A 44,329-nucleotide genomic window follows, 5' to 3' on the forward strand; every position below is an offset into this window, starting at 1 on the left:
GTTCTGGCCGCCAACGCGGTGGAGAACCCCCGGCTGATGCTGGCCTCGGGCCTGCGCGGCTCGAGCGGCCTGATGGGGCGGAACTTCATGGACCACGCCTACCTGCTGGCCTGGGGCCTGCTGCCGGAGGTGGCCGGCACCTTCCGGGGCACGAACTGCACGGGCGGTATCACCGACCTGCGCGGGGGCCGCTTCCGCAGCCACCAGGCGGCGTTCAGTGTCGACATCCACAACGACGGCTGGGGCTGGGCGCGGGGGGCGCCGATGACGGACCTGATCGACCTGGTGGACGCCGGTGGCCGCTACGGCGAGTCGCTGCGCCAGGGCGTGGTGGACCGGGTGTCCCGCCAGTTGCAGCTGGCGTTCATGGTCGAGGTGCCCGCCAACCCGAGCAACCGGATCACGGTCAGCCCGGACTTCACCGACGCGCTGGGGAACATGCGGCCCGTCCTCGCCTACGACATCCCCGACTACACGATGCGGGGGGTGGCCTACGCCCGCCAGCTGTCGAGGCGGATCTTCGCCCGGCTGGGCGCCGAGGACCATACCGTGTACGACCCGAACTTCTGGGGCTACACCGTCCACGCCGGCGAGGGGTACGAGATCCGCGGGGGCAACCATCTCGCCGGCACCCACACGATGGGCGCCGACCCGTCGACCTCGGTGGTCAACCCGGATCAGCGCTGCTGGGACTACGAGAACCTGTACCTGGTCGGAGGGGGAAGCATGCCCACCGTGGGCACGTCGAACGTGACCCTCACCATCGCCGCCCTGTGCCTGCGCAGCGCCCGGGCCATGCTGGCCCAGCTCGACTCCGACACCGCACCGATCAGCGTCACCTCGAACGCCGCCGCCCGGCGCTGGCCTCAGGAGGTGACCCAGTGACCGCGTCGACCATCGAAAAGCGTGACGACCTGATCAGCTATCTGAACGCGGCGCTGGCGCTCGAGCACGCGACCATCCCCCCGTACCTGACCGCGTACTACTCCATACGCTCCACCACGAACTCCGACGCCGCCCACATCATCCGGGTGGCCGCGGTGGAGGAGATGCTGCATCTGACCCTCGTCGCCAACGTCCTGAACGCCATCGGCGGGAAGCCCGACCTGACCCACCCCGGCTTCGTGCCGTCCTACCCCGCCTACCTGCCCGACGGGGAAAACGACTTCACCGTCGACCTGCGACCCTTCTCCCCCGAGGCGGTGGAGACGTTCTGCAAGATCGAACGGCCGGGCAAGGCCCCCAGCGCCGACGCACGGCTGGTGCGCACGACGGACAGCGGGAGGCCACTCCTGGCCTCCAGCCCGACGATCGAGGGGATGCACTTCTACAGCATCGGCGAGTTCTACGAGGAGATCATCGAAGGACTCGAGAAGGTGGCGGCCGACGACCCCGGGCTCTTCTGCGGGAGTCCGGCCCTGCAGGTGGGGCCCGAGTACTACTACTCCGGCGGCGGGGCGGTGATCGTCGTCTCCGATCTGGACTCGGCCCGCCAGGCGCTCCGATTCATCGCCGCTCAGGGCGAAGGCCTCGACTCAGGCATCTACGACGCGGACGGGGAGCTGGCCCACTACTACCGGTTCCGGCAACTGCACCTCGGCCGCTACTACCAGCTGGGCGACGAACCCGACGCACCATCGGGGCCGCCGCTGAGCATCTCCTGGGACGATGTGTACAAGGTGAAGGTCAGCGCCCGGCTGGCCGACTTCCCGCCCGGATCGGAACTCGCCCGTACCGCCCGGGACTTCAACGCCGACTACGGGGCCTTCCTCGCCCTGCTCACCAAGGCGTTCAACGGGCAGCCAGGCCTCTTGCAGGACGCCGTCTGCGCGATGTTCCGCCTGCGCGACGGGTTCAACCGGCTGGTCTGCAACCCCCTGCCGGGCAGCGACGGCCTGCACGCCGCACCCACCTTCGAGATCCCGACCACGGTCGGATCCGATCCCGAAGCCTCTCGGTCCGCCGGTGAGACAGCGCAGGAGGTGACACGGTGACCGCCCCGTCGTTGGAGCAGTTCGAGGAGTTCGGCGAGTTCCTCCGCCTGTCGGTCGACCTCACCGCCTTCGAGGAAACCGAACTGCTCGGCACCGGTCTGGCCCACCGGTACCTGGCCAAAGTGCGGGCCGCCTGCGGCGACGAGATCGTCACCGCCCTCCTGGACGCCCACCGGGCCGCCCGGGCCGACGCAGCCGGCGACGCCGGAAGCCACGACCGGTTCGTGCTCGACCGGGCCCTGCTCGACCGGGCCCTGCGCCACCGGATCTTCAGTGATGACCGCCTCGGCCCGGTGGCCCGCAATGTGATCAAACTCTGGTACGCCGGGATGTGGTACGCGCTGCCGCCCGAGTGGACCGACTGCTACGGGGCCCGTACCGCGGGCGAAACATCCACGGTCACCGCCGCCTCCTACCAGGAGGGGCTGCTGTGGCAGGCCATCGGGGCCAATCCTCCAGGTGCCAAGGGGCCCGGTTACGGCTCCTGGGCTCAGCCACCCCGCATCGCGGACCGCTACCTGAAAGAGGCGACGAAATGACAGGACTGGCTGACCGCCTCGGCCCGGACAAGGTGAAGCTCGGCGTCTGCTGCACCCTGTGGTGGAACGACGACTTCCCCACCATCGACGCCGACATCTCCTTCGGCCAGGCCGTGAGCGAGATGGCGCTCGCCGGCTTCCAGGGCTGCAGCATCGGACACAAGTACCCCTCGGACGCCGCCGCGCTCAAGGCCGCCCTCGATCTCCGCGGCCTGAGTGTGTCCGAGCCCTGGACGAGCACGTACTTCACGATCGACAAGATGCGGCAGAAGACGATCGCCGCCTTCGAGGAGACCCTGGCCCATATCAAGGCGCTGGGCGGGACCGAGCTGGTCGTGGCCGAGTTCGGAGCTTCCTCACACCTGCTCCCGGTCGATGTGTTCGCCAACCGCCCGGTCTTCACCGACGCCCAGTGGGACGCCCTCACGTCGGGCCTGCACGAGCTCGGCAAGATAGCCAACTCGGCCGGGATGAAGCTCAGTTACCACCACCACATGGGTACCGGTGTCATGACCCGGGCCGACGTCGACCGGCTGATGGCCTCGACCGATCCGGCCCTGGTCCACCTGCTGCTCGACACGGCCCACATCGCCTTCGCCGGCGACGATCCGCTGGACATGGCCCGGACCTACGCCGACCGCATCGGCCACGTCCATCTGAAGAGCATCCGGCCCGAGGTCGTGAGCAGGGTACGGGAAGAGGGCCTGTCGTTCCAGGAGGGCGTCGAGCTCGGCGTCTTCACCGTGCCCGGAGACGGCGCGATCGACTTCCGGCCCATCCTCGAAGTGCTGGCCGACGCCGATTACCGGGGATGGCTGGTCGTGGAAGCCGAGCAGGACCCGAACAAGGCCGTCCCGCTCGAGTACGCCAAAAAGGCCCGCGCCTATCTCGCCGACATCTTGGGCTGGTAGCGAAAGGAGGACACCGGGAATGAACGCGACGTTCAAACGGGACGTGTTCTTCAGCTTCTTCATGTTCACGGCCGACTTGAGGCCGCAGGACTCACGTTACACGCAGGTCCTGATCAATCACCTGAAGACCCTCACGGACATGGGCTACGACGGCTTCGACCTGCATATCGCCGCCCAGCCCGCGACCGTCGATCACAAGCTCGAGACCGACAGCTATGTCGCCCTCAAGAAGGCATTCGACCAGGCCGGGCTGAAGGACGTGAAGTTCACGACCAATGTCGGGACCACGCGGACCTTCGACCCGACATCACCTTACGAGGAGCAGCGCAGGCAGGCCCTGTCCTACCTCAAGTCACGCGTCGACATCACGCGGGTCCTGGGCGGCGACTCGATCATGTCAGGCCCGTTCCTCTACCCTTACGGCGTCTTTCCGTTCACCGAAGCCGATGAGCCGATATGGAGCGACGCCCTCCAGGACTGGATGGAGTCGCGCTATCACGCGGCACGTTCCGTCTTCGAGGATCTGGCGGAGTACGCCACCGCGCGAGAAGTAAAGCTCGCCATCGAGCCCGTCAAGAGCTGGGAGACGCCTCCACCCAACATGGTGTCGGAGGCACTGGACTTCCTCGTTGGCCTCGAGCACGCGCAGGCCGGCGTGACGATCGACACCGCGCAAGTCGTGATGGAAAGCCAGGGCCCGTCGATCTTCAAGGACAATGTCGCGAAAGCCGCGCGGCAGGGTCGGCTCCACTACGTCCACATATCTGCACCCGACCGAGGTGCGGTAAAAGACAGCTGGATCCCCTGGGACATCATCCGGACCGAGATCGAGCCGGTGTATCGCGGGCCGTACCTGATCGAGGTGTTCAACGCGATCCCACCGTTCGTCAACTCCATGCGCATGGCACGCCGGCGCTTCTGGCGGCCCGGCGAGGACGACCCGGTGCCCGACGTCGACAGCGCCTACGACGTCGCCAGGGCCGCATTGGAGGAACTGCGAGAGCAGATCATCACTCCTTCCGCCCGCGTACCTCGGAAAGGTCCCGAATGCTAGCCCAGGTGTCAGATCCCATCATCATGGTCGTGAAGCAGACAGGCGATGTCCGTATTCACACCCTCGTCTCATCCTTCGCGTACAGCAACATCGCGAACGCCACGCACATCATCGAGACCAGGAACCAGCTGGTTCTCGTCGACGCGCAGTTTCTCGTGCCTTATGCAAGGGCGTTCAGGGACTACGCGGACAGCCTGGGCAAGCCGATCGAGCGGCTGTACCTTTCCCACCGGCACCCCGACCACTGGTTCGGTTCGGGGACAGCGTTCAGCGACATCGCGATCCACTCGCTGCCTGAGACCATGAGCTTCATCCAGGAGCACGGAGAAGCCTCGAGAAGTGACCACTGGAAACTCGGCGACCTCGCTCCGGACCAGATCGTCGTGCCCAAGCAAGCCGTCAGCCCCGGCACCGAGACGATCGACGGGGTCAGGTACGTCTTCGACCGGGTGACAGACACCGAAATCGACTACCACCTGACCATCAGGCTTCCTGAGCTCGGAGTGTATTTCGCTCAGGACTTGATCTACAGCGGCACCCATCTGTACCTGACGAAGCATATGGACCACTGGATGCGAGTGCTCCAGGAAATGCTGCTGTCGGACTACGCGCTGTTCATGCCGGGCCACGGCCTGCCGGCCGACAAGAACGAAGTCGCGCGCAACATCGAGTACCTCGCTGCCGCCCGGCAGGCAATCGGCAATGGGCTGACGGACGACGCCTTCAAGGATTTCATGCTCCAGCGGTATCCCGAACGGAAGTGCCCGGGCATATTCGACATCTACATGCCCCGGCTGTTCGGCGGCGCGAGCGACTACTGACCACGGAGGCAATCAGACCATGAACGAGACCTGCACCGTAGGACAGTATCTGGTAGACCGGCTCCGCCAACTGGGCCTGGAGCATCTGTTCTCCATCGCGGGCGACTACTCGATAGACTGGCTGAACCGCTACGTCACGCCGAGCAGCATTGAGATCATCGAAGAAGTCAACGAGGTGAATGCCGGTTACGCGGCGGACGGATACGCGAGGCTGAAGGGTATCGGAGCGCTCTGTGTCACCTACTCCGCAGGTGCATTGTGCGCCGTGAACGCGGTCGCCGGTGCCTACGTCGAGAAGGTGCCGCTGGTGTTGATCAACGGCACGCCGAGCATCAAGAAGACCCTCACCTTCGAGCAGACCGGCTTCAGCGCACATCACTTCATCAGTGGACGCGAAACGGACCTTCAGTCGTTCGAGCACCTGACGGTCGCAGCCGTGCGACTCGACAATCCGGACCTCGCGCCGATGCTGATAGATTATGCACTGACCCAGTGCATAAGCGAACGACGCCCGATCTATATCGAACTGCTCCAGGACATGGTCGACTTGGAGTGCGAGCCGCCGCGCGGTGTGCTGAAGCCGGCCAGGATACTCTCGGACGAGACCAGCCTGGAACAGTCGGTCGCACAGATCTGCGCGAAGCTCGAGAGCGCTGAGAACCCTCTGATCTGGGTCGGTGTGGAGATCGACCGGCTCGGCCTTCAACAGAAGGCCATGAGGCTGATCCAGCAACTGAACGTCCCGTTCGTCACGGAGCTCCTCAGCAAGTCCGTCCTCTCCGAGGATGACGCGCTGTTCGTCGGCGTACTCGACGGCCAGGCATCATCGACGGCCGTCACAGATCTGGCCAGGACGTCTGACTTCATACTGGCCCTCGGCGTGTGGCTGACGGACATCAACTCGCTGGGCTGGAGCCCGGACTTCGACAAGACCGCGTTCGCGTCGATGGACGCAGTCAAGTTCGGAACCTATTTCGGCGGACAGGTCGCGCTGGAGCACCTGATAGACGGCATACTGGCAGAAAAAGTCGAGTCCAAGACGCGGAAGCTGCCGGAAAAGCCGGCTCGTAGCGCCCCGACCGTGGGCTCGTCCGACGTGATCACGTATCAGGGGTTCTACAACTTCATACAGCAGTACATCGACAGGAAAACCATCGTCAGCAGCGATGCCAGCATGAACTACTTCGGGAGCCTGCTGCTCGATGTGCCAAGGCCCGGTGGGTTCATTGTTCAGTCGTCCTATTCGTCGATCGGTTACAGCGCGCCGGCTGCGACGGGTATCTGCCTGGCGAAGGGGCCCGACCAAAGGGTCATGGTCTTCTCGGGCGACGGCGGCTTCCAAATGACCGCCCAATGCCTCTCGACGCAGACCCGCTTCAAGCTCAACCCGATCATCTTCGTCATCGACAATGGCGTCTACGCTGTGGAACAGTGGCTAGCCGATGCATCGGTTTTCCATGCCGACAAGCCGTTCTACAAGCCGTGTGTCCTGCACCGGTGGAACTACAGCATGCTGTCAGAGGTATTCGGTTGTCAGGGGTGGGAAGTCGGCACCTATGGAGAGCTGACGGATGCCGTGATGGGTGCTCTGAAGAACTCGAACAGCCCATCCATCATCCAGGTCCGGGTGCCTGACAAATCGATTCCCGAAAATGCGAAATGGAAGACCCAGTAGCGGACAAGGAGCGAGAGTAATGCCGACGAAGATCACTGCAATCTACGAGAACCCCAAATCCCCCGAGGAGTTCGAGGCCGGTCACCACGAGCAGATCGCGCTGGCGAAGAAGATCCCCGGAGTCAACAGGATCGAGAGCGCGAAGGTCTGGCCGAAGGAGGACGGCAGCGCGACGCCGGCTTATCGCGTACTCGACATGTACTTCACCGACTACGACGCGGCCAGCAGGGCCGTGACGACCGAAGAGGCATCGGCCTTTGTCGCCAAGGTTTTCGAGCTGGCGACTGGCGGTGTGCGGCTCCTCTTCACAGATGTCGAGGAGGTTTGATCTCGATTCCTCCGAGGCGTGGTGTCCTCGCAGCGAGCCGCTGACTACCCGATATGTCCCGCGCCGTGCCGTGGCGGGGCGGGTCGTCGCATGCCGCTGCGGGGGCATTGCGCTTTACGGGCCCGAGTTCGTCACCCGCTGCACCCGCGTCCTGCACACCCTCACGGGCCCGGGCCGAGGCGGGGGCCGACGGGAACCCGCCCTCGGACAACCACAGCATCGCCGGCTCCAAGCCGTCCTCGCCATCGACGAACCCCCTCATCCGCTCGGCAGCCGTCAGCGTCCCACTGACGTAGAAGGCGTGGTCGGGCGCGCTTGGCGACGGCGGCGCCATCCGCTGCACGTCCGAGGTCTTCACGTCCGACGGAGTCGGCAGCGTCACCGGGCCGACCCGCACCGAGCCCGGCGTCGACCCGGAGTGACCGCTTCTGCCCCCATCCGACGCGCTGCAGGAGCCTCCTAGCTTCCACGGCTCCCCGCAGGCGAGAGGAGCGGGCGGGAGACGACGACTTCCAGGACCGCGACCCCTGACGCGGCGGATCGGCTGCCGCGCACCACGTCCTGGAGGGCATCGCGCGCCTGCACGGGGTTGCGGAGCACGTCCGCGGTTCCGCTGTCGCCGTGGGCCTGCTGCCAGGGCGTGGCCGCTTCCGGATCCGCCAACTGGTCCTGGACCAGGCCCGCGCCATCCGGACGGTCAGCAGCCCGGCAGAACGGACAGGGCCCTGATCGCGCGCCAAGGCATTGCCGTTGCCCCGAGATGCAGCAGCACGAAGAGCTGCGCCTGGTACCGGCCGCGGTGCGCCGCAGCAGCGGCTCCAGCAGGGTGATGTTCAGGTCGTCCCGGACCGGGGCGTGGACGAGTACGCGACCATGAGTGCCGTACGGCAGTGATGCCGACCCCGCCACCGCGACCTGCTGCCCCCACGGCCTGACGTGCGCTGCGTCTGGCGCCATCTGCCGCTGGGCGACATTCACGCGCACGCACGTCTGGCGGCGAAAGCCGCGGAACCCGTGGAAGCCGCGGCGGCCAACCTCCTCCGACCGCATCAGGGTCTCAGGGACACCCACCTCCTTCTTCAACAGACAGCGCCACCGCGGCGCCCACGGCCTCGCCGCGCTCGCCCATGGAGGCGCAGTTCTGTGTCCTGCGCCTGGCTGTGCGGCGCTACCGGCCTGGGCTGGCTGTGCACTGGCTGATGACCATTCGCGGACGGAGGCTTGAAAGGGAGGCCGACGTTCCGTCGCCTGGGCGCGGTGGCACCCTGATCGCAATCTAACCACCAAATGCGTCTTGACGAGTTAGTTCGAGTGTGCTCGACTAGGGATCTAACCGGTGAACCTTGATTGAGAGGTTAGTAGCATGTCTTCCGCAGTCCACCACCGCACCGCCACCGTCAACGGCCTCGAGGTCTTCTACCGGGAGGCCGGCACCCCTCAGGCACCCGTAGTCGTGCTCCTGCACGGCTTCCCGACCAGCTCGCACATGTTCCGCCACCTGATCCCGGCGCTCGCCGACCGCTACCACGTGATCGCCCCCGACCACATCGGGTTCGGCCAGTCCGCGATGCCCGCCCTGCAGGACTTCCCGTACACCTTCGACGCCCTCACGGAGGTCACCTCCGGCCTGCTCCAGAAGTTGGGCATCGACCGGTTCGCGATGTACGTGCAGGACTACGGCGCCCCCATCGGCTGGCGACTCGCCCTCCAGGCACCCGACCGCATCACCGCGATCATCACCCAGAACGGCAACGCCTACGAAGAGGGCTTCGTCAAGCCCTTCTGGGACGGCGTATTCGCCTACGCCAAGGCCCCGGGACCGGACACCGAAGCCCCCATGCGGGGTTCCCTGACCCCCGAGATCACACGCTGGCAGTACGTGAACGGTGTCGCCGACCCCAGCCTGGTCAGCCCCGACAACTGGGTCCACGACCAGGCGCTGCTGGACCGCCCCGGCAACGACGAGATCCAGCTCAAGCTCTTCCGCGACTACCCCACCAACGTGGACCTCTACCCGCGCGTTCATCAGTACTTCCGCGACTCCCAGGTCCCGCTGCTGGCGGTATGGGGAGCAGGCGACGAGATCTTCGGCCCCGCGGGCGCGGAGGCGTTCCGCCAGGACCTGCCCGATGCCGAGATCCACCTTCTCGAGTCCGGGCACTTCGCCCTGGAGAGCCACCTCGAGACCATCACCGAGCACATTCGCGGCTTCCTCGCCCGCGTCCTCTCCTGACGCGCAGGGCGTACGGGCGGCTGCGGCGGCCGTGGACCCCGTACCCCCTCCCTGGCACGCTGACAGTGAGAACGTGATCCTGCCTCACGAACCGGGCCGCTGCCCGGTCGCCTACTCCCCCGCGAAGACGTCGACGAGCAGGCTCTGGTACCGAGTGGCAAAGTCGGCACGCCGGCGACCACAACACCGTACGCGCCGCCTGGGAATTCACCGCACTGCCCAGGCACGCCACCGAGCTCCAGGGCCGTATCGCCTTCAAACGGCGCGCGTTGGACGCCGGCCGACTGATCGACCACCCTGCGGACGTCGGCCGAGCGCGGTTCGCCGTGATCATTCTTCGTGTCCATGATCGAGGTTCAGGCAGAGCGCCCAGACGTCGGAGTATGTGTTCGGTGAGGGTGACCCTCCGACGTGGATGTCGGCTGTCCAGTATGCGGCCGTGCTGTTCCCGTCGCTGACCGGGCTGCCATCGGAGTCACTGGGGAAGCTTCCGATGAGGTGGGTTCCGCCCGACCCTGCCTTGGTGAAGTCGGTCGTCGTCACGTTGCCTCCGCTGGCGGCTGCGCCGCCACTGACCAGCACGTGATGCTCCCTTCCGTTGTCGCGTTCTCCGGCCCCGTCGGCGCAGCCGACTGTTGCCGTCTGACTCGTGCCTGCCGTGGTCGGGCCGCTCAGCTCACGGAAGTGGACTGTCGTCGTGATACCTCGGACGTTGACGTCGTCTCCACTGCAGATCGCGTAGGCGTATGTCGTGTTGTCGCTGTCGCGTCCGCCGCCGATTCCCCCGACGGCGGTCCAGGAGTCGGGGTTGGTCTCCCCGTCCGCAGCGGCTTCCTGGCCGAAGTCGTGTGCGGCGTCGCTGAAGGTGGGGAAGCTGGCGATCGGCTTGAGGCTGCCGACGCCGGCGGGGGTGGTTCGGGCGCCCCCACCGAGCAGGACCGTGCCCGTCGGGCAGGTTGCCACGACGGTTTTCGCCGTCTGCCCGACCGAGGGTCCGGCGATCTTGTTCATGACCACCTGGGTGTGCTTGATCCGGTTGCTGGAAAGGCACACCGCGTAGGGAGTGGTGGAGAAGTCGGGGCTGGAGTTGCTCCCGCTTCCGCCGAACGCGAGCCAGTGCTTGACGTCGCTGCCGACGACGCCGGTTGAGCCGGTGTATTCGGTGACACCGTCGGGACTGGGCGCGATGCCCATCACGTGGTTGCCGTTCCCTGCCCTGTCGCTGCCGGTGGTCTGGTCGATCCCGCCGCCGGAAATGAGACCTTGGCCGCAGTCCGCGTGGGACGAGACACCGGTGAAGGGAGTTGCCGGGCCCATGGTGGGTCCGGGGCTCATCACCGTGACGCTCGCGGTGTCGGCGTACGCGAACTCTGGAACCGCTACGGCGAGAACGGCGCCCGGGATGAGTATCTTCGCCAGGGCGGACTTCCGGGAAAGCCTCTTCTTCATCGAATTCTGCCTTTCTGGTGTCAACGCGGTGAACGTGGCGGGACAGCGTTCTGTGGGTGACCTCGGCGGGCCGGGTGCTCTGCGGGCGGGCTGCCGGGGTTGCGTGCCCGCCCGCAGGTCAGTGGTGTGCCGCTGACTCAGACGCCGTCGTTGGCGCACAGTGCCCAGACGTCGGAGTGGTTGGCCGTCGACGTCATCCCGCCGGTGTGAGTGAACGCCGTCCAGGACGCCGTCGTCGTGGTCCCGTCACTCACGGGGTTGCCGCTGGAGTCGCTGGGGAAGCTTCCGTTGAGGTGGTCGCCGGCCGAGCCCGGTCCGGTGAAGTCGGTGGTGGTCACGTTGCCCCCGCTGATGGCCGCGCCCCCGCTGACCAGGTTCCCGTCGCCAACTCCGCAGCTGACGGTTGTGTTCTGGCCTGTGCTCCCGGTGTTCGGGCCGTTCGCCTCGCTGTAGCGGACCTTCACGGTGACGCCGCTGATGTTGATACCGCTGCCACTGCAGATCGCGTAGGCGTACGTCTCGTTGCCGGCGTTGGTGCTGTTGTCCCACCCGACGGCGCTCCAGGAGTCGGGGTTGGTCTCTCCGTCCGCAGCGGCCTTCTTTCCGAAGTCGTGTGCGGAGTTGTTGAAGGTGGGGAAGCTGGCGATCGCCTTGAAGTTGCCGGTATTGCCCGGTGTGACCAGAGCACCGCCACCGAGCAGGACCGTGTTGGCCGGGCAGGTCGCCGTCACGAGACCCGTTGTCCCCGCGGTGGTGGGTGCGTTCACCTTGTTCATGACCACCTGGGTGTGGTTGACCCGGTTGCTGGTGAAGCAGACCGCGTAAGGGGTGGTGGAGAAGGAGGAGTTGACCTGCCCTCCGCTTCCGCCCTTCGCGATCCAGTACGCCGTGTCGGTGCCGACGACCCCGGTTGAGCCGGTGTATTCAGTGCCACCGTCCGAGCTGGGCTCGGTGCCCAGCACGTGGTTGCCGTTCACCCCCGCCCCGGTGCCGGTGGCCTGGTCGATCCCGCCGCCGGAGAGGAGACCGCTGGCGCAGTGGGCGCTGGTGGAGATCGAAGAGTCGATGGTTGCGGGTCCGGGAGTGGCGCCGGGCGTTCGCACCGTGACGCTCACAGTGTTGGCGTACGCGGCCCCTGGCGCCGCCAGGACCAGCAAGACCCCCACGACCAGCGTTTTTCCTGCAGCAAAGCGCCGCAGGGACATGTCTGTCATCGAGTTCTCCCTTTCGAGGTGTCCATGTGGTGCACACGAGTACGGCGGCGTGGTTCGATGCGCAGTCCTCGGCCCGTGGTGCCGTCGTGTCCGTCGACTGGAAGGCCGACTGGTGGAAAGCCGAACGGTGGTCGGCTGGGGGTGCCGGGAGTGGAAGGGGTGCACACGCCGACCGCCCCATTGCGCGGGCCCCATTGCGCGGAGAGCCTTACGCTCCGCAGCCCGGTGCCCACGACGTCGGCTCAGCCGGCTGGGCACACCAGCGCGGTCGCCGGTCACGTTCCGGCGATCCAGGGAGCCGGAAACGCGTGAGTGCCGCGACACGGGCTGCCACCGCCCGGGCGCCGCCGGTCCGTCGGGGGATCACCACGACGGCCGCCGCTGCCGGATGCGGCCATGTGCGCAGTTCCATGCCACATCCTCTGTGTTCGGGGCTTGAGGGCGGAGCCGATTGAAGCAGCGCCCCGAGGGCACGCACTACTGGTGCCGAACACGAAAAGACGACAGCCCTTGGCTGGGTAATTGGATGAGAGCACAGGGGATCGTGGGGGGTGCCTATCGAGTGCGGGAGTCCAGTCGCTACTCCCAGGACGGACAGCCGAGCTGGGTGTCGTCCGTCGACGGCTCGCGGGTGCGGGTGCTCACCACGCTGATGGACCGGGTCAACGCGGAGGAGGATGTGAAGTGGGGCTGTCTCGGTGGACTCCGCCATCGTGCGGACCCACCAAGACCCGACCATGCCCGCAAAGGAATGCCCGAGCCCGGCAGATGAGCCCGACCATCACGCCATCGGCCGGTCACCCCGTGAATCGACCACGAAGATCCACTTCGCTGCCACGGCCGCTGCAGGCCACTCGACTTCGTCCCCACGTGACTGGCGCCCCAGCCCAACAGTGCTCGCGGGCGTCAAGGCAGCAATGGCTACATGAGCGAGAACCGACACCACCGGACAACCCCTCCAGATCCAGGTCGCCGGGTGGTGGCCCGAACGTCCGTACCCCGCACGGCACTGCGCGTGGCATCGCCGGGGTGGTGGCAAGCGCGGTCACGGACAAACCCCGAAAACTCGCGGCTGGTCAAGGGGTCCTTTCCCGAGGGCGGGAGGGCGCGTGCGGGGTGGCGCTGCACCTGGACACGGGATGCGCACCGCCCGGAGGCGGGAAGTGCACGACATCGGCCGAGAGAGGTCATGTCCCCTGCGGTGGTGGACCGCAGGGAGCTCGCCGGCGTCGTGGTCGGCGCGGACGCAGTCCAGACGGACGCCGTCCTCGTCTGACGGGCTGTGCCCGTGTAGATGGCCCTCAGGTCTGCAGGGGGTAGAGCCACGCATTGCCGTTGGCGGGATCGGACAGGATCTCGGAGAGGGGGCGGTCGGCGTAGTCGTCGGTGTGCTGGGTCATCAGTGGTGATTCGTTCCAGCCGGTGCAGATCTGGGTGTGCTGGATGTCGTTGGGAGCGTGGGAGAAGTTGTACTGCAGGATGTCCGACGGAGCCAGCTCATAGGCGTTGTCGAGCACGGTGGTGCGCTTGGAGTTCTGGGTGGCGTAGATGAAGAAGTTCTCGGCGCCGGCCCAGGTGTATGAGGTGTTGTAGAAGAACCCGTAGCAGTACCAGCAGGAGTTGTCGTCGCGGGAATTGTCCGGCCAGGAGCCTTCGGTCAGCCAGCCGCCGTTGACGAGGCACTGCGATATCAAGTTGGTGCAGTCGTCGTCGTAGACCGGGTACGAGAGGAAGTTGCGGTCGTTCCACCACTGCTCGGCGTAGGAGATCATGGCGCCGTAGTCGTAGCCGCCGTCCGCAGGCTTGGCAGCGGGCTGTCGGCCGGATGGATCGGCCTTGGCCGGGCGCCGACCGGCCCGCGGAACCGCGTTCGGTACCACCCGGGGGCGCATCGGCTCCGGTATAGACTCGGGGAACTGAGTCAGCGGGCGCGAGTACGCATTGGTCGGCAGATAGCGACAACCCGCCAGCGCCCAGGCACCGTTGAGCTGGTGGAAGACCACCTGGTGCGCGCTGCGGTAGCGGGTGCTTGCCGGGGTGCCGGGCGCGATGCGGGCGAAGTACAGCGTGGTGTGTTCCACCGCTCGGGCAGTGACGGTGCCGCCGTGCACGGTGACATCGGTGAGCTCGGCGGTGGTGCGGGCGCGGGTGTACCCGCTGTGCAACGCGGCGGTCTGTTCGCGGACGCCGTCGAGGCGGTCGGCGTCACTGCGGTAGTCGCGGAGCAGATCAGAGGTGAGGGAGAGGGCTGCGGCCTGGCGCGGCGCCGGCCGGGCGGCGGTCACCCGGGCCGCCCGGTCAGCGAGGTACTGCTGTACCAGCAGGGTCAGTTGGCGGTGTTGCGCGGCGGGAAGGCCGCCGCTGCGGTCTCGGCTCTGCTCTGTCCGGTCGGTGGTCGGCGCGGGCGCGGCCCCGGTGAGGGCAGTGGCAGCGGCCGTGGTGGCGCCCAGTCCCGAGAGAAGCAGGGAGCGGCGGTGCATGACAAATCACTCCTCACTGATGGCGCATCAACTCGCCCACCAGGCTAGGGGCACACCACCCCGGAACTGCGGGATGGGCTTGCCAGGATCCTGCAACCCATGTGACGGCTCCGTGCCCGCTCGACGCCGCGGTCAGATCACACAGGGGCGTGGCGCACACCGGGCCGTGAGGATGCGTGCGGCTTCAAGTTCAGGTGGCGGTTGCCTTTCTGCCGCCGAGGTCGGGGGGCCGGTGCCCTGCGGGGTGTACGGGCTGGGCGCGTACCTCGCCGACCGGGTGGCGCCCAGCAGTGATCTTGGGGGGCTTGGGGGCTTGGGGCGCTCGGCGATCGGGATGCGCAAAGTGGGCACCCCGGGGTCGTGGTCAGCCTTGATGTGGTCGGTGTCCGGCGTGTCGGCCGGCGCGATCTGGCGGGAGAAGACGCCCAGCGGCCGCTCGGACAGTTCCATCTGCACGTCGTCGGACTTCGCCACGCGACGACGCTCGGCCTTGACGGTCAGCGTGTTCGCTCGACGTCGATGTCGATCGTCTCCGGCCCGACGCCCGGCAGGTCGAAGGCCACCACGTGCTCCTCGCCCCCGCAGCCGGCGTCCGTCGCCACCGCGGAGGGCCGCGACCAGGTGCCCGGGCCCATCAGCTGCCGAGCCGGCCGGTCGAGGCCACGGAAGGAATCGTCGGTGCGCATCAACATCGTGAGACGCCTCCAGCCCGACATATCGGTCGCCATGGATTGCGGCGACATGCCGTCAGGCACCGAGATACGCCTCCGCGATCGCCAGGGCCGCTGCCATGATGCTCAGCTGCGGATTCACCTGGGGGCAGCTGGGGAGTACCGAGGCATCCGTGATCAGTACACCGTGGACGCCGCGGAGCCGGCCCATCGGGTCGGCGGGAAAGCGCTGCGCACTGCCGCCGGCAGCCACCGTGCCCGTGGGATGGTAGGCGGAGAGATGGAGGTGCCGGGCCTGTGCGCCCGCGAGGACGGCGTCCAGTTCCGCGAGGTTGCGGACGCGGGGAGCGGCGGGGATGCCCGTGAGTACTTCCTCGGCGCCCGCGGCGAACAGCAGTTGGCCCATGGCGCCGACTGCCCGCAGCAGGCGACCGGCGTCGCGGCGGTCCAGGTCGTAGCGGATCAGCGTTCGGTCACGGCCGAGGACACGGCCGGAGGGGCGGTCGGCGATCATCGCGCCGAGAGTGGCGAGCCGGTCGGCGCGCTCCAGTTCGCAGCGCAGCTCTTCCCCCAGTCCGGGGAGGACGAAGGAGCCCATGCCGGGCGGGGTGGCGGTGGCCTCGACGAGGATGCCCGCGTCGTGGTGCTCCTCCACGCCGACGCTCTGCAGCACACCCTCCCAGGCGGTAACCGGTTCGGCGAAGCGTCCGGCGACGCTCGTGGCCGGGTGGACGCTGAGGTTGCGGCCGAGCCGTGGATGTCGGCCAAGGCCGGAGCGGCGCAGCAGCGGCGGGGACTGCAGCGCACCCGCCGCGACGACGACCAGGGGCGCGAGGATTTCGAGCCCGCCGTCGTCCCGGTGGACGCGCACCCCGGCCACGCGCGGGCCTCCGGGCCGGTCCGCGTCGACGAGGATGCGCTCCACCCGTGCTCCGGTGACGATGCGGGCCCCGGCGGCGCAGGCGTCGGGCAGCACGGAGAGCTGGACGCTCTGTTTGGCCCCGGTGGGGCAGCCCACCACGCACTGGCAGGAGCCTTGGCAGCCGGGTGCGTTGCGGCGCAGCGGCGTGGCCTGCCAGCGGAGCTGACGGGCGCCGGCGAGCGCGATGCGACCGTTGTTCCCAAGGACGTCGAGGGGCTGGGTGGCCACCCGCAGGGTGCGCTCGGCCTCGTCCAGGTGGCGGTCGAAGCCGTCGGCGAGCGTGAAACCGGTTCCCTGCCAGCCGGCGATGACGTGTCCTGGAGTGCGGTAGCAGGTACCGGAGTTGACGACCGTGGTGCCGCCGACGGCGCGGCCCACCGGAAGCAGCAGCGGGGGGTTGCCGACGGCGACGGTCGCCCCGCCGTCCCGGTACAGCTCGGTGAACCGGTCGAGGGGCGTGCGCCGGCCGAAGGAGGCGGTGGAGTGGTGTTCTCCCTCTTCGAGGACGACGACGTCGAGTCCCGCCCGGGCCAGGGTCCGCGCGGCCATCGCCCCGCCGGCGCCCGAGCCGACGACCACGGCGTCGGCGGTGGAGCGAGCGGGCCACGCGGACGCGGGTGTCAGATCCAGCGGCGGGTCCTGGCGTATGAGGCCGACTGGTGCGAGCCCGTGCTGCAGCATCCGCTCCGTTCCGGCGGCCAGGAGGACGGGCACCTTGAGCACGTCCAGCAGCGGGAGGAGGGCGGGATGTGCGGCGAGTGCGCTCAGTACGGACTCCCTTTCGGGCGTGGTCAGGGCGCCCAGGGTGCGTCCGGTGCGCACCACCGCATAGGCGTCGATGCCGCGCGCGGCTGTCCGTAGGCCGGCCCGGGCGGCGAGCGGCATGGTGGTGAGGACGCTCTGCAGCCGGGCGGGGACGCGCCGGGGCCAGTCATCGGTGCCGTCGTCGGCGATGAGGGCGGAGACCAGGCCGGTGAGACTCATCGGGTGCCGACCTCCGCGTGGGCCGTGCCGTCGAGCGTCCACTCGGCCTCCGTGCGCCAGCCGCCGAACCACCACCGTTCCAGCAGGACGTGGGCGTCGGCGCGTTCGCTGTTGCGGCAGGTAGCGTGCCGGCCGTCTGGGTCGGTGTAGTCCAGGGTGAGTGTGTGGTCCGCCGGCTGGGTGATCTCGACCCGAATCCGGCGCAGGCCGCTGCGTCCGGTGACCGTCCACGTGGGCAGGCCGATGTCGGCGCGGAAACGCCCTGCTCCGGCCCAGCCGACGGCCGGCCGCTCGGGGCGGCGGGGCCAGTCGCGGCCGTCCCGGCGGAGCCGGAGGAAGACCAGGGGTGGAAGTCGGCGCAGGCCCGGGCGCATCGACACGGCCGCGACGATCTCCAGGACGTCTCCGCCGCTGAGGTCGGCGTGCAGCCAGGCCCAGCGGCGGGCGTTGCCGTGACCGTGGATCCGAGCCGATGCGCCCGGGGCTGCGGTGAGCGTCAGCGTCGTACCGTCATGGGTGAAGGTGCCGTCGTAGAAGGCACGTGCGGCGGGGAGCATCTGCGCGGCCGGCAGCAGGGGCCGGCGCCAGGACCAGCGGGGGAAGGTGAACAGCGGCTCGTCCGCAGGCCGTTCGGCGAGCTCCCAGCGCAGGGCGCCGTCCTCGGCCGACCCGGTCAGGCGCCCGGGCCGGACCGCGACCCCGCCGGCGTCGAAGCCGGACTGCCCGGGAGTCCAGGGGGCGGGGCCGAACCGGGCGTGCCGCACGGGTTGGTCCTTGGGGAACACCGCGGCCCAGCCGTGTGCGTACGGCTCGGATCCGTCGGCCGGTGCGGTCAGTTCGTGGTGCAGCCACAGCCCGCTGCCGGTGTCCGGGTCGGTGACGGTGGTGTACCAGACCTCGGTACGGCCCGGCTCGCCGCGCCACCGGGGTGCGAGGAACAGGCCCGGATCCTCCCGTCGAGGGAAGCGGAAACCGGCGAGGAAGGGGAGGAGTTGCGTACCGAGGGGGAAGCGCAGGGTGCCGGTGCCGATCCGCGCGCCGTCGTCGTAGAGGGTGTACGGCAGGACAGTCATCGAGGCGACGGGCCTGCGCGGGGTGACGGACTTCCAGCCGTCGAGGGTGAGCGGGCGACCACCTGCGGTGAAGGTGATGCGGTAGCGGATACGGCGGCGCGCGAGCGGCGAGATCTCCAACTCGCCCTGGGCGTACGGGTCGTCGGCCCAGCCGGTGACGCGGATCCGGCCGGTGGCCCGGGCCGGGGTGGTACCGAGGAGCCGCAGGACACAGTCCGCTGAGACGCTCAGATCGAGCCGGACCCGGCGGGTGCGGCCCTCGTCGTCGAGCATCAGGGTGCCGAGCATCGTCTCGCTGAAGCGGGTGCCACGAGTGGACGAGCCGCCCGAGCCCGTGGCCATGTGTGCGGTCGTGTCCGCGCTCATGCGAGACCCTCCAGCATGATCCGCTCGGTCGCGGTCAGATACTGCTCGGCCGCCCGCCTGGCGCCCGCCCCGTCACCGGCCGCGACCGCGTCGACCAACGGCTCCAGGCGCCCGTGTGCCAGTCCGGGATCCTCGAAGGGTCGCCTGAGCGCGGCGCGCACCGGCAGGTAGGCGTTGAAGAGGGTATTGGTCAGCAGGACGTAGACGCGGTTGCCGGTGGCGCGGGCCAGGGCCCGGTGGACCTCGATGTCCGCGAGCTGTACGGCGTCGGCGTCCGCCGCCTCCTCCACAGCCGTCAGCAGCGTGCGCAGCTCGGCTCGCTGCCGGTCGGTCGCCCGGACCGCGGCGCGTTCGGCGATCAACGCTCCGATGTGACGCCGCACTTCGAAAACCTCTCCGATCCAGTCAGGGCTGTGCCGCACCAGCATGGGCAGCAAGTCGGCACCACCCAGGCGCAGATAGTCCCGCACGCGGGTGCCGACACCGTGCCGCGTCTCCAGCAGTCCGGCCTGCATCAGACGCCCGAACGCGTGCTTGAGGGTGGTGCGGGTGACGCCGTAGCCGTCGGCGAGTGTGCGCTCCGGCGGCAAGTAACTGCCGGCCGGATGGCGTCCCGTGAAAATGTCCTCGCGCAGCCGGCTTTCCAGGACATCGACGATGGTTTCGCGGGGCAGTGCCTCCACGCCGTCCTCCCAGTGACTCAGTGGATGAGCCACTCAACCAATACGTTGCCCCTGAGGTCAATGGACATGACATGATCCATCGCTGTTTCCGACACCTGACAGCCGTCGGGCAACGTCATCCGCGCGTCGGTAGGCCATGCGCAGTCGGCCAAAGACGAGTGACGTTCCCTGGCTTGGGCTCCTCAAGGTTGCCCATCACTCTGCGGGAGGCGGAGCGCGCGGTTGCCGGTACTGAGCCGGATCACCCTGGTGGACGTCCACGGACGCCGGGGCGACCTGGACGCCGCCGTGCACATCGGCCGCGACCCGCCCGGCGCAATGGACGATGCACGCCGCGCACGAATCCTCGGCGGAAGGAAATGCCAGGCGGGCCCGCAAGCGCGCGGCGGCCGACGTCCTCCTGCGGGACGCGGCCGGGCGCGTGCTCCTGGTGAACCCCGCCTCCACACCCGGATGGGACCCGCCCGGCCGCATGGCGGAGTCCAACGACCCACCGAAGGGCTCCGTCCGGCGGGAACTGGTCGAGCAACTCGGCCTTCACCACACCCTGCGTCGGCTGCTGGTTGTCGACCGGGGGCCCCGCACGGACCCTGGGACGACCAGCTCGGGGGCCGCTCACCGGGCGGTTCTCGTATCGGTCCGGTCCACCGGCGCGTTGGCTCCTTCGACGTCCGTACCCCGTGACGGACCCGGCGCTCAGGTCGCGGGCCGGGCTTCGGCGCGAGAGCCACATGGTCGACGGCTCACGGCGAGGACCCTCCGCCGTGCTCCGTCACGTGGTGACGGCGGAGCGTTCGCGGGCTGCGCGGACGGCGTTGGTGAGGCTGGTGAGGTCGTAGGCGCCCGTGGTGTCTGCGGCCGTTGATGAAGAAGGTGGGGGTGCCGGCCACGCTGCCGAGGTCGGCTGAGTCGACGTTCTCGGCGATGCGGGCTGCGCCGACGTCCGCGCACATGTCTCGTTCGAAGCGCTCCGCGTCCAGGCCGACGGCAGCCGCATGGGCGTGCAGGTCCTCGGTGCGGAGAGCCTCCTGATGGCTGAGCAGCAGGTCGTGCATGTCCCAGAAGCGGCCCTGGCGTGCCGCTGCCTCGGCGGCTTCGGCGGCGAGTTGGGCGTGGATGTGCACGTCGGTGAGGGGGAGGTGGCGCCACACGTACCGCAGGTCTCCGAAGCCGGCGAGGAGTTCGCGGCCGACCGGGTCGGCCTGCCCGCAGTAGGGGCATTCGTAGTCGCCGTACTCCACGATGGTCACAGGAGCGCGGTACGGCCCTCGGATGTGATCGCGGTGAAATGGACTGTTAGTCCCACTCCCATGTGATGCCGAGGACGCCCGGCCGTATCTGCTGCTCCACGAGGTGGACCGAGCCATAGGCGTTCACTGTCAGATCGGCGACCGCCTCGCGAAGGGCGGTCGCCGAGCGGCGGAAGAAGCGGCGGCAGTGGACGGGCAGTGCGGCGCGGTCGAAGCCGACCTGGAGAACGTACTGGCCGCCGCCATAGGTGAAGCCGCGAACGTACTCATGGCTGGACACGCCGGTTCCGTCCTCGAAGCGGTACCCGAGGACAGCGGTCTCCCCGGCTCTCAACCGCCCGTCGAAGAGCAACTCGACAACGACCACCCCCGAAGCGCCGTGCCGCCGGATCCGCCCGACCCGGCAATTGCCGAGGCCGCGCACCCGGACCTGTTCCGTGTCGCAGCCCGGGTCGCCGTGATGGATGGCGAGGTAGCGGTCGACGCCATCGCGGTGGGCCTGTACGACGTGTTGTGAGTCGCGGGCGGCGAGCTCTCGATGGGCACCGATGTGCACGTGCTCGTAGTGGATCACGGTGTGCAGCCCGCCGTCCGCCGGTGCCGCCAGGCTCCTCAGCAGCGATTCGAGCGCGGCGGCGGGCTCGAGGAGGGTGCGATATGGACGGGCTGGGGGATGGTCGCCGGTGGCACGTGGGCCGATCAGGCGGGTGAGGGCGTGCGGGGGAAGCTCCAGGACCTCCTCGAGCGCGGTGACGGCACGAAGCGACTCGGGCCGCTCGGGCCGCCGCACACCGCGCTGCCAGTAGCTGAGGCTGGTCACACCGACACGGATGCCGCGCTGGGCGAGCCGGTGCTGCACGCGATGCAGAGCCAGCCCCCGTGCGGCAAGCGCGGCCCGGAGCGCGGCGGAGAACGGGCCGGTGCGCAGGGCTTCGGCCAGTGCGGCCTCGGGGGTGGGGCGGCGGGACGAGCCGAGGGCTGGATCGCCGCGGCTCGGGGTAGCACGGCGGTCGGTACTGTGTGCTGCCATTGGGCCCCTCCTCCATCCGCTCTGATCGTTCAAGCGTGAACGTTCACTTCCCTGTCCTGGAACGGGCGTTGCTTGCGCTGCCACCTGCTGGTACCTGCTGTGGCGTTCACAACCGTACGGGTGCAGTTCACTGTGCCGCCAGCCCTGTGGATAACTTCATTGACCTGCACCCGACAAGAGATCGATGCTGCTGTCGCAGCGTCCGGACGCGCTCCTCCACCCCCACCCCCGACTGGGAGGAACGCCATGTCCCATACCACCCGGGGCCGCAGACGGCTGGCGCCAGCGGTCCTCGCCGCCATCGCCGTCATGACACCCGCCCTGGTGCCAACGGCCACCGCTCACGCCGCTCCGGTCTCCGCTGCGCCCACGGCTGCTCGGGTCGCCGCTCACCCGGCCGTTGCCGTCGCCAAACGCCTCAACATCACCATGCAGGCGCAGCAGAACAGCAACTGGTGCTGGGCGGCGAGCGGCAACACCATCGCGTCATGGTTCGGACGCGACTACACCCAGAACCAGTTCTGCGACGCGGCTTTCAACCGGCCCCAGGGCAGCACCTGCGGCAACTGGCAGGCGGCCTTGGACGACGTGCAGAGCGCCCTTGACTGGATGGGCATCAACCCCGGTACGTACGTGAGCGGTTACCTGCACTACGACACCGTGCAGAAGGAGATCAACGCCGACCGTCCCGTCGAGACGCGCATCGAGTGGAGCTCCGGAGGCGGGCACATGCATGTGCTGTACGGCTACGACACCTCCGGCAACCAGGTCTACTGGGGCGACCCGTGGCCCTCCAACTACCGCTACAACTGGGGGGATTACAACTACTACGTCAACAACAACGCGTTCATGTGGACCCACTCGCTCTACCGGATCGGAGCGTGACCCCATGACCGCGATCCGCACGTCACCGATCCAGGCCACACCGGCCCAGGCCTCATCCAGCGGCCCGTCACCAACCCCGTGGTCACCGAGGCGCCGCACACCGAACCGGCACGTGTCCGCCGGCCGCACCCCCATCCGCAAGGGCGCGGCAGTCGTGGTGCTCGCCGCCGCCGCGGCCCTCGGCGCACTCTCCCCCGCCACCGCCCACGCGGCGGCGGTCGGCAACTTCCCCACACCCTTCACCGCCGCCGACACCGCTCAGGCGCGCAAGGCGGCGTCAACCCCAGCCTCCCTCCTCACCCTCTCGCGCTTCTTCGCCCGCGATGGCGCGATCGCGCAGAGCGCGGCCCGGCCACATCTGGTCGGTCCCTCGGTAACCGTCTACTTCCTGGACCCGGGGTTCGTCGCCGGACGCCCGGGCGCCCCTGTCGCCGATCCGCAGTTCATCGCGAGCAAAGCGGTCTCCGCGGACGGCCAGGTCGCCTCGGTGTGGACGGTACGGACGGAGAAGGGGTGGAAAGTCGTCAACATCGCGACGGGCGGTGACGAGACCCACTACGTCGGCGAGGCGCACGGCCTCGGACCCGTCTTCCGGGAACCGCAGATCGACGCCTGGTACGTGGTGCGCGACGGCCGCGTGCTGCCGCTCGACCCCGACGCGCGGCGCGCCGTGGGGAGGGGCGGCGTGACCCTGGGCGCCTACCAACGCCTGGTGCACGCGAGGTACGGCGACAAGCTCCCGGGGTCCGCCTACGACCGGGCCGGCGAAGGCGGCGGTTACGGCGGTACAACCGCGCCCCCGCGCGCGTCCACCGCACCCGCGGCGACCGCCGGGGGAGCCATCATGGCGGGCACCACCGCCGTGTCCGTCGCCGCCTTGCTCGGAGCCTGTTTCGGTGTCCGCCGCATACGACAGACGCGCCGCGTCAGCTGAGCCGCCTGCCCAGCCCCGCGCCCCCCGTGCCCCAGACCCACCCGGCCTGGTGCACGGGGGTTGTCCGCCGGGCCCACGCGGCGGATTTCCGTCCTGACCAGCAGCGTGAACCAATGGCTGCCCCCTCCAGCCGCCACCCGAAGCCGCCCCCGATCCCCGATGCGCCGGGGGCCAGGAGTTTCGCGACCAGTACGGCCGCGTCATCTGCGCGGGCAAGGCCGATAGCCCGCGTCAGCGGCTGTCGTCGTACTTCCAGGACCTGGCCACTCCCCCGGCACCCGCAGCTTGGTCACCACCGCCGCCCCGGTGGAGCGGACCGAGGTCACCACCGAGGACGCTGGCCGCCGCGGGGCGCCCGAGCGGTCATTGAGGGCTTGGGCCGCCTGGACATCCTGGTCGGCAACGCCGGTCTCATGCTGCTCGGGCCGCTCCTGGCGCGGACCTGAGCGGCCGGCGGCGCATGGTCGACATCAACGTCATGAGCTTGACGCACACCGCCCGTGCGGTCGTTTCCCACCTGCTCAAGGCAGCCGCCGAGGAAGGGCCGGGCCGCCGACACCGTCAAGAACGACTTGCTCGCCGGCCACGCTTGCGCCATGCACGAGCACGGTCGCTGACAAAGGCCATTTCCGCAGGTGGGGAGGATTCACACACGTGTACCACCCACGGGACGTGTCCGCACCGGAGGACGTCTGGCTCTCGGTGCGCGACCTCTCGTGCATCGCCGTGCCGATCTTCTGCGCCGCCTCGGCCGTACCTTCCATGGCCTGACGGATCGCGGCTGTGTCGTCGCCTCCGGCGGCCCCTGTCCCTGACGAGCCTCTCGGTCGAGCGGAGGAGCTGTTCGGCCTGGTTCCGGGTCTCCGCGGCCTCCCGGCGGCCGCGGCGCTCCTCGGCGTGCTGCTCCGCCTCGCGGACCATGCCGGGTCTCGTCCGCTACGTCTATGAGCCCGACCGAGTGAGCGATCGCCCGCCGACTCCAGCAGCGGCAGCTCATCCCGCCGCTCAGCCATCGGCTCACCGGTCACCGGTCACCGGTCCGATCGGGATGCTCCCCAGGTGCCGCTCGTCCGATTGCGATCGCGACCTCATCAACTTAGCTTCAAGACGTCGGTTTTATTCCGATAAGGCCAACATCATTCCTTATGTTGACCTTTCCCCGCGGCATCGAACGGAGCATTCATGTCGGTGATGACCGGTACCCAGCCCCAGCAGCAGTTCGGCCAGCAGATCGGCGCCCCGCAGGGCCAGCTCGCACAGGTGGTCCAGCAGGCAATCCAGCAGGCCTGTCAGCAGGCGAGCCAGCAGATCGCGCAGCGCATGCAGCAGACGCTGCAGCAGATCCAGCAGGTCCAGCAGCAGCTGCAGCAGCAGGGCATGGCCCACCAGGCGCACCCCTACCTCGCGCTCGCGCTGCACCACACGCTGCAGCAGGGCGTCCGCAGCGCGGTGGAGCAGTCCGTGCAGCAGGCACTGCCGACGGCGATCGTGACGCTGCTCCAGCAGAGTCAGCAGGGCGTCCAGGGCATGCCGGGCCAGCAGCAGTGGGGCGGCGGGTACGGCCCGCAGTCGTTCGGCCAGCAGTTCCCGCAGTACCAGCAGCCCGGCTTCGGCCCGATGGGTCAGCCCTTCGGCATCGGCTGACGTACGGCGGCGCGTGATGCGGTGTGCTCAGGGTTGCTTCTTGGGCACACCGCATCACCGTGGAAGCGCGAGCTGCCCGGCACCGGATCAGGAACCAAGGACGACAGAGGCGTGGTGAAGGTGGACGTAATGGTCAAGGAAAGGCCCGGGAGCAAACCCCGAAACAACCGCGAGAGCAGATCAGAAGGCTCGGGGGCCGGTGGGCCGGGACCCGAAGGCATGGAAGCGCAACCACGCCGGACGGGCGCGCCGTCACCGATCACGGTGCAGCCGCGCCGGGTGCGGTACATGGTCACCCCGCTGCCGCAGCATCTTCTGTCACCGGGAGTTCCCGAACTGGGCATGGACGCGGTGTGCGACCAGTTGGAGCAGATGCCCGAGGTCACGGTGGTCCGCAGGCTCCGGCCGTCGGAGAAGCTGAAGGCCGCCGGGCTGTACCCCTCCTGCCCGGAAGTAGTGGTCGTCGAGGCGGCCGAGGCCCAGGTGCCGGCCATGCGGTCGCTCCATGTGCACATCGAGCCGGACCTGCCACTGGCCGGGGCAGGGCCGGTTTCCGCGCCCGCGGCGGGGATGCCGGCGCTGCGCGACCCGGGGCTGGTCACGCCGCTGGAGCAACCCACCGAGATCGCGCTGCGCGTCTGCGGCCCGGACGGCGAACCGCTGGCCGGTGCAGGGGTGTTCCTCATCGGTGCGACCTGGCCGGCCCAGGGCATCACCGGGGCCGACGGGACGGCCACTGTCATGCTCGCGACGGAAACGGCGGAGTCCATCCAGTCCCTGTACGTGCGGCCCGCGGGCGGTTACACCGACCGGTGGATCCTCCGCCCCGACCTCTCGGCAACCCAGGAAAACCTCGTCACGCTCACCCCGCTCGCCAAGGTCTACCCCGATCTGGAGCAGCGGCAGCAGTACGGCTGGGGCCAGCAAGCCATGCGAGTGGACCGGCTGCCCCCGACGTTCCGCGCCTTCGGCATCAAGATCGCGGCCATCGGATCGGGCGTCAGCACCGCGCACCCCGATCTGGAGCAACGGGTGCGCTCCGGGGTCGACATCGTCCGCGGCACAAACGAGGGCTGGGCCCACGACACGCTGGGCAGCGGCACCCACGCCGCGGGCATCATGGCCGGGGCGGACACGGGCAAGGGCCTCATCGGCATCGCCGTCGACGCCGAGATCGAGGTCTGCCAGGTGATGCCCGACGGGTATTTCAGTGACCTGATCGCCGCCCTGGACCACTGCATCGAGACTGGCGTCGACATCGCCCACATCGGCGTGGCGACCCCGTACCCCTCGACCCTGGTCTCCCTCAAGCTCGCCGACGCCAACGCGGCGGGCATCGCCTGCGTGGCCCCGGCCGGCGACACCGGCGGGCCGGTCGCCTTCCCGGCATCGCTGCCCACGGTGTTCGCCGTGGGTGCCCTCGGCGTCTTCGGCTCGTACCCCCAGGACACATCCCAAGCCACACACCGCGGGGCGCAGTTGACACCGGAAGGGCTCTTCGCCGCACCGTTCAGCTGCCACGGCCCGGGAGTCGACGCGGCCGCCCCCGGTGTGGCGGTCCTGTCGTGCGCGCCGGAAGGCGGATACACGGCCCTCGACGGCACCGGCACCGCCTCTGCCCACGTCGCCGGCCTGGCGGCGCTCGTTCTCGCTCACCACGAGGACTTCCATGGCCAGCTGCTGTCGCGGGGACCCGGTAGGGTGCAGCACCTTTTCGAGATCATCGCGGCCAGCTGTCGCCAGCTGGCCACCCCTGGCACGCTGGAGGCGGCCCGCGTCGGCCGCGGTCTGCCCGACGCCCTCGTCGCCCTCGGACTGGCTCCCGGAATCCAGCTCGCACCCACCCTGGCGCCCTACGCCCCGTCCATGGCCGGTTAGCCACCTCCCACCGCGCAAGCACACGGTTCGGCACCCGCTCCAAGGGAGCGGGTCCTGAGCCGCATCGGACGGCGGGCCCGACAGGTCCACGCGCGGTCCGAGTGCAGAGCAGGCGGGAGCTGGTCACCGAGCCGAATGGCGGTGCCGGAGTGTCCCAAACTCACCCTGGTGTGCCGTTGTTGATCGCGGTCTGTCGGTCGTCGGCCGGGCACCGCACCCGGATCGACAGGGCCGTCTGCGCCGGGACTCCGCCGATCAGGCTGGCCGCCGCCCTCATCGCCGCACAACCTGGGCGCCGGCCTTTCCGGTGACCACACCCGCCAGACGTCCGCCCGGCGGTGAGCTGTCGCCGACCCAGCGCACCGTCAACCACGCGCTCTCGACGGCGCGGGCGCCGGTCGGGCGTAGCGTGGCCCGGCTGAAGTCCTGGCGCATCTTCCGCACAGCCCGGTGCAGCCCGAATCGAATGACGTCCATCTTCGCGGCCGTCCTCACACTGGAGCGACAGCAGGGCGCCGGCGGCCGCCGCCGTCGGTACGAGCCGGCAGCTCAGCGGTGTACGACTTCGCCGAACTCCGTCATTGAAACGTGGTGGGAGCCGGGTCTCGTGGAGGTGTCCCCAGCTCGCGTGCCGCCAGGGCCCAGCTGAGTTCCACCGCGGTGTCCGGAGCGTCCAGGCTGGTGCCGGTCAGCTCCTCGAGACGGCGCAGACGGTAGCGGACGGTGTTGACATGGACGTGTGCTCTGAGCGCGACTTCACGGATGTTCCGTCCCCTCTCCAGGTATTCCCGCACCGACTCCTCGATGAGCGCACCGAACTCCCCCTCCGCCTCCAGCGGGCGCAGATAGCGGTCGAGCAGCAACTCGGCGAGTTCCGGCTCGGCGACGACCGCCACCCGCCACGACAGGTCGCTCAGGTCGTACACGCCGCGCAGGCCGTACGCACGGGCGGCCTCCAGCATCCTGCCGGCGGCACGGAAGGAGCGGTGCACCGCGACCAGACCCGTCGGCGGGCCGAGCCCCGCCGTCACCTCCGGGTCACCGGTCTCCGGCCTGGCCTCGACGGCTCCGGCGACAGCCTCGTCCAACACGGTGAGCAGCGCGCCCCGGCCGTTCCAGCGACCCTGGGTCTCCAGGGAGCGTTCCAGCGCGTCCGGACCGACGTTGCCGCTCGGGACGGCTCTGATGGCCCGGTACGGCCGCGACGGGTCCAGCCCGTAGATCGCCGCACCGCTGTGGATCTCCGCCGCGCTCAGCGTCCCGTAGAGCAGTCCGCGCAGGAAATCGGCGCGACGACGGGCGTCGAACAGGGCGGACGCGACCTCCGCCTGCCGGTGGACTGCGGCGATCTGCAGGCTCGCGACGTCCGCGAGCTCCCACAGGCACCTGGTGCGGTCGACGATGAGGCCGGGGTCCAGTCCGTGTCCGGCCGCCTCGGTGATGAACAGATCCCGTATCGCGCTCAGCGCCCGGCGGAAGGCGCGGAGCCCGTCGCTGAGCGGTACGCCTCGGGCGACCGGTCCCGGGCCACATCGGCTTCGCCGAAGTCCTCCGGCTGGGGCGCCGTCCCTTCCCGCACCACCGCGAGAGCCCGCTGGAAGTGCCGATGCCAGATCTGGTCGAGGAGTTCCCGTGGGACCGCGCGGTAGGACGGGATGTGGTCCGTCAGATCCGCGTGGAACCGCCCGCCCACGTGCCTCTGCTGAGCGGTCATCGCAGCGATGACCCGTTCCAGGGGCACCGCCGCGCACGACTGTCCGGGCATGGACCTCACCTCCGCCCCTCGGGTACCGCCCGTTGTACACCTGAACAATGTGCCGACCTCGGGCCTTGACCAGGGAGCCGTCGACAACGCCCCACCCCCGACAGCACAGTGGCACGGCAGCGGAAGGAGCACAGCGGCGCGTACACAGCAAGGCACCGATCGACCGTGCTCAGTACCGCCCTCGTGCCATCGGCCACCCTGACGAACCGTGCGGAGACCACCATGACCGACGAGCACCAGCACCGCTCCGACCGCCCCGCCGCCGACACCGGCCCGCGCCTCGCCCCACTGCCCGAGGACAGCTGGGACCGGTCCACACGGGAGTTGCTCGCCCCGATCCCCCGGGATGCCGACGGTCACCTCGCAAACATCTTCACCACCTTGGTGCGGCACCCCGGCCTCTTCCGGCACTTCCTGCCGTTCGGCAGCCATCTGCTGCGCGAGGGCCGTCTGCCGGGCCGGGCCCGGGAACTGCTGATCCTGCGTACCGCGTACAACACCCGGGCCGGTTACGAATGGGGGCGGCATGTACCGCTGGCCAGGGCGGCCGGGGTCACGGACGAGGAGATCCGGCGGGTCGGCGCGGGCCCGGACACCCAGGGGTGGACGCCGGCCGACGCCCGTCTGCTGCGTGCCGCCGACGAACTGCACCGGAACGCACGCCTGTCCGCGGCCACCTGGTCCGCACTCGCCGCCGACCACGACGAGGCACAGCTCATCGCAATCACCATGCTCGTCGGCCAGTACCACATGGTCGCGTTCTTCCTGAACTCCGCCGGCACTCCGCTCGAGCCCGGCTACGCATCGGACGCCCTGCCCGGGCCCGACGGAGCCCTCGCGGACACCGCGGAAGGGGGACACGGCCATGGCTGAACCCCGGCACGCCGCAACCAGCCACCCAGTCGGCCTCCTGACCGGCCGGAACATACTGGTCATCGGCGCGGGTACCCGCCCCAGCGACGATCCGAGGGCCCCGGCGGGCAACGGACGGGCGGTGGCGGTGCTCGCCGCCCGCGAGGGAGCCTCCGTGGCCTGCGCAGACGTCTCCCCCTCCGCCGCGGCGGCCACCGCCGCCCTGGTCGGCGAGGAAGGCGTTCGTGGCCTCCCTGTGGTCGGTGACGCGACGGATCCCGGCCAGTCCTCGGCCGTGGTCGCCGAGGCCCTCCGCGAACTCGGCGCGCTCGGCGCGCTGGTGGTCAACGTCGGCATCGGCCTCGGCATGGGCCTGGCGGACACCTCGCCGCAGCAGTGGGAACGCGTGCTCTCGCTCAATCCGAGCGCTCCCTTCCTCGCCGCCAAGTACGGACTGCCCGCGATCGCCGGCGGAGGATCGATCGTCTTCGTCGGTTCCGTGGCGGGGCTGCGCGCCGCCACCAACTCGCCCGCCTACGACAGCTCCAAGGCCGGCCCGTTCGGACTCACCCGCCATGTCGCCAAGGAGGGTGCGCCGCGCGGGATCCGCGCCAACCTGGTCGTCCCGGGCCTGATCGACACCCCGATGGGCCGCGAGGCCTCGGCCCGGCGGGCGTCGCGTTCCACCTCGTTCAGCCGTATACCGCTCGGGCGCCAGGGAACCGCCTGGGAGGTGGCCGAAGCCGTCACCTTCCTCCTCTCCGACCGCGCCTCCTACATCACCGGGCAGAGCCTGGTGGTGGACGGGGGGGGTTGAACGCCGTCTGAGCACGTGGCGCCTGTCGGATCCGCCGGGCGGGGACGGTCCCTGCGGGCCAGGGCATCGACCGAGGACCGCCCCCTCAGGGTCACTTCGGAGCGCGGGCCGAAAGCTAGGAATGCCCGGCGTCGCGCGCGGTTCCGCCGGCGCGCGCCTTCACGGTAGGTCGGCGAGAGGGGCGCTGGGTTGCCAGGTGACGGGGAGGACGACGTCGACACCGTCGCGGCGGGCCAGCGGCAGCAGTCGGCTCATCGTGGCATCGATGTCGTCCAGCAAATAGGGCATGGGCCTCAGGGGCCGGTGCAGACCGACGAAGAAGTCGTCCCAGTGCACCAGGACGACCCGGCGGGCCCCCGTCGCGGCCACGACCTCGTCCCAGTACGCACGCAGGAACTCCGTCGACTGCTTGCCCAGCGTGCCGATGCCGAGATAGATGACGTCGGCGGCCCGGCCTCGCAGGGCGCCGGGACGGTAGTTGGCACTGGCGTGCAGCAGGATGCGGCCCGTCGGATGGGCGACGAGCACGCTGTAGGCGGTGCCGGTCTTCCATGCGCGGGCCCGGGCCGGTGGCACAAGAGGCTCGTCGACGGTTCCGGGACAACGGTCACCGGGGCTGTGCACGGAGTCCAGGAAGGTGAGGTCGAAGCGGCCGTAGGAGACGGTCTCCCCGTCCGCGACCACGCGCAAGGACGACTCCGGCACTCCCAGGCCGCGGCCGATGTTCGCGGTGGAGGGGGATCCGACCAGCTCCGCGCCGGTCTCCAGTGCCCACACCGGCGCATCGAGGGCGTGATCGTAATGGGAGTGAGCGCAGAACACCGCGGCCAGACTTTCCACCCGCAGCCGGTCGACCGTGGCCCGCACCAGAGAGCGGTCGGGCGCGATCGAGCCCAGGGCGACGCGAAGCATCCCCGGCCGGGTGACGAACCCGTCGCTGAGTACGGCCGTCTCCCCGTCCGACAGCAGAACGGTACTGGTGCCAAGGAAATGGGCGACCACCCCGTGGCCGCTCGTCATCGGGCGCTGTTGGTAGGGCAGATAGGGGCGCAGGCTCGGACGACCGACAGGCATTCTCATGCCTGCATCCTCACCTGTTCAGCGGCTCCAGCCGATCACTTGGTACTCCGGTCAGACATCGTGTCCTGTGCTGGTTGTCCTCGTTGTCCGGTCGTGGACGGAACCGCCTCCGGCGGCGGCAGCAGCTGAGTTATGTCGTGTCGGTTCCCGCCAGTGAGCGTAGCGGCGAGCGGTGTTCCCTGGCGGTCGACGATCAGGTGGTACGTGGAACCGGGACGGGCGCGGTCAACTGGCGAGGGACCGGCATGCTCCCCCCTGAGATGTCTTTGAGCGCCGGACGTGCGAACCGTCCACAGCGCAGTCGTACAGGTCCAGCAGGTCGCGCGCGGCCCTGCCCCAATCGCGAACAACGACACGTGCAGAGGCCCTTCGTGAGCAGTGCAGCCGGCGTCGATCCACCGCGGCCCCGCCGCCCTGCCCGAGGCGCTGCGCCGGGGGCTTCTCGACCGCGCGGACGCCGAGCGGTTCCTTGCCGAGGGCGTCCACCTGGTCGAACTCGCCGGTAATCCTTCCCTGGCGGCCGACCTGGTGGACCGTCTCGCCGTCCACCCCGGCGACGAGGTGCGGCTCGCCGTCTCCCTCCGGCCCGAGCTGACGGAAGCCCGACGCACAGCGATCGACTTCACAGTGGCCCCGCACGCACGGCGTGACGTGGACTGGGTGGCGGCCGGCATCGCCGATCAGGACGTGCTGCACCGGGCCGCTACCTCCGCCCACCCTCTGCTGCGCCGCGCCGCGGCCTGCAGCCCCCATCTGCCACCCGGGCTCCTGCGGCTTCTGGCCGAGGACACGGACATCGTCGTGCGCACCCACCTGGCTGTGTATCACCCCGACACCCCTGAGGAGGTTCTGATGAGCGTGTACGCACGGCTCGGCGGGACGTTCTCCGCCTGGATGGCGACCGGCCACCCCGCTTCCCCCGCGAGGGGCTCGCCGCCCGCTACGCGGACCATCCAGACGGAATCTACCGACAGCTGGCAGTCCACGACCCCGCCGCCGGCCCCGGTCTGATCGAGCGGCTCAGCCACGACCCGGACGTCCGGACGCGCCAGGCGGCGGCCCGCGACCCGCGCCTGCCGCTCCCCCGGCTCCTCGAGGCTCTCGCCCTGCCCGAGCCGGCCTCCAGTGCGGGCGCCAACCCGGCCCTTCCCCCGGGTGAGATGGCCGTGGTCATGGACGAGGCCGGGGTGCCCGCGTGACGACGGGCGCCCGGAGCGGCGCGGCCGAGGTGTCTGCGGCCACTGTGCACCTGCAGCAGCACGGTCACCGGACAGGTCGGAGATGGGGTGTCGGCACCTTCTGCCAGCCGGCTGGAAAAGGCGGGCGCGCATGTGCTGCGTGAGGTTCTCGAGGATCTCGCGCGGCCACGGGCTGCGGACGGCTGGCAGCCGGAGCAGGGTGTCCTGGAACGCTCCGGGTCGGCCAGGAACAGGTGACGGGGGGGCACTGCGCGGGCGGGTCGTCGCGGAGGACGCCGTGGGGCATGTCGCCCGACGCGGAGACCCGCAGGTACGGCTCGGGGAAGGCTGGCCACAGCCACAACGAGTCGCCGAGCCGGAGGAGGAGATCGCAGCCCTGACACCGTTGCGCGACATCCTCGTCCATCGAATGCCCTGGTTGGGGACGCCAAGCGACGTCCCCCTGGAACGGGCCGCTTGATTCCGGCGTCCCCCCAACCGCTCCCGAGCTGAAGCGGAGTGGTCGCCCTGCCCGTCCCGCAGGAGATCGAGTACAAGGACGACGGCGAGCGGAAGGCCGCCCTGGCCGCTCACCTTGTGTGTGCCGCGACCCGTGCCACCTACAACCTGGTCGACGCCGCCCCAGACCGACCGGCTGATCGGCGCCTGCCAGACGCTCGCGTGGCATCACGGGTACCGCACGGATGCGGCCGGCGGGGTCTGACTGACCGTGCCGGGCGGCCCGCTCTACCAGGTGTCACCGGTGAAGGTGTGCTTCACGATGTCTTCAGTCCGATGGCAGCACATACGCCTCGTCACGTCGGGCGTCGGCGGCAGCCAACAGGACCTCCGCCGCCGCGGTGCGGACGTACAGCACGTACCGGCCGCTGCGGTGCGCGTCGACCAGGCCGGCCGCGCGGAGGGCGGTCAGGTGTTGGGAGACGCCGCCGGCGGTGACGCCGGTGCGGCGGGCCAGGTCGATCGTCGAGGCGGGGGTGTCGAGTTCGGCCAGCAGTCGGGCCCTGGACCGGCCGATGACCGCGGCCAGGGCCTGCGGGAGGGCGGACCGCCGCTCCCAGAGTGTGGCCACGCCGCGCGGTGGATAGCGCAGGGTGGGTTGCCAGTTCGGGGTGATGACGGAGAAGACCCGGGGCCAGGCGAACACCGACGGAACGAGGAGCAGGCCACGACCGCCGAGTTGCCGACTGCCACGAGCGTAGTGGTGCCCGACGTACAGGGTGTCGTCGTCCCAGGTCACGCTGGAGCCGAGGTCACCGAGCAACTGGTCCGCCCCGTGTTCGGCGAACAGCCTGGCCCGGTGCAGCACGTCACCCTCCAGGAGAGGGCGCATCCGGGGCCAGTACGGGGCGAGCGCGATGTCCCAGTAGGCCTCCACCAGTTCGGCGAGCTCGGCGAGACCGCGGCGTGGATCGGCGCGCAACTGATCGATCCGCTCGGAACGCGGCGCGCGTCGACCACTGAGGCCGGACCGGACCTGCTCGGGGGGCGTGGAGCGCAGTACCGCCAGCTCAAGACCCAGATCAGCGACCGCGGTCGTCGGTGGCGGTGCGACGAAGACCGGTATCGAACGGGGCGGTTGCGGGACCAGATCGGCGAGCAGGCTCCAGTCCAGACCCGAGGCGGTCAACCGATGAAGGACCTCGTCGGTCCACGGACGGTACAGCGGGTGCCCGGCCGGGTGCTTCAACACCCTGACACTTGCCACCACTTCCCACAGCGGCGACAGGGCGAACCGGGTGCGGGCCAGGTCGCGGACGGAGAACGCCAGGTCCAGCACGGTGCCGCCCCTCTGCTCGGAAAACCCTGCGGCCAACGGGCCAGGATTCAGTACAGCCTAAATTCCTCGCTCGCCGGTCGGCGCGGCGGGAACCTCACTCCATGACCAGCACTGATCTCGCCCACGGGCCGGGCACGGCCGCTCCCACCACCGATCCGCATCCCTCGGCTCTGCGAAACCCCGGCTTTCGCCTGCTCGTCGGCGCCGCTGCGGTGAGCAAGCTCGGCACCGCGGTGAGTTCCCTGGCGATGCCGCTGACCGCCGTCCTGGCCCTGCACAGCTCAGCCGGACAGGTCGGCTTCCTGGCAATGCTGAGCACCCTCGCCTTCCTGCTGATCGGCCTGCCGGCCGGAGCCTGGGTGGACCGGTTCCGCAAGCGGCCGGTGATGATCGCCGCCGACCTGGTCAGGGCCGCGCTCTTCGGGTCCGTGCCGGCCGCCTGGCTGCTCGGCTGCCTGACGATCCAGCAGCTCTACCTGGTGGTCCTGCTGGCAGGCGCGGCCACGGTCTTCTTCGACGTGGCCACACTGAGCCACCTGCCCGAACTGGTTGGGCGCAGCCAGCTCACCCAGGCCAACGCCCATCTGGTGACGGTGGACGCCCTCACCCAGATCGGGGGAAGGAGCGCGGGCGGCTTCCTGGTGGCACTGCTGTCCGCCCCGACAGCGATCGTGGTCGACGCGGCCGGCTACCTGTGGTCGGCGATCCTCCTGCTGCGGATCCGCCAGGCGGAGCCGCAGCCGCAGCGCGGGCGCGGCACACGCCTCAGCGGCGAGATCCGGGAGGGCCTGCGCTTCGTCCTCGGCCACCCGACGTTGCGGGCCGTCGCGCTCGCCGGAGCACTGACGAACCTGTCCATCCAGCTGTGCCAGACGATGCTGCCGGTGCTGTTCGCCCGTGAACTCGGCTTCCCCGACGGTGTCATCGGCCTGTTCTTCGCAGTCGGTGGTCTCGGAGTGTTCATCGGTTCGGTGTCGGCCCGTTGGCTGGCCCGCCGGATCGGCGCCGGCCGGGTCCTTTGGCTGATGGGCCTGGCCGTCGCACCGTTCGGCGTTCTGCTGGCGCTGGCCGATCGCGGACCGGCCCTGTGGCTCGCCGCTGGGGCCTGGTTGATCACCACGTGCAAGGTCGGCATCGACAACGTGATCAAGGTCAGCTTCCGCCAGAGCGTGACCCCGGACCACCTGCTCGGCCGGATGAACGCCACCATGCGGGTCCTGCTGACCGGCTCACTCGCGGTCGGCGCGGCCCTGGCCGGCCTGGTGGGCGAACTCGCCTCTGTCCGTACCGCCCTGTGGGTCGGCGCGGCCGGCCTCGCCACGGTCTGGATACCGATCTTCTTCTCACCGCTCCGCACCCGGCGCGAACTGCCCGGCTCCGGCGCCGCGCGTATGCGGAGCCGCCGGCCCAGCCGGGTGTGACGAGCAGAGCCGGTGGGCGGCAACACCCCTCCCAGACCAGGTGGATTCTGCCGGCCAGTCCTCCGCGCGGGCGGCCGGGGTTCGGCGGTCCGCGGCCTGCAGGGCGGTCACCGTCGGCGCACCAGCGGCGATGCCGGTCGTACACCATGGTCGTCCACGGGCCGAAGCGCGGTGGCAGGTCCCGTCACGGCACGCCGGTGGGTCCCGGTGGAGGATCCCGTTGATCACCCGTCGGCGCGTCTGGCAGGTGACCGGGGTGCAGTGGTCGAGCGGCAGGGTGAGCGGTTCGGCGGTCGGCGAGGACCGGAATGGACGCCCTGCCCGGCACAGCTGGACGAGACGGGCGCCGGCGCGCCCGCCGCCACCGCCCGGATGCGCACCCTCCCGCGCCGCCGACGGTGGCGACCTGAGAGCCGGTCGGCCTCAGCGCCCGGCGAAACGGCCCACCAGGACCGCGAGCCGCTACGCCGCCGCCTCGCGCGGCAGTGCGTCCGGAGGGGGTGAGCCAGACCAGCCCGTGCAGCGCCGACCAGAACACCTCGACGAACGCTCCCGGGTCGGCCTGCCCGGCGACCCCGCCCAGCGTGTCGACCAGTGTCCCGAAGGCCCCCCGCAGCGCCTCCGGGTTCTCCTCGTCGGCGAACAGCAGGCCGGTGTCGAGCAGGAACATGGACGTTGATGACGCCGCCGCCCTCACGGACCTTCTGAGTCAGCGCGTCGACCCAAAGGAATGAGTAGAGCCGCCACAGGCGCCGCTGCTGTCCAGGTTCATTGCCGCATCCCGACCGATCACCCTGCCGAGGCGGGACCAGATGAGCCCGCTCTTCAGTTGCCGCAGATCCCATAGGGCCGTCACGGAGAGTGGTGGGACCTGACCCCTCGTGCTCGGCACAGATGCCACACCCCGAACCCACGCCACCTACGCGTCAGACACGATCTGACCAATACGCCGACATCCACCGGACTCACCGGGGGCTGATCCACCCCCGATTTCAATGCCGACGGTTTTGTTTTCGGCACAAGCTATTACATCTCAGGATGCAATGCGACATTCATCACAGCTCGGAATTCTTAAGCAATGCGACGCGAGCCCCTTAGTGTGTTCGGACATCAGGCATAAACGGGATGTACTGCTCGTCTCCATCGAGAGCCGGGGATCCGCGACCGGGCGACGGAGCCCGCCGCCTCACCGGTCCCCGCATGGCTCGGAGCGACCGGTATCCCCTGGGCGCTGACGCGCAGGGACGTAGATCTCCAACGGACCTGCCGCACCTATGGACGACGCCGTGCCGGAACGGCGGCGCGCCTGTGCTCGCCCCTGCCTCGACGTGACCAGTACCAGCACCGATTCGGACACCAAGTGGTGCCGACGGAGGTAGATCTGTGGCATTGGCCAGAATCAAAGGGGCGACAGCAACCGTCCTCACCGCGGCGATCGCGGGAGCCGTGCTCACGGCGTGCGGGCAGCACGCAGGCGGGCACACACCCCAAAGCTCTCCCAGCAGCGTGACTCCCTCGACGAAGCTCTCCTCGCCCAGGCCGCACTCGTCGTCCCCGACGCCGTCGCCCTCGTCCGCTTCTCCGTCCCCATCCCCGTCGGCCTCCGGCCGCGCGGCACGAGTAACGCAGTCCGGCCACAATGGCGGCTCCACCGCCGTCCCGTCAGGGCCCGCTTCCCAGTCCAGCCCGGCGAACGCCTTCGGGCAACTTCCGAGCGCCCCGACGGGCTCCGACATGTTGATCGGCCACGGGGTGGAGGGCACCGGCAAGTCCGTAGCGCTCACCTTCGACGACGGCCCGGACCCGCGGTGGACCCCGCAGGTGCTGGCGCTCCTCGCCCAGCACCACGCGAAGGCCACCTTCTGCGAGATCGGGCCGCTCGCCCAGAGCTACCCGTACCTGACCAAGGCGATCGTCGCGGACGGGGACCGGCTGTGCGACCACTCGGTCCATCATGACGAGCAGCAGAACCGCAAATCGGTCGAGTACAACATCCACGAGATCGTCGACGCCAAGCGCGAGATAACCGATGCCGCGGGAAGCGGCGCGAAGCTGATGTACTACCGGGCACCCGGCGGTGACTGGAGCCCGACCATCCGGGGGATTGCCGGCGCCAACCACCTGCAGCCGCTGGGCTGGAGCGACGACGCCAACGACTGGCGGCGCCCGGGTGTGGACGGCATCCTGCGCAACATCAACCAGGACTTGCGACCCGGCGCGATCATCCTGATGCACGACGGCGGCGGTGACCGTTCGCAGACCGTGCAGGCGCTCGCCCGTCTCCTCAACCAGCTGGACGCTCAGGGCTACGGCTACGGCTTCCCGATCTGAGCTCGACGCTGTCGGGATCTTGCAGTCGGCGAGGTCATTCGCTGACGGCCCGCCAGGTCCACAGCCAAGGGATCTCGTGCCAGGCCACGGCCTAGTGGCAGACCCGTCCCCCGTCCGTGCCCGGTCCTGCGGGAAACCACGGGGAACCATGGCGCCGAGCGCTCACAGCACAGCACAACGGCCCCTGACGATATGACCTGGTCAGGGGCCGTTCACATGCGCGGTGGGGGTGGCATTTGAACCCACGGTGACTCGCGCCACGACCGCTTTCAAGACCGGCGGGATTCTGCGGCCAGACGCGGCTTGACCTGTACCTCGGGTGGGCACGGATCGCATCGTCCGGCCCATGCCGGCCAGAGGATGGCCGTGGGAGGCCGGCCGGGTCCGCGCAAGCCGCCGTGGCTGGGGCCGGACGTGCGACGGAAACGGTTCGGCCTGCCGCTCCGCGACGACCTGGCGTTCGAGACGCCGGCCAAGCAGCCGACCTGAAGCCGGCGAACGCGCCGTGGTCCCGGTTCCCCCGTGCGCGGGTCCGCGACCACGGTGTTCATGCACTCGTCCGACCACACGGGCGGCCAGTCCCGCCCCTGAGGTCAGGCCGTGGCCTCGACCAGCCGCTTCATGCCGGGCTGGTCGGTCACACAGCCCACCAGTCCGAGCGCCCGGGCCAGCGACAGGTCGCGCTCGTCGTTGACGGTCCAGGCCATCACGTCGATACCGGCGGCGCCGCACTTCTCCACAATGGCCCGGTTCAGCTGGCGCAGCTCCACGCTGACCAGAGTGGAACCGACCTTCTGGGCGCGGCCGACGAAGGTGTCGCGGTGGGCGCTGGGCCCTGCCACCAGCACGGTGCGGGCCTGCGGCAGCACGTTGTGGATCTCGATCAGTGCCGCGTCGTGGAACGACAGCACCGAGACCCGGTCCAGCAGGTCCCGGTCGGTCAGCACCTTGGCCAGCGAGCGGGCGGCGGCCACGTCCTTGATCTCCGCCTGGATCGGCAGCGTCGGCCCAACGGCGTCCAGCACCTCCCCGAACGTGGGGATGCGCTCGCCGAGGCCGGCGTCGAGCTCCTTGAGCATCCGCAGCTTCTGGTCGGCGATCGGACCGGAGCCGTCCGTCGTACGGTCCAGGGTCTCGTCGTGCATGACGACCAACTCGCCGTCCTTGCTCAGGTGCAGGTCCAGTTCAATGCCGTCCAGCCCCTCGCGTTCGGCCCGCAGGAAGGAGCGCAGGGTGTTCTCCGGCTCGGCGGCCATGACGCCGCGGTGGCCGATGGTGAAGAAAGACACTCGGTTGCCGTCCTTGGGTGTGGTGGTGCGGGGCAGCCGCACGAGGGCCGTACTCCCCGCCGGGCGGCGGGCGACCGCCCGTCGGAGCCCCAAGCCTAATCGGCCGGGCGGGCCCGATCAGGGTGAGGCAGGGTGCATACGGAAAGGGGACCCGCTCCGATTCGGTTCACCAGGGCGACAAGCGCTGAACCGTCTGGCCGAGCAGGGCCCGACTCTTCTCGACCGGCGTACCGGTGTCACGCCACTCCGCGCGCACCGCCCTCGCACTGGGGGCATGAGCAGATCCGGCGTACCAGGTGAGTACCAGTGGGAGCTTCGAGATGTCCCCACCCCTCGCTATGGGTGCGGACAGACCTGTTCGTCCGACTTCCCCACCACCTGCACGCTGACTTGCGGACGGGCGCCGTAACGGAGGGGCTCTTCCCGACGGTCGAGTGGGAGCCGGTGGGACGGACCGAACGGGAGCTACGTGTGATCGGGTGGCGGGACTGTCAAGGACGGCACCATGTCCGTGATCGACATTTAGCAAGTGAGCCGCCCGTGGTCCCGGACCGGCTCGGCCCGCGTCCCTGACAGGCGAGGGCCAGGTGGGCCCGGCACCCTTCCGAGGCAGCCGCAGTCCCCGGCTGTGTGATGCGGCTGCTGGGGTTCGCGGAAAGATTCGCCGGGGGGGGACGTCGATGCCGGCCACGTTTCGCCTCGTGCCGGTGGAGTATCTGATTGAGCAGCACGGCCACCGCCTCCAGAGAACTTTCGCGCGTGCCGCGGCCCGGATGATGAGGTGGCAGGTGACCGACCACGATGAGGCGGCGCCTGTCCGACCGTTGACAATGCTTGGGTGAGCCGGCACCTGGAGGTCGGCGAACGGATCCTCAGAACCGAGGCGCTGCACGGCGGCATCACTGCCGAGTTGCGGAGGCTGACGATCGGCACGTGGGACGGAGGGACCCGTGACCTGGTGCTGCGGAGCTTCGTCGACCCGTGCTACGTGGGGCACGCCGAGGACTGGCTGAACAGGGAGGCCGGCGCCCTGACACTGCTGGCGGGGACCCGCGTGCCAACTCCGGGACTGGTCGCGGTTGATCCGACCGCCGCGCATTGCGCGTATCCCTCGCTCCTGATGACACATCTGGCAGGCCGGACGGTGCTCGATGATGCACCGCAACTGACACCGCCCGATCGCCCGGCCCGCTGTCTTCACCAGCCACTGATCAGAAAAGCCGCCATCGGTCAACGGCTGTCCGCCACCGTCATGCGCTGGACATAGCTGTCACACGAGCAGGGTGGCGTGGCGGGATCCTCCTGCCACGCTCCCGTCACCGCCGCAAGAGGCCTGAGGCACGGGCCTTCTCAGCCGAGCCACCCGCTGGTGAGTGCCAGAGCGGCCGAGCCGTCGAGATCGGCCAGTTTGGTACCGGTGAAGGTGCGGGCCCACTCGGAGGTCTGGATGCGGAACGCGGGGCGGTCCGCGGTGAGTGCGTCCAGCAGCGGTTCGGCCGCCTCGGCCGCGGTCTGCGCCGCGGTGGACAGCTGCGGGACGGTGCGGTGGATGTACGCCTGGAGGGCCGAAGCGTACGGTCCCGCGGCGGCGATCTCGGCCTCCAGGTCGAGACCGATGTTGTTGACGAACTCGGTGGCCACGCCTCCGGGTTCGACCACGGACACAGTCACGCCGACGGAGGCGGCCACCGGCGCCAGGCTCTCCATGTACCCCTCGACGGCGAACTTGGCCGCGCAGTATGCCTCGTTGAAGGGCTGGCCGACGACGCCGCCGACACTGGTGACGGTGATCAGCCGGCCGCCCGAGGTGCGCAGGTGGGGGAAGGCGGCTTTGGAGACGTTCAGGACGCCGAAGAAGTTGACCTCCATGACCTGGCGCACATCGGCGACGGACTCGTTCTCCAGCGTGCCGAGGTGACCGGTTCCCGCGTTGTTGATCACGGCGTCGAGGCGGCCGTAGTCGGCGATCACGCCCTGGACTGCAGTGGAGACGGAGTCCTCGTCGGTGACGTCGAGCTGCCGGATGTCCAGTTCCACCCCGGCCTGCGCGGCCGCCTCCCGCAGGGCGTCGGCGCGGCCGGTGTTGCGCATGGTGGCGACGGTGTGCCAGCCGGACCGTGCGGCGGCGACGGCGGCGGCGAGGCCGATGCCGGAGGAGGTCCCGGTGATCAGAACAGTTTTGGAGGACATGGTGGGCCTTTCGCGTCGAGCACCAATTTCCGTGCGTGTACACACACTCTAATCATTGTGTGTGCGTACACGCAAACGGCTATGATCGGTCCATGGCGACGAGGAAGCTCACCCAGGCGGAGATGTCCGAGGCCGACTACGCCTTCTACGGTCTGGTCTGGGCCGGGACCGTACTCACCGAACGCGTCGACCGCGCCCTGACCCGGGCCCACGATCTGCCCGTCTCCTGGTTCGAGGTGCTGCTGTGGCTCGCCAACAGCACCGAGCCGGTCGCCGCCTCGGTACTCGGCAACAGCACGATGCTCAGCCGCAGCCAGGTCTCCCGCGTCCTCGACACCCTCCAGGCGCGCGGTGTGGTCACGCGTACCCCGTCCCGCACGGACGCGCGTTCCGTGGAGGTCGCGCTCACCCCGGAGGGCCGCCGCCTGTTCGAAGAGGCCGACGCGACCCGGCGCGCATGCCTGGCCCCGGTCTTCACGGACGTACTCGACCAGCGGGACCTCGAGGCCCTCGGCGGGGTATGGCGCAAGCTGAAGGCCCACAAGGACGCCCAGTAACGCCCGGTTTCACAGCAGGCGAAGATCACCGCCATCCACTCCCTGGCTCGGGAAAATGAGGTAGGCGAGTAAGTCGGTGATGAGCTGCTGCCATTCCTCGGGGTGTTCGACCGTGGGCCGGTGGCCGGTGTCGTGGCCGGGGCGGGGGACCGGCTGCGGCCGCGGAGCGGCCGGACAGCGGGTGGTGCGGCGCCCGGCGGAGTTGTCTCACCTACCCCGCATGAAGCAAGGAACGGGCACCGCAGCGTGCTGCGGGGTCAGGGCGTGAGGATGACCTTGCCCCGGGCGCGGCGGGCCTCGATGTCGGCGTGCGCCTGCGCGGTCTCGGCGAGCGGGTAGGTGCGCCAGACGGTGACATCGAGCTTGCCGAGGGCGATGAGAGCGGCCAGTCGCGGCAGGGCCTGCCAGAACCGGTCGGCCGGATCTCCGCCGGTGAAGCGCACCCCGTGCTGTGCGGCGGACATGTCGGCGATGGTGATCACCCGGGCGGCGTCGCCGACCAGAGCTGTCGACTCCGTCAGCACACCGGCGCCGGAGGCGTCGAAGACGTAGTCCACACCCTGCGGGGCGGCGACCTGGACCCGCTCCACCCATCCCTCGCCATACGCCACGGCGGTGGCGCCGAGCATGGTGACGCGCTCGATGTCGTGCTCGCCGGCGGTCCCGACCACGGTGATGCCCCGGGAAGCCGCGAGCTGGGCGGCGATGGCGCCGACGCTGCCGCCCGCACCGTGGATCAGCAGGGTGTCGCCCATCTCGGCATCCAGGTGGTGCAGTCCGCGGTAGGCGGTCTCACCCACGGTCACCAGGGCGGCGGCGGTGTCGAAGGAGACCTCCTTGGGCTTGGCGACCGGCCGATCCAGTACGGCGTACTCGCTGTAGCCGCCGACGGAGGCCGCGCCGAAGACCTCCTCACCGACCCGGGCAGTGGCGCCCTCACCGACCTTGTCGACGACACCGGCCACGTCCCAGCCCGGCAGCACCGGGAACTCGACCGGGAAGACACCGTCCATCATCCCGGAGCGGATCTTCAGGTCGATCAGGTTGACGGCGGCTGCCCGGACCTTGATCCGGACCTGGCCCGGACCCGGCTCGGGGGTGTCGACCTGGGTGAGGGTGAGCACGTCCGGGCCGCCGTAGCGGGAGTAGGTGATCGCGGTGGACATCGAGAACTCCAGGAAGGTGAGGCGTGGGCACGCACTGAATCATTCAGCTTGTATGATTGCCTTTCCGGTGTATCACACGACCCGTGTGAAACGCGAAGGCAGCGCTGGGTAACGTTCGTCACACACCATGTGTGATTTCGGATAGGATGGGCGCCATGCCGTCCAAGCCGCCCGTCCACCGCCGCCAGCCGAATCCGGACAACCCCCGCGTCCAGCGCACCCGTGCCCGCATCCTGGCCGTTGCCCGCGAACTGCTGCCCGAGGTCGGGCTGACAGGGTTGACCACCGCGCTCCTGGCCGAACGAGCTGGCGTCACCCGCCAGACCCTGTACCGGCACTGGCCCAACCGCGCGGCCCTGCTCTCCGACGTCACCCTGCAAGGCCCCGACGTCGGCTACCCCGAACCCGGCGCAGACGTACGCGCTGTCGCCACGGCCTGGCTGGTCAGCCTCCGCGCCGGTATCACCGTCCCCGCCACCCGCACCGCCGCGCTGGCGATCGCCGCCGAAGCCGACCATGACCCCGACAGCGCCCAGGCCATGGCCCGGATCACGGAGGACCGCCTCGCCGCGCTGAACAGGCTCCTGGAGCCTTCCGGCCTGCAGATCACCGCCGAGCAGTACAGCCTGCTCTACGGCCCCCTCCTCGCCCGCCTCTTCTTCGACCGGGCCGAAGCCACCGACGAGTTCATCGACGCCATCGTCACCCAGTGGCTCACCACCATCGACCACACGCCCGCGCGGAATTGAGGCATGCCACCGCGAATCGCGCGCCAAGAGCTGTGCGACGGGTGCCGCCTGATCGGCCTTCGGTCGATCAGGCGGCACCGAACACACGGCGGGGCGCAACCCGGCAACCCACCCGATA

36 protein-coding genes and 6 pseudogenes are annotated in these 44,329 nt (G+C 69.5%); 24 read left to right on the top strand and 18 right to left on the bottom strand.

The features are described 5' to 3' along the window. From ABT288_RS33160 to ABT288_RS33195, 8 genes are all read left to right on the top strand, one after another. Positions 1-885, top strand: an 885-nt coding sequence (locus ABT288_RS33160; RefSeq protein ID WP_351615739.1) for a GMC oxidoreductase, incomplete at its 5' end; no start/stop codon positions are given. Continuing rightward, positions 882-1,994 carry a ferritin-like domain-containing protein gene (locus ABT288_RS33165; RefSeq protein WP_351615742.1) on the top strand — a complete coding sequence of 371 codons (1,113 nt, stop codon included), beginning with the start codon at positions 882-884 and terminating at the stop codon, positions 1,992-1,994. The genes ABT288_RS33160 and ABT288_RS33165, both read left to right, overlap by 4 nt. Then, on the top strand, positions 1,991-2,533 hold the full coding sequence (locus ABT288_RS33170) for a hypothetical protein (RefSeq protein ID WP_351615745.1): 543 nt from the start codon (positions 1,991-1,993) through the stop codon (positions 2,531-2,533). Before ABT288_RS33165 ends, ABT288_RS33170 begins: the two co-directional genes overlap by 4 nt. Continuing rightward, on the top strand, positions 2,530-3,444 hold the full coding sequence (iolE, locus tag ABT288_RS33175; RefSeq protein WP_351615748.1) for a myo-inosose-2 dehydratase: 915 nt from the start codon (positions 2,530-2,532) through the stop codon (positions 3,442-3,444). The genes ABT288_RS33170 and iolE overlap by 4 nt, the downstream gene beginning before the upstream one ends. Positions 3,445-3,463: 19 nt before the next feature. Further along, positions 3,464-4,498 (top strand): sugar phosphate isomerase/epimerase family protein, encoded by a 1,035-nt coding sequence (locus tag ABT288_RS33180; protein WP_351615751.1) that lies wholly within the window; start codon positions 3,464-3,466, stop codon positions 4,496-4,498. A 29-nt stretch (positions 4,499-4,527) separates the two neighbouring features. Then, positions 4,528-5,319: an MBL fold metallo-hydrolase gene (locus ABT288_RS33185; protein ID WP_351615754.1), complete on the top strand. Its 792-nt coding sequence runs from the start codon at positions 4,528-4,530 to the stop codon at positions 5,317-5,319. Between the two features lie 19 nt (positions 5,320-5,338). Then, positions 5,339-6,994: an alpha-keto acid decarboxylase family protein gene (locus ABT288_RS33190; protein WP_351615757.1), complete on the top strand. Its 1,656-nt coding sequence runs from the start codon at positions 5,339-5,341 to the stop codon at positions 6,992-6,994. 19 nt (positions 6,995-7,013) lie between these two features. After that, positions 7,014-7,322 carry an EthD family reductase gene (locus ABT288_RS33195; protein WP_351615760.1) on the top strand — a complete coding sequence of 103 codons (309 nt, stop codon included), beginning with the start codon at positions 7,014-7,016 and terminating at the stop codon, positions 7,320-7,322. A 459-nt stretch (positions 7,323-7,781) separates the two neighbouring features. Here ABT288_RS33195 and ABT288_RS33200 read toward each other — a convergent pair whose 3' ends face one another. After that, complete coding sequence (locus ABT288_RS33200; RefSeq protein ID WP_351615763.1) at positions 7,782-7,985, bottom strand: hypothetical protein; 204 nt, start codon at positions 7,983-7,985, stop codon at positions 7,782-7,784. A gap of 700 nt (positions 7,986-8,685) precedes the next feature. Between ABT288_RS33200 and ABT288_RS33205 the strand changes: the two genes are divergently transcribed. Beyond that, positions 8,686-9,555, top strand: coding sequence for an alpha/beta fold hydrolase (locus ABT288_RS33205; protein WP_351615766.1), 870 nt, complete (start codon positions 8,686-8,688; stop codon positions 9,553-9,555). A gap of 330 nt (positions 9,556-9,885) precedes the next feature. Here ABT288_RS33205 and ABT288_RS33210 read toward each other — a convergent pair whose 3' ends face one another. The 7 genes and pseudogenes from ABT288_RS33210 to ABT288_RS33240 form a co-directional block, all read right to left on the bottom strand. After that, on the bottom strand, positions 9,886-11,004 hold the full coding sequence (locus ABT288_RS33210; RefSeq protein ID WP_351615769.1) for a hypothetical protein: 1,119 nt from the start codon (positions 11,002-11,004) through the stop codon (positions 9,886-9,888). A gap of 137 nt (positions 11,005-11,141) precedes the next feature. Beyond that, positions 11,142-12,218: a hypothetical protein gene (locus ABT288_RS33215; protein WP_351615772.1), complete on the bottom strand. Its 1,077-nt coding sequence runs from the start codon at positions 12,216-12,218 to the stop codon at positions 11,142-11,144. Between the two features lie 1,301 nt (positions 12,219-13,519). Further along, positions 13,520-14,698, bottom strand: a complete 1,179-nt coding sequence (locus ABT288_RS33220) for an amidase domain-containing protein (protein WP_351615774.1) — start codon at positions 14,696-14,698, stop codon at positions 13,520-13,522. Positions 14,699-15,007: 309 nt separating this feature from the next. Next, positions 15,008-15,390: pseudogene (locus tag ABT288_RS33225) on the bottom strand (Hsp20/alpha crystallin family protein); the annotation flags it as partial. A 55-nt stretch (positions 15,391-15,445) separates the two neighbouring features. Then, positions 15,446-17,275, bottom strand: coding sequence for a GMC family oxidoreductase (locus tag ABT288_RS33230; protein WP_351615776.1), 1,830 nt, complete (start codon positions 17,273-17,275; stop codon positions 15,446-15,448). After that, complete coding sequence (locus tag ABT288_RS33235) at positions 17,272-18,714, bottom strand: tocopherol cyclase family protein (RefSeq protein WP_351615779.1); 1,443 nt, start codon at positions 18,712-18,714, stop codon at positions 17,272-17,274. The genes ABT288_RS33230 and ABT288_RS33235 overlap by 4 nt, the downstream gene beginning before the upstream one ends. Next, positions 18,711-19,397 carry a FadR/GntR family transcriptional regulator gene (locus ABT288_RS33240; RefSeq protein WP_351615781.1) on the bottom strand — a complete coding sequence of 229 codons (687 nt, stop codon included), beginning with the start codon at positions 19,395-19,397 and terminating at the stop codon, positions 18,711-18,713. The genes ABT288_RS33235 and ABT288_RS33240 overlap by 4 nt, the downstream gene beginning before the upstream one ends. A 325-nt stretch (positions 19,398-19,722) precedes the next feature. Between ABT288_RS33240 and ABT288_RS33245 the strand changes: the two are divergent. Next, positions 19,723-19,998, top strand: a pseudogene (locus tag ABT288_RS33245) (NUDIX domain-containing protein); the annotation flags it as partial. A gap of 171 nt (positions 19,999-20,169) precedes the next feature. Here the strand turns inward: ABT288_RS33245 and ABT288_RS33250 are convergent. Together ABT288_RS33250 and ABT288_RS33255 are read right to left on the bottom strand one after the other, a co-directional pair. Further along, positions 20,170-20,680 (bottom strand): annotated as a pseudogene (locus ABT288_RS33250) (DsbA family protein); the annotation flags it as partial. Positions 20,681-20,693: 13 nt separating this feature from the next. After that, entirely contained in the window at positions 20,694-21,677 is a 984-nt protein-coding gene (locus ABT288_RS33255; protein WP_351615784.1) for a hypothetical protein, read from the bottom strand. A 246-nt stretch (positions 21,678-21,923) separates the two neighbouring features. Here ABT288_RS33255 and ABT288_RS33260 point away from each other — a divergent pair, with 246 nt between their 5' ends. From ABT288_RS33260 to ABT288_RS33290, 6 genes and pseudogenes are all read left to right on the top strand, one after another. Continuing rightward, a complete protein-coding gene (locus ABT288_RS33260; protein WP_351615786.1) occupies positions 21,924-22,562 on the top strand; it encodes a papain-like cysteine protease family protein in 639 nt (212 codons plus the stop codon). Positions 22,563-22,674: 112 nt separating this feature from the next. Then, positions 22,675-23,496 carry a hypothetical protein gene (locus tag ABT288_RS33265; protein WP_351615789.1) on the top strand — a complete coding sequence of 274 codons (822 nt, stop codon included), beginning with the start codon at positions 22,675-22,677 and terminating at the stop codon, positions 23,494-23,496. Positions 23,497-23,609: 113 nt separating this feature from the next. Then, a pseudogene (locus ABT288_RS33270) lies at positions 23,610-23,829 on the top strand (GIY-YIG nuclease family protein); the annotation flags it as partial. 849 nt (positions 23,830-24,678) lie between these two features. Next, complete coding sequence (locus ABT288_RS33280) at positions 24,679-25,140, top strand: hypothetical protein (RefSeq protein WP_351615792.1); 462 nt, start codon at positions 24,679-24,681, stop codon at positions 25,138-25,140. A gap of 219 nt (positions 25,141-25,359) precedes the next feature. Then, on the top strand, positions 25,360-27,018 hold the full coding sequence (locus ABT288_RS33285; protein WP_351615794.1) for a S8 family serine peptidase: 1,659 nt from the start codon (positions 25,360-25,362) through the stop codon (positions 27,016-27,018). Between the two features lie 331 nt (positions 27,019-27,349). After that, positions 27,350-27,529, top strand: a pseudogene (locus ABT288_RS33290) (transposase family protein); the annotation flags it as partial. Between the two features lie 67 nt (positions 27,530-27,596). On the opposite strand, the gene ABT288_RS33295 reads toward ABT288_RS33290, so the two are convergent. Continuing rightward, positions 27,597-28,484 carry a PucR family transcriptional regulator gene (locus tag ABT288_RS33295; RefSeq protein WP_351615833.1) on the bottom strand — a complete coding sequence of 296 codons (888 nt, stop codon included), beginning with the start codon at positions 28,482-28,484 and terminating at the stop codon, positions 27,597-27,599. Further along, positions 28,481-28,783, bottom strand: coding sequence for a hypothetical protein (locus tag ABT288_RS33300; protein ID WP_351615836.1), 303 nt, complete (start codon positions 28,781-28,783; stop codon positions 28,481-28,483). The genes ABT288_RS33295 and ABT288_RS33300 overlap by 4 nt, the downstream gene beginning before the upstream one ends. 222 nt (positions 28,784-29,005) lie before the next feature. Between ABT288_RS33300 and ABT288_RS33305 the strand changes: the two genes are divergently transcribed. After that, on the top strand, positions 29,006-29,656 hold the full coding sequence (locus ABT288_RS33305) for a carboxymuconolactone decarboxylase family protein (RefSeq protein WP_351615796.1): 651 nt from the start codon (positions 29,006-29,008) through the stop codon (positions 29,654-29,656). After that, a complete protein-coding gene (locus tag ABT288_RS33310) occupies positions 29,649-30,452 on the top strand; it encodes an SDR family NAD(P)-dependent oxidoreductase (RefSeq protein WP_351615798.1) in 804 nt (267 codons plus the stop codon). The genes ABT288_RS33305 and ABT288_RS33310 overlap by 8 nt, the downstream gene beginning before the upstream one ends. A gap of 159 nt (positions 30,453-30,611) precedes the next feature. Here the strand turns inward: ABT288_RS33310 and ABT288_RS33315 are convergent, their stop codons facing one another. After that, complete coding sequence (locus ABT288_RS33315; RefSeq protein ID WP_351615801.1) at positions 30,612-31,532, bottom strand: MBL fold metallo-hydrolase; 921 nt, start codon at positions 31,530-31,532, stop codon at positions 30,612-30,614. 71 nt (positions 31,533-31,603) lie between these two features. Then, positions 31,604-31,865: pseudogene (locus ABT288_RS33320) on the bottom strand (transposase); the annotation flags it as partial. Between the two features lie 45 nt (positions 31,866-31,910). On the opposite strand from ABT288_RS33320, the gene ABT288_RS33325 reads away from it, so the two are divergent. Continuing rightward, a complete protein-coding gene (locus tag ABT288_RS33325) occupies positions 31,911-32,543 on the top strand; it encodes a hypothetical protein (protein ID WP_351615804.1) in 633 nt (210 codons plus the stop codon). Positions 32,544-33,497: 954 nt separating this feature from the next. Here ABT288_RS33325 and ABT288_RS33330 read toward each other — a convergent pair. After that, positions 33,498-34,544: an ArsR/SmtB family transcription factor gene (locus ABT288_RS33330; RefSeq protein ID WP_351615807.1), complete on the bottom strand. Its 1,047-nt coding sequence runs from the start codon at positions 34,542-34,544 to the stop codon at positions 33,498-33,500. Positions 34,545-34,609: 65 nt separating this feature from the next. On the opposite strand from ABT288_RS33330, the gene ABT288_RS33335 reads away from it, so the two are divergent. Both ABT288_RS33335 and ABT288_RS33345 read left to right on the top strand, forming a co-directional pair. Beyond that, entirely contained in the window at positions 34,610-35,929 is a 1,320-nt protein-coding gene (locus tag ABT288_RS33335; protein ID WP_351615810.1) for an MFS transporter, read from the top strand. A 1,734-nt stretch (positions 35,930-37,663) separates the two neighbouring features. Then, complete coding sequence (locus tag ABT288_RS33345; protein WP_351615813.1) at positions 37,664-38,260, top strand: polysaccharide deacetylase family protein; 597 nt, start codon at positions 37,664-37,666, stop codon at positions 38,258-38,260. A gap of 593 nt (positions 38,261-38,853) precedes the next feature. Here ABT288_RS33345 and ABT288_RS33350 read toward each other — a convergent pair. After that, entirely contained in the window at positions 38,854-39,549 is a 696-nt protein-coding gene (locus tag ABT288_RS33350; protein ID WP_351615816.1) for a glycerophosphodiester phosphodiesterase, read from the bottom strand. 838 nt (positions 39,550-40,387) lie between these two features. Here ABT288_RS33350 and ABT288_RS33355 point away from each other — a divergent pair. Next, positions 40,388-40,816: a phosphotransferase family protein gene (locus ABT288_RS33355; RefSeq protein WP_351615819.1), complete on the top strand. Its 429-nt coding sequence runs from the start codon at positions 40,388-40,390 to the stop codon at positions 40,814-40,816. Between the two features lie 83 nt (positions 40,817-40,899). Here the strand turns inward: ABT288_RS33355 and ABT288_RS33360 are convergent, their stop codons facing one another. Beyond that, on the bottom strand, positions 40,900-41,739 hold the full coding sequence (locus ABT288_RS33360) for an SDR family NAD(P)-dependent oxidoreductase (protein WP_351615821.1): 840 nt from the start codon (positions 41,737-41,739) through the stop codon (positions 40,900-40,902). Positions 41,740-41,831: 92 nt separating this feature from the next. On the opposite strand from ABT288_RS33360, the gene ABT288_RS33365 reads away from it, so the two are divergent. Then, positions 41,832-42,296, top strand: a complete 465-nt coding sequence (locus ABT288_RS33365; protein WP_351615824.1) for a MarR family winged helix-turn-helix transcriptional regulator — start codon at positions 41,832-41,834, stop codon at positions 42,294-42,296. A 257-nt stretch (positions 42,297-42,553) separates the two neighbouring features. Here ABT288_RS33365 and ABT288_RS33370 read toward each other — a convergent pair whose 3' ends face one another. Further along, on the bottom strand, positions 42,554-43,462 hold the full coding sequence (locus tag ABT288_RS33370) for an NADP-dependent oxidoreductase (protein WP_351615827.1): 909 nt from the start codon (positions 43,460-43,462) through the stop codon (positions 42,554-42,556). A 155-nt stretch (positions 43,463-43,617) separates the two neighbouring features. Here ABT288_RS33370 and ABT288_RS33375 point away from each other — a divergent pair, with 155 nt between their 5' ends. Further along, positions 43,618-44,211: a TetR/AcrR family transcriptional regulator gene (locus tag ABT288_RS33375; protein WP_351615830.1), complete on the top strand. Its 594-nt coding sequence runs from the start codon at positions 43,618-43,620 to the stop codon at positions 44,209-44,211. Positions 44,212-44,329: the final 118 nt, after the last annotated feature.

This window comes from Streptomyces sp. NPDC001093 (genome assembly GCF_040298985.1).
Taxonomy (GTDB): domain Bacteria; phylum Actinomycetota; class Actinomycetes; order Streptomycetales; family Streptomycetaceae; genus Streptomyces.

What these genes read in the sequence shown, in the direction of transcription:
- iolE (WP_351615748.1), top strand. Translation starts at nt 2,530, where the DNA reads ATGACAGGACTGGCTGACCGCCTCGGCCCGGACAAGGTGAAGCTCGGC.
- ABT288_RS33180 (WP_351615751.1), top strand. Translation starts at nt 3,464, where the DNA reads ATGAACGCGACGTTCAAACGGGACGTGTTCTTCAGCTTCTTCATGTTC.
- ABT288_RS33190 (WP_351615757.1), top strand. Translation starts at nt 5,339, where the DNA reads ATGAACGAGACCTGCACCGTAGGACAGTATCTGGTAGACCGGCTCCGC.
- ABT288_RS33195 (WP_351615760.1), top strand. Translation starts at nt 7,014, where the DNA reads ATGCCGACGAAGATCACTGCAATCTACGAGAACCCCAAATCCCCCGAG.
- ABT288_RS33205 (WP_351615766.1), top strand. Translation starts at nt 8,686, where the DNA reads ATGTCTTCCGCAGTCCACCACCGCACCGCCACCGTCAACGGCCTCGAG.
- ABT288_RS33210 (WP_351615769.1), bottom strand. Translation starts at nt 11,004, where the DNA reads ATGAAGAAGAGGCTTTCCCGGAAGTCCGCCCTGGCGAAGATACTCATC.
- ABT288_RS33215 (WP_351615772.1), bottom strand. Translation starts at nt 12,218, where the DNA reads ATGACAGACATGTCCCTGCGGCGCTTTGCTGCAGGAAAAACGCTGGTC.
- ABT288_RS33220 (WP_351615774.1), bottom strand. Translation starts at nt 14,698, where the DNA reads ATGCACCGCCGCTCCCTGCTTCTCTCGGGACTGGGCGCCACCACGGCC.
- ABT288_RS33230 (WP_351615776.1), bottom strand. Translation starts at nt 17,275, where the DNA reads ATGAGTCTCACCGGCCTGGTCTCCGCCCTCATCGCCGACGACGGCACC.
- ABT288_RS33235 (WP_351615779.1), bottom strand. Translation starts at nt 18,714, where the DNA reads ATGAGCGCGGACACGACCGCACACATGGCCACGGGCTCGGGCGGCTCG.
- ABT288_RS33255 (WP_351615784.1), bottom strand. Translation starts at nt 21,677, where the DNA reads ATGGCAGCACACAGTACCGACCGCCGTGCTACCCCGAGCCGCGGCGAT.
- ABT288_RS33260 (WP_351615786.1), top strand. Translation starts at nt 21,924, where the DNA reads ATGTCCCATACCACCCGGGGCCGCAGACGGCTGGCGCCAGCGGTCCTC.
- ABT288_RS33280 (WP_351615792.1), top strand. Translation starts at nt 24,679, where the DNA reads ATGTCGGTGATGACCGGTACCCAGCCCCAGCAGCAGTTCGGCCAGCAG.
- ABT288_RS33285 (WP_351615794.1), top strand. Translation starts at nt 25,360, where the DNA reads ATGGAAGCGCAACCACGCCGGACGGGCGCGCCGTCACCGATCACGGTG.
- ABT288_RS33300 (WP_351615836.1), bottom strand. Translation starts at nt 28,783, where the DNA reads ATGCCCGGACAGTCGTGCGCGGCGGTGCCCCTGGAACGGGTCATCGCT.
- ABT288_RS33305 (WP_351615796.1), top strand. Translation starts at nt 29,006, where the DNA reads ATGACCGACGAGCACCAGCACCGCTCCGACCGCCCCGCCGCCGACACC.
- ABT288_RS33310 (WP_351615798.1), top strand. Translation starts at nt 29,649, where the DNA reads ATGGCTGAACCCCGGCACGCCGCAACCAGCCACCCAGTCGGCCTCCTG.
- ABT288_RS33315 (WP_351615801.1), bottom strand. Translation starts at nt 31,532, where the DNA reads ATGAGAATGCCTGTCGGTCGTCCGAGCCTGCGCCCCTATCTGCCCTAC.
- ABT288_RS33335 (WP_351615810.1), top strand. Translation starts at nt 34,610, where the DNA reads ATGACCAGCACTGATCTCGCCCACGGGCCGGGCACGGCCGCTCCCACC.
- ABT288_RS33345 (WP_351615813.1), top strand. Translation starts at nt 37,664, where the DNA reads ATGTTGATCGGCCACGGGGTGGAGGGCACCGGCAAGTCCGTAGCGCTC.
- ABT288_RS33360 (WP_351615821.1), bottom strand. Translation starts at nt 41,739, where the DNA reads ATGTCCTCCAAAACTGTTCTGATCACCGGGACCTCCTCCGGCATCGGC.
- ABT288_RS33365 (WP_351615824.1), top strand. Translation starts at nt 41,832, where the DNA reads ATGGCGACGAGGAAGCTCACCCAGGCGGAGATGTCCGAGGCCGACTAC.
- ABT288_RS33370 (WP_351615827.1), bottom strand. Translation starts at nt 43,462, where the DNA reads ATGTCCACCGCGATCACCTACTCCCGCTACGGCGGCCCGGACGTGCTC.
- ABT288_RS33375 (WP_351615830.1), top strand. Translation starts at nt 43,618, where the DNA reads ATGCCGTCCAAGCCGCCCGTCCACCGCCGCCAGCCGAATCCGGACAAC.